The sequence below is a fragment of the Comamonas sp. Z1 genome (genome assembly GCF_008121555.1).
Classification (GTDB): domain Bacteria; phylum Pseudomonadota; class Gammaproteobacteria; order Burkholderiales; family Burkholderiaceae_C; genus Comamonas; species Comamonas thiooxydans.
Genome location: NZ_VOQT01000003.1, coordinates 391,330 through 449,000, shown reverse-complemented (window position 1 = coordinate 449,000; position 57,671 = coordinate 391,330). Strand labels below are relative to the sequence as shown.

The following is a 57,671-nucleotide window of genomic DNA, read 5'->3' as shown; positions in this document are numbered from 1 at the left end:
CTTGGCAACTTCACGCTGCCCATTGCCACCATGGCGCGCGAGGTACTGGGCATTGAAGGCTCGGAAACACTCGTCAAGCGTTCGCACGAGAACTATGCGGCCAACAACGCCACCCGCAGCGAAGACGACAAGCTGGCTTCCACCAGCTTTGTGGCGCGCAATCTGTTCGAGATGACACCCGCCATGCTGATTGCCGACGGCAATTCCGACAAGTGGCTGGTCGATCCTCCGCGTGAAGGTGCGTTTGCCCTGTCCAAGGCACTTGCCGATATTCACCAGATCCGCATCGGCGCCAAGCAGACCGGCGTTGCCAGCGAAGAACAGCCCGATTTGCTGCCTCCGCTGCCCGAGGGTCAGGAAAGCTGGCAGTTCCCCAAGCGCATTGTCTATGTGAGCTGCAACCCGGCCACGCTGGCGCGTGATGCAGGCTTGCTGGTGCACCAGGCCGGCTATCGCTGTGTGGCGGCGGGTGTGGTGAACATGTTCCCGCATACGGCGCATGTGGAGTCTATGGCCGTTTTCGAGCGGGCATAAGAGAGCAAGCCCTGAACTGCGCTTGCACGGCGCAGTTCAGCCGCCAAGGGACGTATCCAGAATCATCATCAGCACAAAGCCCAGCATGAGTCCCGTGGTGGCCCAGGCTTCATGGCCCTTGCGGTGGGATTCGGGAATGATTTCGTGGCTGATGACAAATAGCATCGCCCCGGCTGCAAAGCCCAGGCCCCAGGGCAGCAGCATGGTGGAGCTGCTGACCACGATGGCGCCGATCACGGCGCCCAGAGGCTCGACCAGCCCTGTCAGTGCACCCAGCACTACCGCAAAGCCTCGGGTATAGCCGGCAGCCAGCAAAGAGGCTGCGACCACGAAACCTTCGGGTACATCCTGTATGGCAATGCCCAGCGTGAGCGAGCTTGCGCGCAGCCCCTCGTTGGCTGCATAGCCCACGCCGATGGCCAGACCTTCGGGCAGGTTGTGAAGGGTGATGGCAATCACAAACAGCCAGGTGCGTCGCAGCTGGCGGGCATGGCTGCCTTCGCGGCCTTTGATGAAGTGCTCGTGCGGCAGCAGGCGGTCCATGGCCAGCAGAGCGGCACCGCCGAGCAAAATGGCGACGCCGATCATGGCGCCGCCCAGCCATTCGCTGCTCCCGCTCGGGGTGGCGGCCCTGGCGGCTTCCAGTCCGGGCAGAATCAATGAAAAGGCGCAAGCGGCCAGCATCACTCCTGCGCCAAAGCCAAATAGAGTGTCCTGCGTGCGCTCGGATGGATGTTGGGTCAGCAGCACAGGAAGAGCGCCCAGCGCCGTTGCCAGCGCCGCCACGCTGCCGCCCAGCAGAGCATTCAGTGCTGCGGGATTGCTCTGCAGCTGTTTCCAGAGCATGGATGCCAGCACCAGAGCGCCGGCCACAGAGATCAGCAGCCCGAGTCTGGTCCTGAGCGGCAGAGGGGTATGGCTGGAAGAGGCGGTCTGCAGTCCGTCCGGGCCCATGGTTCAGCTCCTGACAGCCTGGGTGGCGGTAGCGAAGCGGCGCGCCACTTCGTTCCAGTCCACCACGTTGTAGAAAGCGGCGATGTATTCGGGACGGCGGTTCTGGTATTTCAGGTAATAGGCGTGTTCCCAGACATCCAGGGTCAGGATTGGTGTGTTGCCGCTGCCAATGCCAGGCATCAGAGGGCTGTCCTGATTGGCGCTGCTCTCCACATGCAGCTTGCCGCTGTAGTCCACGCTGAGCCAGGCCCAGCCGCTGCCGAAGCGACTGATGGCGGCCTTGGTGAACTCGGTCTTGAAGTTCTCGAAGCTGCCCAGGTCCCTGTCAATGACTGCCGCAAGAGCGCCCTGCGGCAGGCCGCCCCCTTTGGGAGACATGACTTGCCAGAACAAGCTGTGATTGGCATGGCCGCCGCCATTGTTGCGCACGGCCTGGCGCAGCGGCTGAGGCAGCGATTCGATCCTGACGAGCAGATCGTTCAGCGGCCATTGCGCGTACTCGCTGCCTTCGAGTGCCGCGTTGAGGTTGTTGATGTAGGTCTGGTGGTGCCTGGAGTAGTGAATCTCCATGGTTTGCGCATCGATATGCGGCTCCAGCGCTGCGTAGTCGTAGGCCAGTGGGGGCAGGGTGTAGCTCATGAGTAAAAGCCTTGGCAGTGAGAGAAGGGAGTCAGTGCATTGATGAATGCGCGGACTCGAAGCTGGCAAGGCGAGAGTGCCTGTTGCTGGCGAGGTGGACGGGTGCTGGGGCGCAGATGCCGCAGGCGCTATGGGGCCGTGCTGCCGCGTGCTCAGCCTGCGCGGCCAGGAGCTGCGGCAGATGACGGTATATCGCCAGACTCAGGGACTGGCTGGTGGAGTCCTGCTGCAGCAATGGCATCAGGGCTTGTTGCGCCTCATGCAGGCATTCAAATGCAGCGCCCGCCCGGTCCGCTCCGACGAGAGCATCTGCCAGATTCAGGTGGGCAACGACATAAGCGGCGATACGGTCATCGTCGGCAATATCGCCGGACTCCGCGACCAGCAACTGCAAGCCTAGCTGTTGTGCATGTCTATAGTGTTCAAGTGCTGAGAGATGGCGATGCTCCAGCGTTGCAGTCAGTGCTGTGCGGGTTTGCTGCTTCCAGGCAGACAGCAAATCTGCAGCCCAGGTTTTTCCTGTGCCGTGGCTCATGGAGCACCCTCAATGCAGGCTTGGGCAGCAACGACCTTTCCGTTCTCTCCCGATGGGTGAATGCGAACCACCCGCAAGGCGGTCGGCTGATCCACCAGCAGGCAGGTCTTGCCGGTGCGCTTGCAGTGATCCTTCACGCGCCAGTAGGCTCCATCGCTGATGCAACCTGTCTGGCAAATCACCAGGTCGGCGGCGTGCAGACTGTCTTCCAGTAGCTGCTGCTCGGACAAGGCCTGGGTGTCGGCATCCTCAACCAAAGGCCAGTCGATGCCGGACACTGTCTGTTCAGCTGTGGGTTGAGGTGTTTCCCGCAGCAGATCCAGTGCCATCGCCTGGGCCAGGGCGTGGCGCTGCTCACGCTCCCAGGCAAGAGCGCTGTCGCGGACAATGACCTTGGCCCTGAGCTGTACGAGCTGCTGCCGGAGTGCTTCGACTTCCCGTGCCAGCGACTGCATCTGTGCCGTGCAGCGGGTCTGCACTTCCGTATAGGTCAGCATGAGGGCCTCATGCTCAAGGCGTATTTGGTTGAAGTCATCATCTGGCACGGCAGTCTTGTCCCCATGGTTGAGAGCACAACAGAACTTGTCGCTGGGATGCGCGTATGTGCGGCTAAGAATGGAATCAATAGTCAATGAATATAAATGAGAATTGTTTGTATTCAAAGTCCATAAAGGAAATATGACATCAGAGGTGCTTGCCGTGAGAGATGTCGAACATGAAAAAAGCCGTAGCAGTGTTGCTACGGCCTGTGGGGGCGTTGGCTGGCACTGGCCCGGAACTCATGATCCGGGCCTGGCACAAGCGATTTCAGCTGCGGTTGCGACTGGCGCTGTTTTCGGGCTCCGCAGTGCTGCGTTTTTCGGCTGCGCTCTGACCCAGTACGGAAGGTACGCCTTCGATCTTGTTGGAGCGCATGTATTCATCCATGTCCTTCCAGCCCGCAAACACAAGCGCCTTGGGCGCCTTGGGGTTGAGGACGTAGCAATCCTCCAGCCCGCGCATGGCATGCCGGCAGGCACCACCAATGGCCTTGGCTTCGGACTCGCGCGCCACGGTGCGTGGGTCTGGACCCAGGCCCGGAATGTCTTCAATCTTGCAGCCTGCCAGTACCAGAGGCAGCAGGGCAATGGCAAGTGCGCGGGGAAGGTGGTTTGGCTTCATCTTGTCTGCTTATCGGCAGCGGCAGTCGGAAATTTAGGCCATGACTGAAATATCCATCAATGCGATGACCGCGCTTGACGTCAAGGTTACCGGAAACAAAAAGGAGTGCGCAAGGCACTCCTTTCTGCTTGGGTGGTGGCGAGGTTTAGTCGCGGTCGCCGCCCATGATACCCAGCAGGGCCAGCAGGCTCTGGAACACGTTGAACAGGTCCAGATACAGGGCCAGGGTGGCACTGATGTAGTTGGTTTCGCCGCCGTCGAGGATCTGCTTGAGGTCATACAGCATGTAGGCGGAGAAGATACCGATGGCCAGCATGGAGATGGCCATCATGCCTGCCGTGGAACCCACGAAGACATTGATGATGGCGCCTACCATCAGCACCAGAGCACCCACGAACAGGAACTTGCCCATGCCCGACAGGTCGCGCTTGATCACGGTGGCCAGCATGGCCATCACGAAGAACACACCAGCGGTGCCGGCAAAGGCGGTCATGATCAGCTGGGTGCCGTTGGAGAAGCCCAGAATCATGCCGATCAGGCGCGATAGCATCAGGCCCATGAAGAAGGTGAAGGCCAGCAGCACGGGCACGCCAGCGGCGCTGTGCTTGGTCTTTTCGATCGCGAACATGAAGCCGAAGGCGCCGACCATGAACACGATCAGGCCCACGCCGCCCGTCAGCGCGCGAGTCATGCCAGTGGCTACGCCCAGCCAAGCGCCCAGCACGGTGGGGATCAGGCTGAGTGCCAGCAGCCAGTAGGTATTGCGCAAGACACGGTTGCGCTCTTGCTGCGAGACACCGTAGCCCGCAGAGCCCAGTGTGGTGACTTGTTCGTTCATGTAGCCATTCCTCCTTCAGGAATTGTGTGTTGAAACATTGTCATTCTAGGTGGGGGTCTTGAGAAGCCTTTGCAATACCCCGTTGCAATGCGGCAGTTTTAGGATGGAATGTTTTTCACATCGCATCTACTTTTGCCTGCAAAGTACAGAATATGCTTGCTGCATTGACAATCCAACGGAGCTTTTTATCTTATGAAGACCAAGCACGAACTCGAACTGGCCGATGTGAAAGCCATCGCTGCGGCTGCCGAAGCTGAAGCACTGAAGAACAACTGGCCCGTGACGATCTCCATCGTGGACGACGGCGGCCATCTGCTGCTGTTGCAGCGTATGGATGGTGCTGCTCCCATCTCTTCGCATATCGCCCCCGCCAAGGCACGCTCTGCAGCCGTGGGCCGCAAGGACACCAAGGCTTTTGAAGACATGATCAACAATGGCCGTACCGCTTTCCTGAGCGCTCCGTTTGTGGACGGTCTGCTCGAAGGTGGCGTGGCCATCGTCAAGGACGGTCAGGTGCTGGGCGCTGTGGGTGTCTCGGGTGTGAAGGCCAACGAAGACGCACAGGTTGCCAAGGCCGGCATCGCAGCCCTGGGCCTGTAATGGCTTGATTTCTGCCGCTGCAGCGGCAGAGTCCAAAACAAAACCCCTGCCGCTTGATGCGCGCAGGGGTTTTGTTTTGGCGGGTTGCGAATGAGGAAAAAACGCGTGGCTATGTGAAGCGTAAGCACAAGAGAGGGCAGGTGCTCTACAACGACTATGGCTGGCGAATCGACACTTGCAGTGTCGCCCCACGATGAAACGGTTTATTTGGTCAGAATGAGCTTGCCCAGCTTGGTGGCCTGCAGGCGATAAGGAGTGCCGTTGTGCAGGATGGTGACTGCCTTCTGGCCGTTGAGCAGCAGGGCGCTGTCCAGGCCCAGGCTGGAGCCGGAAGCGGCTGAGGGGGTTGCAGCAGCCATGGAGGGGGTGCTACGGTTGTTGGGCTGTGAGGTCGCAACAAGCGGTGCAGACATGCCGTGATTCCTTAAGATCAAAAACTGGTGTAATGATAACAATTCTCAATTGAAAAGCAAGTGATACTTAATCTCATTCGCAAAAAACTGCCATTTATTTTTCATGTGGAATCTGTCCCGCCGCATCTGAGGACTTGTGCCTGCGGTCCATCAGCAGTTTGTGACTGTGCCGGGCGGCTTGAGTGCTGTTTTGATGCAGGTTCCACAATAAAAAAACGGCCCTTGAGGGCCGTTTTTTGCAAGCATGGGCTTATTTGGATGGGTCGGTCACAAAGCCTATTTTCTTGACGCCAGCGCGCTGGGCGGCGGCCATGGCCTGGGCCACGCGCTCGTAGCGCACTTCCTTGTCGCCGCGGATATGCAGGTCGGGCTGCGGCTCCTTGGCGGCCTCGGTCTGAAGATTGGTCTCCAGTTGCTCGTCACCGATTTCCTGGCCGTTCCAGGAATATTTACCGTCGGCCGTGATGCCCAGCTGCACGGTGGCAGGCTTGGTGTCCTCGGGCTGGTTGGTGGCGCGGGGCAGGTCCACGTTGACCGAGTGTTTCATCACGGGCACGGTGATGATGAAGATGATGAGCAGAACCAGCATGACGTCCACCAGAGGCGTCATATTGATCTCGTTCATCACATCATCGCTGTCCCCATCGTCCATGGTTCCGAATGACATGGCTTAGGCGCCTTTCTTCAGGGGCAGCACATTGCCAGAGACCTGGCCGTCCACGGAAACGCGGGCACCGGTCACGAAGTAGGCGTGCACGTCGTGGGCGAAGCTGTTGAGGGCGTTCAAAATGCCCTTGTTGCCACGTACCAGAGCGTTATAGCCCAGCACGGCGGGGATGGCGACGGCCAGGCCCAGAGCGGTCATGATCAGCGCTTCGCCGATGGGGCCGGCCACCTTATCGATGGATGACTGGCCGGACATGCCGATGGCCACCAGAGCGTGGTAGATGCCCCAGACGGTGCCGAACAGGCCGATGAAGGGGGCGGTCGAGCCCACGGAGGCCAGAATGGCCAGGCCGGATTGCAGGCGGGCCGTGAATTCGTTGATGCCGTTGCGCAGGCAGCGGGTCACCCAGTCGCTGATGTCCAGCGTGTCATGCAGATGGACGCTGGTCTTGCGGTGGTGGGCGGAGGCTTCACGGCCTTCGAGCACCATGAAGCGGAAGGGGTTCTGCTTGTCGTCACCCAACTTTTCCAGGCCGGTGGCCAGATCGGGGCTGTGCCAGAAGTCCTGCGCCTGGGTGGCGAACTTCTTGAATTTCACAATATCCAGCGCCTTGAGGATGATGACCAGCCAAGAGGCCACCGACATGACCAGCAAGATGATGGCCACGCCTTTGGTCACGAAGTCGCCCTGTGTCCAGACGTGGGCAATGCCGAATTGGGATTCCATGGGTACTCCTGAGAACTGCAGATTTATTTGAGAACAAAGTTGATGGGCACGATGTGCCACATGGGTTCGGCCACGCCGTTGCGCTTGCCGGGGACAAACTTCCACTGGCGCACGGTGTTGACGGCGGCGTCATCCAGGCGGTCAAAGCCGCTGGACTGCTTGATTTCGATTTTCTCGGGCTGGCCCTGCTCGTTGATATAGACGCGCAGCAGCACCTTGCCTTGTTCCCCCATGCGCTTGCTGACCGAAGGATAAGCGGGAGCGGGGTTGTTCAGATAGGCAGCATTGCTCGATGGCTGCTCGATCTTGGGCGGAGCCGGTGGTGCGGGAGGCGCAGGCGGAGCCGGAGGTGCCGGGGGCGCGGGTGGCGCCGGCGGTGTCTTGTCCGGTTTGCTGTCGCTGTCCTCCAATGCCCCCTGAGGTGCAGCCGGCGCCGGTGTGGGGTCCTTGATGGCCTTGGGCAGCGGAGCCTTCTTGACCTCGGGCTTAGGCTGCGGTTTGGTCTCGGGCTTGGGGGCTGGCGCCGGAGGCTTGGGTGGAGGGGGAGGGGCCGGCGGGGCAGGTTCGGCAGCCGGCGGTGCCACAAACTGGGCAATCACGCTGGCGGGAATCACTATCTCTGGCGGCTTTTGCTGTGCCAGGCCATGCTGCATGGCCCACAGGGCGGCAGCGTGTACGACAACCACAGCACCAGCAACTGCCATATTGCGGCTCGGGCCGCTGGCAGGTGCAAATCGATCAGACTGGGACATAAGAACGAGAAGAGCAACCAGCGCAGGCTGGGATCAGAAAGGAAAAGCGCTGGTCAACCGGCAATAGCAGGCACAGGAAGCAGGGCACGCAGACAGGATCGCATCATTCACGCAGGATCCACCAGGTGCATACCATCACGAGAATCAGACTGCCAAAGACGGCTGAGAGGACGGAGAGGTGGGCCATGCTTTGCTTTCCAGAATGTTGGTGGCAAGCTGAACCGTCTGCACCGACGCGCAGGATTGCGCTTCGTTGTGGATGGCCGCGATCGGATGGCTTGCACTGCACTGGGCGACGACATCGCGTGCGCAGCCTTCGCAGCGCCCGCATTGTGTGGCAACACCCAATTCAAACTGGATTTCGTCAAAGCTCATCCCCGCATGCGCGTGGCGTGCTATTTCTCGGTCAGAAACCCGGCGGCATACACAGACGATCATGGCTACAGGCAGTTGTTGCTGGCTATTGATGTAATAGGTGGAGTATAAATGAGAATCCATCGCATTTGCAATGCATGCCGCCAAATTACGCACAATCAGCAAGTGGTTAAAAGCCGGGGGGCGATCTGATCGAGGCTGGCGCAACCGGTCTGGGCCATGGCCAGCTCCAGCTCGGCGCGCAATAGATACAGCATATGTGCTACCCCCAGCATGCCGGCCGCCGCCAGGGCATGCATTTGCGGCCGGCCCAGCAGCACGGCGCTGGCACCCAGGGCGATGGCCTTGAGCACATCGGTGCCCTGGCGCACGCCGCCGTCCATCAGCAGCGGAATATGGGCAGGCGTGGCCGCGCGAATGGCAGGCAGCACTTCGAGGGGGGAGACGGCGGTGTCCAGCACTCGCCCGCCATGGTTGGATACCACGATGGCATCGGCCCCCAGCTCCACGGCTTGCGCGGCGGCGCGGGCCGAGAGCAGGCCTTTGACGATCAGCGGCAACCGGGTTTGCTGACGCAGCCAGACCAGGTCGTCCCAGGTGGGCGCGCCTCGGGCCAGCTCGCTGCCGAACAGAATGTGCTCGCTCATCAGATCGCCGGTCTGCCGTTGCTGGGGAATGCCACGCAGATTGACGGCCTCCACGCCTGGCGGCAGCGGGTAGCTGGAGCGCTTGATATGGGCGTCCACCGTCCAGACCAGGGCCTGATAACCGACATCTTCGGCGCGGCGAATCAGCTGCAGCGTGTGCTCGCGCGTTGGCTGCTGGTAGAGCTGGAACCACAGCGGGCCGCTGCGCTCCAGCTCTTGCGCTGCAGCTTGCGCGGCCTGGGCGATTTCCTCCAGCGTGCAACTGGATAGAGTGCTGACCACCATGCCAGTGCGCATGGCCATGGCCGCGCGCACCGTGGCGAGCTCGCCTTCGGGATGCGCCAGCTGTTGATAGGCAACTGGTGCCAGCAACAACGGCCAGTCCAGACTCTGACCCAGCAGGCTTTGCCGCGTATGCGCGGCGGACAGATCGGCGAGCGGCTCAGGACAGAGACGGATACGGTCGAAGGCCTGGCGGTTGTGGGCCAGAGTCAGACCCTGGTCCGCACCGCTTTCCAGGTGGGCCCAGGCCTGAGCCTCCATATGCTCGCGGGCCAGCCGGGCGTAGTCCGCCAGGGAGCCTATCTGCGCGGAAATCTGCGTCAGTGGCGGTTTGACGGGCTGGCCTGCGGCATTCAAAGGTTCAACAGTCATAAATCAAGCCGGTTGGATTGGGATGAGGCAGCAAGGCAGGCATGGCTCAGTGGGGAGGGGCAGCCAGCAAAGGCAGCCCCAGCAAAGGCTGCCGTCCTCCTTGGGGGGCGGCAAAGCCGCTCAGGAAGCTAGCTTTCGGACCACATGCGCAAGAGATTGTGATAGGTGCCTGAGAGGGCGGCGATGCGCGGATGCTCGGGCTGCTCCTGGGTGAGTTGCTGAATGCTCTGGTCCAGATCAAACAGCAGACGGCGCTGCTCTGCCGACTTGACCAGACTGTGCGTCCAGAAGAACGAGGCATAGCGTGTGCCGTGCGTCACGGGGTTGACTCGGTGCAAGCTGGTGCCGGGGTAGATGATGGCATCGCCGGCCGCGAGCTTCACGCTTTGCTGGCCGAAAGTGTCTTCCACCATCAGCTCGCCGCCTTCGTATTCGTCGGGGTCGCTGAAGAACACCGTGGTGGAGACATCGGTTCTGACCTTGATGGCCGTGCCCGGAATGGTGAAGAAGGCGTTGTCGATATGGTTGCCATAAGTGCCTCCACCCTCATAGCGATTGAAGCGCGGCGGCAGGACCTTGAGCGGCAGGGCTGCCGACATGAACAGCGGGTTGCGGCCCAGCCGGTCCAGGATCAGATCGCCTATCTGCTGGCCGGTCTTGCTGTCCAGCGGCAGTTGCAGATTGCTCTTGACCTGAGCGGCCACGTGGCCGGCCGTGGTCTTTCCGTCCTGCCAGCTGGCGGCTTCCAGCGCCTGACGGCAGTAGCGTACTTCATCGGGAGTGAGCAGGCAGGGGATGCGTAGCAACATGGCAGGAGTGAGGCGATATCTATCTGTTGATGATCCGGGTTACATCATTAACCATAGCGGATAGCGCTTGATGCCTATAGATTTCAATGACTTATTGGCTTGAAAACATTTGTGGACAGGCGCTATAAGCTATGGTTTTGATGGCGAAGATCAGGCTTTGCGAGTGAGCGGCAATGCGCTTGACCCGCCAAGTGTGCATGTAAAAAGCCCCGCTGGCATCAGAGGCCTGCGGGGCTTTGGGGCATGGTTTGCAGCCAGGCTGCGCCAGATCAAGCGCAGGCAGGACTGCCATTGCTCCTGTCAGTACATGAATTAGTACGTGAACTTAAGCGAGGCCACAGCCGAGCGGCCAGCGCCCATATTGGCGTAATGAGGCGAGCGCACGCCGGTGTAGTACACCTTGTTGCCCAGGTTGTAGACGTTCAGCTGGAAGCTCAGGTTCTTGTCGATCTGGTAGGCCATCATCGCGTCGTAACGGGCATAGCCGGAAGCGCCCTTGGTCACGATGCCCCCCTTGCCTTGAATGTAGCTGGCAGCAACGTCGCTCTGAGCATAGATACCCAGGCCCAAGGTCAGCTTGGCCATGGGCTTGTAGCTGGTCCAGAGGCTGAAGCTGTGCTTGGGCGTGTTGTAGAAGGGCAGGCCATTGCGAACATCGTCCTTGCCCATGTTCTTGAATTCGCTATCCATAAAGGTATAGCCGCCGAATACGCTCAGATTGGACAGGATCTGGCCGGTAAAGCCCAGTTCGATGCCATTGACTTCCTTGTTGCCGCCCATGTACGTGCCGGTTGCATCGCTGATGCGCACATTGGTCACTTCATTGCGGAAGACTGCGGCAGTCAGGTTCAGCTTTTTGTCCAGCAGGTCCCACTTGGTGCCCAGCTCTATGGACTTGGTCTTTTCCGGCTTCAGGCTGATCAGCGCATCGGTGGTCGTGGTCAGGTCCTCGCTGCCGTTGCCCAGAGTCGAGCCACCGGGGCGCGAAGAGGTGCCGATGTTGGCGTAGATGCTGCCATTGGATGCGGGCTTGTAGACCACACCCAGCTGGTAGTTGAACATCGTATCGCTGCGGCTCAGGTCATACGCCGGGTAGGCGCTGGCGCCACGGCCGCCGGCGGGGCCGGAAGCGTTGAGCTTGTAGTGGTCCACGCGCAGACCTGCATTCACCAGCCATTGCTCGTTGAGCTTCAGAGTATCAAAGCCGTAAACAGCAATGGTGTCGATTTTGTTGACGGTGGATTGCGCTGGGAGAGTCAAGGGGACATTCCAGGCTGCATTGGCGCCGCTGGGGTTGCTCAAGGTGGTGCACCAGGGGTCGGACACCGAGGTGCACACGCCGGTGCCGCTCTGGATGGCGCCCGAACTGCCGTCAGCCTTTTCCTTGGACAGTTCCAGACCGAAGGCATAGCTGTGGCCGATGGAGCCGGTCTGCTCCTTGCCGGTAAATTCGGTGACGTTCTGCAGCGTGGTGGTGTCATAGACACGGTAGTTGCCACGGCGCCAGACATAGCCATTGAGGGCATTGCCCTTGGAGTCGTCGGGCTGGGTCCAGATATAGTCCTGCTTGGTCTTGCTATAGCGCAGGCTGTTGCGGATCTTGTTGGTGTCGGTGAACTTGTGGGTGACCGAAGCGGTGAACAGATCGCTCTTTTCCTTCTCGTAGTCACGGTTGTTCAGGCCGTACCAGTTGTCGCGGCTGTTGCCGTAAGTGGGGCGAATCTTGGAGCCGCCGGGCAGTTGCGTTGCGTTGGTTGAACCGGCTGCGTTGACACCATTGCTATACAGATAAGGCACGCCGCCGTCGGGGGTGTTGTCGGTCTGCAGATGCTGCCAGGACAGCGTCACTTCGGTGGCTGTGCCCATGCCGAAGGTCACGGTGGGGGCAATGCCCCAGCGCTTGTTGTCAGGACCGTTGCGGCCGGGAACGTCGGCACTGTGGCCCATGGCGTTCAGGCGAATGCCGGTGGTCTCGTTGATCTTGCGGTTGATGTCCAGCGTGCCGCGCAGGTATTTGTCGGTACCCAGGCCCACGTCGCCAGAGATGAAATTCTCGTTCTTGGCCTTCTTGGTGGTGATGTTGATGGAGCCACCTGCGCCACCGCGACCGGCGTAGGCCGAGTCCGCGCCCTTGATGACTTCCACGGATTCGACGTTGAACACTTCGCGGGTGCCGGCGGCGATGTCACGCATGCCGTCCACAAAGGTGCTGGACTGGGCGTCCATGCCGCGGATGAAGGGTTGGTCGCCGCTGGGGTTGCCGCCTTCACCGTTGCCGAAGGTGATACCGGGGGTGGAGCGCAGAGCGTCTTGCAGGCTGGTGGCGCCGGTCTGCTTGATGATCTCTTCATTGATGACCTGAACGGTCTTGGGCGTGTCCAGCAGGGGCGCTGTGAACTTGCCTTGAGGGCTTGCTTCGGTTTTGAAGCTGGCGTCGGCAGAGGCTTCCACATTCACGGTGGACAAGGTGGTTTCCTGCTGAGCCATCGCGCTGGCGCCAATCAGGCACAGGCCTGCGGCAATCACGATTTGCTTGAGCTCGCAGCGCAAGCCGTTGGAGTCGGTCGGGGTCAAATGGTTGTTGGACATGCTTTTGATGAAGAGTCGATTTTTTGAAAAAGCGTGCGGATTCTAGGTGATATTGATAATAATTCTCGATACCATTCAACAATGGAGCCCGATAATCTACGTTTTGTTGCAGTACGGCAACAGGCAGGCTGTCTGAATAGGCGGTGCGGGTTCTGCCGGTCTATGCAGCCACGAGTTTTCGGGGTGGCGTAAACGCCCTGGCCTTGGGGGCGCTTTGTTTACGTCAAGTAAAGTAAATAAAAGTGAGATGCATTTAGAATTTGCACAACTAGAATGCCGCCTTGCTGCGCAAGCAAGGCTTGGCCTTGTGGCGCTATGTCCCAAAGGTCGGCTCGGCCCGGCCCGGCGGCAACGCAATCCCAGAAAGTTCTGAATGACCGCGGCTTCCTCCAACGCCCCGCAGCGGGCGTACTGGCTCAAAAAATTACATGAGTGGCACTGGATCAGCTCCGCCATCTGCCTGATCGGCATGCTGCTGTTTGCCGTGACGGGATTCACCTTGAATCACGCCGGGCAGATCGAGTCCAAGCCCAAGGTCGAATCGCGTGATGCGCAACTGCCTCGGGATTTGCTCGAAAAACTGCAACAAGCCCAGAAGCATGGCGTGGAAGCAGCGGGCAAGAATGCCGTGGGCTTGCCTGCCGAGGTGGATGGCTGGCTGGCTCAGCAGATCAAGGTCAGTGCCAAGGGGTTTGCCGTGGAGTGGAGCGAAGACGAGGCCTATGTGCCCATGCCGCGCCCGGGCGGCGATGCCTGGCTGCGTGTGGACCTGAAGGAGGGCTCGGTGGAGTACGAGAAAACCGACCGGGGCTGGATCTCCTACCTCAACGACTTGCACAAGGGGCGCAATACGGGCGGAGCCTGGAGCCTGTTCATAGACGTCTTTGCGATTGGCTGCCTGGTGTTCTGCATCACGGGTCTGCTGATCCTGAAGATGCATGCGCAGCGCCGCCCCATGACCTGGCCCATGGTGGGCCTGGGTCTGGTGTTGCCCGCCTTGCTGGTGCTGCTGCTCGTGCATTGAGCCCAAGAATTTTGTGAAGGAAGAAAAATGGCGAAGCGGATTTTCAAGACCACGGTGGCGCTGAGCGCCGTGGTGGGCCTGCCGGCAATCGCGGGCGGGATGAATGTGGCGGTGACCGTGCCCCAGTTGCAGGTGGCCGAATACCACAAGCCCTATGTCGCCGTGTGGCTGGAAAAGGCCGACGGCGGTGTGGCTGCCAATCTGTCCGTCTGGTATGACGTGAAGATGAAGAATGCCGAGGGTACCAAGTGGCTCAAGGACATGCGCCAGTGGTGGCGTCGTACCGGCCGCGAGCTGAGCTTTCCCATCGATGGTGTGACCCAGCCGACCAAGCCCGTGGGCACCCATGCGCTGTCTTTTGCCGAAGGCAAGAACCCGCTGCCTCAGCTGGCTCCCGGCCAGTACAAGCTGATGGTGGAAGCTGCGCGTGAAGTCGGTGGCCGCGAACTGGTGTCCATTCCCTTCGAGTGGCCCGTCAAGCAGGCCACCAGCCTGAGCGCCAATGGCAGCACCGAGCTGGGCGCGATCAAGCTGGAATTGAAGCCTTGATCTTGATTCTCACCCCCTGAGCGGCCTCGCCGCTTCCCCCTCTCTCGCTTCGCGGGAGGGGGACGACACCCTCGGTGCGGGGCGGCCCTTCCTTGGTGTCTCTTGTCTGCGTAGCGCCAGTTTTAGGGTGTTGCTTAGCCGGCACACCTCTCTCTTTTGATTTGTCACCCTTTCTGTTTTCAAGGACCTGATATGAAGTTCCAAACTCGTGCCATCGTCGCTGCAACTCTGGCTCTGGCTGCCCTGGGCGCCCAGGCGCATGATCTGTGGTTCAAGCCTTCCAGCACCGTGCTGTCCAAGTCCGACTGGGTGACGGTGGATGCGGCCGTGTCCAACGATGTGTTCTTCTTCAACCACCGTCCGCTGGGTCTGGAAGCCGTCAAGGTGACCGCACCCGATGGTGCAGCCGTGGAAATGAAGAATGTCGCCAAGGGCGAGTTGCGCAGCATGTTCGACTTCAAGCCAGAAAAGACCGGTACCTACCGCGTCACCATGCTGATGACCGGCGTGATGGGTGGCTACAAGGATGCCAACGGCCAGCCCAAGCGCCTGCGCGGTTCGGTGGAAGAAGTGCTCAAGCAGATTCCTGCCGATGCCAAGGAAGTGCGCGTGACCGAGAATCTGCGCCGCATGGAAACCTTTGTGTCTCTGGGCAAGCCCTCGGCGCTGGCGCTGACCGGCAAGGGTCTGGAACTCAAGCCCGTGACTCACCCCAATGACCTGGTGGCCAGCGAAGAGGCGACTTTCGAATTCCATCTTGACGGCAAGCCCGCTGCGGATCTGGAGCTGGAGCTGGTGGCCGACGGTATTCGCTATCGCGACGGTGTGGACGCCATGAAGCTCAAGACCGATGCCAAGGGTCAGGTCAAGATCAAGTTCCCCCGTGCAGGTCTGTTCTGGCTGAATGCCGATGCCACGGACAAGAAGACCAGCATTGCCAAGGCAACGGAGCGCCGCCTGGGCTATATCGCGACTCTGGAAGTCCTGCCTTAAGCGTTGGCGCTTGATGGATTGAATACGCGCCCGCTCCGGGCGCGTCGTTGTTTTCGCTGCTGTTTTCGTCATTGTCTGGATGCCCATGCCCACCCCCCCCCGCGTACGCTTTGACGCCAGTCTCTGGCAACTGCCCTCGTCGGCGGCACAGAGTCAGGCTCGCCCCCGGACGCCGGCGCTTGACTTTGGCGTGCAGCGCTGGAGACCTGCAAGCCTGCAACACCAGCAGGACGGGCGTATTCATCGTCTGTCCGGCCAGACCATGGGCACGCACTGGTCGCTGCGCCTGCTCAATTCCGATTACCTGCCCATGGAGCCGGTGCAGGCCCTGCTGGAGCAGGTTTTTGAGGATGTCATTGCCCAGATGAGCAACTGGGAGGCGGATTCGCTGATCACCCGGTTCAATCGTTCAAGACCCGGTGAAATGCATGTAGTTCCGGCGGAGTTTGCTCAGGTTCTGGAAGCGGCCTTGCATTGGGCAAGGCTTTCAGGCGCGGCGATGGACCCCGGCATGGGAGCGCTGGTTTCGCTATGGGGGTTCGGGCCGCGCCAGAACCCGCTGCAGCCGCATTCAGGGCAGACACCGGCCGGCAAGGAGATTGAGCGCTTGCTGAAGACCAGCGGCCATGGCCATCTGCGCTGGAATGCACAGACCCGGCAGTTGCAGCAGAGCGGTGGTCTGGAGCTGGATTTTTGCGGCATTGCCAAGGGCTTTGCCGTGGATTGGGCGGTGCAAAAGCTGCAGGCGGCTGGCTGGGCTGCGGGCATGTTCGAAATCGGCGGTGAGCTGCGCAGCTGGGGGGAGCGCCCTGATGGGCGGCCCTGGCAGGTGCAACTGGGCACGGGAGGTTCTGTCGAGGCCGAGTCGCTGGTCGTGGCCTGCAGGGAGGGTGCATTTGCCACCTCGGGCGATTTCTGGCATCAGTTCACGCAGGCTGGCAGGCGCTATTCGCACACGCTGGATCCGCGCACGGGCTGGCCGGTGACGCATGATCTGGCCAGCGTGACCGTGTTCCATGAGGAATGCATGCACGCCGATGCGCTGGCCACCGTGCTCACGGTGCTGGGTCCGCAGCAAGGCATGGACTTTGCCCGCCAACATGAGATTGCGGCTGTGCTCACATCGCATCTCGCCTCCGGTGGCAATGAGGCCTGCAGACAGGTGCTCAAGACACCGGCCTGGATCAACCAATTTGAGGCATGACAGTGGAATGGATTTTGACGCCCGAGCGCATCTATGGGGCTATGGGTTTGGTCGCGGCCTATGCAGGCATGTGCTGGGGTATTGGCACCAAGGTACGAAAGCAGCGACTGGCCGATGAGGCCGAGAGCAATGTCTCGCAGGGCGATGCTGCTGCGCCTGCCGTCCTGGTCGCCTATGCCAGCCAGACGGGGCAGGCCGAAGCTCTGGCCCGTGCCACGGTAAAGATGCTGGTCGACGGCGGTCTGCAGGTGCGCCTGCTGCCTGTCGAGAAGCTGACGAGCGAGCTGCTGCAGCAATATGAACACAGCCTGTGGCTGCTGTCCACCACGGGCGAGGGCGATGCACCCGACCATGCGCTGGGCTTTGTGCAGCAGCTCATGGCCACTCAGCCTGCGCTGACCCAGCACCAAAGCCTGGTGCTGGCGCTGGGTGATCGTGAATACCAGGAGTTCTGTGCGTTTGGTGTGGAGGTGCACGAATGGTTGCAGACCAGCGGCGCGCGCAGCGATCTGGTCTGCGTGGACAATATGGATGCCTCGAGCTTGCAGAGCTGGCAGACTCAGGTCGCTCAGATGCGACAGGACTTGCTGGGCGAGTCTGCGCCCGCCCAGGAACCGGATTCGGACTGGTTGCAGGCGCCGGTCAGCATACCCTTTGTGCTTGGTCGGCGGCGTTTGCTCAATCCCGGCAGCCAGGGCGGGGCGCTATACCTGCTGGAGTGGACGCCGCAGTCCGGCGAGCTGCCGCACTGGGAGTCGGGCGATCTGGTGTCTCTGTGCGTGCCCGCCGACCCTGAGCGCGCGCGCGACTATTCGATCGCCTCGATCACGGCCGACGGCAGCCTGCAACTGCTGGTGCGCGAGAGCACGCGCGCCGATGGTTCGCCGGGCCTTGCGTCGAACTGGTTGTGCTGCGGCATGGCCGAGGGAGATGTGCTGCCGCTGACCTTGCGCGAGCACCGCGGCTTCAGACTCGGTGACAACGCCGGGCGACCGCTGATTCTGATCGGCAATGGCTCGGGCCTGGCGGGCCTTCTCAGCCATATCAAGGCCCGTGTGCAGCAGGAGCTAGGTGATCAATGGCTGTTGTTCGGAGAGCGCAGTCCACAGCATGACGCGCTATTTGCCGATCAATTGGGCGCATGGTTCAGGCAGGGCCGACTGGCACGGCTGGATCATGCCTGGTCGCGCAACGGCAAGGATTCGCGCTATGTGCAGGATTTGCTGCGCAGCCATGCAGAGGAAGTCCGGCAATGGGTGGAGCGTGGTGCGGCCATCTATGTTTGCGGCAGCCTGAACGGCATGGGCCAAGGCGTGCATCTGACGCTGCAGGCCATTCTGGGCGAGGCCAAGGTGGCCGAGCTGTTGGGCTCGGGTCGCTACCGGCGCGATGTGTATTGAGCACGTCCAGGCGGGGGATGGCAGCAGGCCCTGTCACCGTCTTGGAGCAGGACTGCACCGCATCCTATAGGTACCGCACCGCTCGGACATCGGGCAGGATGGATCAGAGGGCGTCTTCACCCGATCGATATGGCCGATCCTGGAGGGCCTGCTTGCGGTCTTCGGCGGACATGGCATGTGCCGCAGACAGCAGTTCTGCGGATCGTATGAGGTGCTGCCTTCCATCCGCATTGCAGCTGCGATACCCGTGAAGGAGGCGGAGTTCATCGTCTGACAGAGCCTCTGCAGGGTGAACTGCCGGTGTGCGGTGTCCTGCCAGCACATACAACAGGTCCACTCCGTGTGCGCTCAGCGCGGTCATCTGAAAGCCATCCGGCGCTGTCTTGCCGGATTCCCAGGAAAAAAGAGTTTGCTTCGTAGTGCCAGCAAGTGCAGCGAAGGCCGGCTGGCTCATGCCCAGCCGGTTTCTTTCTTCGCGCAGCCGTTCCCCTAGGGTCATAAAAACTTGTCCAAGGTGTATTGCATGGGAAAGAAATCTTTCCCATAATTCGCCAAAAGCACGACGACGTGCTTCAACCTAAATAATTAGGCGAAAGGCTACCAGATGCATCCCGAGCAAATCAAAGCGGCGCTGCGCATGAAAGGCATTTCCCCCACGGCATTGGCGTCCGAAATGTGCGTGGCCAACAGCAGCGTGTCGCAAGTCATCAGCGGTCGTGCGGTATCGGCCCGCATTCGACAGCGCATTGCAGAAATCACAGGCATGCCCGTCGACATGCTCTGGCCGCCTGTCAACGAGCGCCATGCACTGCACAGCACACGCCCAGAAGGAGCGGACGCGCGTATCGCAAGGGGGGCGTCATGAGTCGCACGGCGTGCCGCAATCACACGGCCCTGCGCGGCAGGAGAGGCGTTTAATGAGCTTTGGAATTGCAGCACTGATTTTCTTGGCCGGTCTCCTCTGCGGATGTCTCATGGGCATTGCCGGCGTCGTGACGGCTTTGGACGGTTACTGAGGGACAGCGCTCAAGCTTGTGGACCTCCCATGGCCGGGGCTGCCGGGGAGGCGTTCGCCGCACCGAGACCCGAACGTGCGCACGCGTCTCCATGCCTGTGGAGCCCATGTCCTGGCTGCCCGGCAGCTGCAGTCTTGCAGGAATGTGCGGTTCAGGGGGCAAGCATGGCGGGGCACGATGGCGGAGATAGCCCGGGGTCAGCTTCGTGAGGGCCGCGCCAATCGGAGGGCCGCGCGGTTGTCGGAAAGACCTGCCGGCCGGTTCCGTCCTGACCAGCGTTCGCGGCCGTGATTCCGTCGGCGTCGAGACCGAGGCATGCACACATGCATTGCTGCGGTAAAGCCGTCCCAGTCGCGTCGGCCTGTACGCGACACTTGCCTCAGAAATACAAAAAGCTGGCTCGGGCCAGCTTTTTTGTGGTCAGCGCAAGCGCAGTGCTTACTTGACGTGCTTGCCGATCAGACCGGCCATCTCGAACATGGAGACTTGGGGCTTGCCGAAGACTTCCTTGAGCTTGGCGTCGGCGTTGATCATGCGCTTGTTGGCAGCGTCTTGCAGGTTGTTGGCCTTGATGTAGACCCACAGCTTGCTGATGATTTCAGTACGGGGCAGGGGATCCTTGCCAACCACGGCAGCCAGAGCGGCGCTGGGGGTCAGAGGTTTCATGAAGGCAGCGTTGGGAGTGCGCTTCTTAGCGGCGGGAGCTGCTGCCGGTGCTGCAGCGGGTGCCTTCTTTGCAGTTGCCATATTGCTTATTCCTAATTGGGTAGTGGACTTATCACCAGCGAAATACAGCTGCAATCCACTGGCTGAGTCTGATGCTAATGGCAAAAAATCGCTCTTCCAAGCTAGTGGGCTGTTTTTTTGCCTCGATTTGTTGCTCTCAGGCCCTTTAGTGTCCGTTTTCACGGGTTTTTCCTCGAGAGTGTTGTGAAAAAGTTGCTCTCTGTGTGTGTCCGCTGGTGCTTGTGCTATGTCAGGTGCTCAGGGCAAGATGCGGGAGACTTGGTTCTGTGGAGATTTTCATGAGCGATTCCTCGGCTTCTCTTGGCTTCAGCACCTGCGATTTGTGCGATGCGCATATCAGCGATGACAGCAGCGACTTTCGTGTGCTGCCGCCCGTGTTCCACAGCTATGGCGGGAATGTCGGCTTTATGGGGGAGGTCAGCACCGTGCAGTGTCTGGACGACAACAGCCTGGTGCGAGCGGCGCTGGCCGAGCCGGGAGGTGGTCGTGTGCTGGTGGTCGATGGCGGCGGTTCGCTGCGCCGCGCTCTGGTGGGGGGGAATGTGGCGACATCGGCGGCCCAGAACGGCTGGGCCGGGGTGCTTGTCTATGGCTGCGTGCGCGACGTGGGCGAGCTGAAATCCACGCCCGTGGGTCTGTATGCGCTGGCGCTCAACCCCATGCCTACCGTCAAGCAAGGTCAGGGACTGCGCGATGTCTATGTGCAGATCGCCGGCCTGTGGATTCGCCCGGGCGACTGGCTGTATGCCGACGCCGACGGCATTGTGCTGAGCCGCCGCAATCTGCTTTCTTGATTGAAATCGACGGCGCCTAGCGCCTGATCTGAAATGAACCGGGCCAGGTTGCAATCACCACGCTGGTCAGTGCTATGCCGAAGGCCAGCAATTGCATGCTGCCGATGCGCTCGCCCAGGGCCAGCATGCCCACCACAGCGGCGCTGATGGGTAGCAGCACGGTAAAAATGCCGGCCCGTGATGCGGGCACGGCGCGCAATCCCGTCATCCACAGCCACACCGTCCAGACGCAGGCGGCCAGAGCGTAAAACAGCAACAGACCCCACGCTGGCACCGAAACCCGGGAAAAATCAAACTGCCAGGCCAGATAGAGCCCGGCGGGTGTGGAAAGCACAAACCCCCAGAGATTGATCAGCGCCGTAATGCGTTTGGGGCTTACGCTGGCGGTGAGCTTTTTGCCGATCACGGCATATGCGGCCTCGCACAGCACGGCGGCAATCAGCAGCAACTGGCCCAGGCCTTGCTGGGGATGTGCGGCAAGGCTGCTGCTTTCGGTTTTGCTCAAGGCATTCAGCCCTATGCCGGCCACTGCGAAAGCAATGGCTGTCCATGTACGTGCGCCAACGGCTTCGCGCAGAAAAAGCCAGCTCATGATGGCGACTGCGGCAGGAATTGCGGCCATGGTCACGCCCGCCGTGACCGCGCTGGTCAAGGCCACGCCGCTGATCATGCAGAGCGTGAAAAGGAAATTGCCGAAGAAGGACTCAAAAAACAGCAGCCACTTGGTCTGTCTGGTCAGAGTTGTCTCGTGCGCCGGTGGCCTGAGCCAGCCCAGCATGGCCACGGCACCGATGCCAAAGCGCAGCCAAGCCAGCAGCATGACCGGAAAGATGGCAGCCAGAGGCTTGGACAAGGCCACATAGCTTCCTACCAAAGACATGCTGAGCGCCAGGCAGAGATAGGCGATGGGGCGGCTGGGCGTGTGCATGGCGAAATGAATTTCAATGACAAGAGAAGGTGATGCAAAGCAGTGTGGCAGGGCTGTTGCATGCATTTGACCCAGGGGAGGGAACTGTTGTTTTTTGGTTCTCGCCGCCTTGGGTGCCATGTCTTTGTCGTGTCACCTGTTTTTGTTCAAGTGGCTTGGCCTGTCTTCGTGCTGGGTAAATGAGCAGATCAAGACAGGCACCGGGACTTTTTTCGTACTGCGTTTAAAGGATGCCGACTCCGAAGGCCATGCTTCCGCAAATTTTTCATGAAGCAAGAATTCAATTTCTTATTATGAAAAATTGAAATGTTGCGCTGCCGCAAAATTTCTCAATACGAGAAATGCGTTTTCTTATTGTGAAAAATAAAAATAAGCCATTGATTTTATTGAATATAAATTTCAGTCTTTTATAAGACATAAGACTCTGCGGAAGAACGTTGCAGACATAAAGTAGATCCCAAGGACGAACACCAATTCATCTTGTTTTAACCGCTAAGGAGTGCACCATGCCCCAATCCCTGACTCAGCAACTGAGCCGTGAACAGCAAATCGCAGCCCTCGAAAAAGACTGGGCACAGAACCCACGCTGGAAGAGCGTCAAGCGCGGTTACAGCGCTGCCGATGTGGTGCGTCTGCGTGGCAGCCTGCAGCCAGAGTACACCCTGGCCCAGCGCGGTGCTGAAGTGCTGTGGGACAAGATCAACGGCAGCTCGAAGAAGGGCTATGTGAACGCCTTCGGTGCCATCTCTGCAGGCCAGGCCATGCAGCAGGCCAAGGCCGGTCTGGAAGCCGTGTACCTGTCGGGCTGGCAAGTAGCTGCCGACGGCAATACCTCCGAGACCATGTACCCCGACCAGTCGCTGTACGCCTATGACTCCGTGCCCACCATGGTGCGCCGCATCAACAACACCTTCAAGCGCGCCGATGAAATCCAATGGGGCAAGGGCATCAACCCCGGCGACAAGGAGTTCATCGACTACTTCCTGCCCATCGTGGCTGATGCGGAAGCCGGCTTTGGCGGCGTGCTCAACGCGTTCGAGCTGATGAAGAACATGATTCAGGCAGGTGCTGCCGGAGTGCACTTCGAAGACCAGCTGGCTGCGGTCAAGAAGTGCGGTCACATGGGCGGCAAGGTGCTGGTGCCCACCCGCGAAGCGGTCGAAAAGCTGATTGCCGCCCGTTTTGCAGCCGATGTGATGGGCGTGCCCACCATTGTGCTGGCCCGTACCGATGCCGAGGCGGCCAACCTGATCACCAGCAACCATGACGAGAACGACATCCCGTTCCTGACTGGCGAGCGTACGCAAGAAGGCTTCTACCGTGTCAAGAACGGTCTGGAGCAATCCATCAGCCGCGGCGTGGCCTACGCTCCCTATGCGGATCTGGTGTGGTGCGAAACCGGTGTGCCCGATATCGGCTTTGCCCGCGAATTCGCTCAGGCCGTGCACGCAGCCTGCCCAGGCAAGCTGCTGAGCTACAACTGCTCGCCTTCGTTCAACTGGAAGAAGAACCTCAACGACAGCCAGATCGCTTCCTTCCAGGAAGATCTGTCCGCACTGGGCTACAAGTTCCAGTTCATCACGCTGGCCGGCATCCACAGCAACTGGTACAACACCTTCAAGTTCGCCCACGAGTACGCTCGCGGCGAGGGCATGAAGCACTACGTGGAAATGATCCAGGAGCCCGAATTCGCGGCACGTGACAAGGGCTACACCTTTGTCTCGCACCAGCAGGAAGTGGGCGCAGGCTACTTCGACGATGTGACCACCGTGATCCAGGGCGGCTCTTCCAGCGTCAAGGCGCTGACCGGTTCCACCGAGGAAGAGCAGTTCCATTGAGTCGCGCTGAATCGTGATTCTGTCTAGGTAGAAAAAGTGGGGTTATGCGCCCGGGGCGAAAGTCTCGGGCGCTTTTTTGTTTGCCGGGTTAAAATGGCGCGACTTCAATTCACAAGGGCGAGAAAGGCATCAACGGTTATGACACCGCGAACTACATCGGAGATGTACTTCAGCTGCTGATGGCAGCTGGCGGTTCGCGCCTGCCCGAGATTTCTCGACACCCTCATCAAAGCGCGGACTGGTTCCGCGCTTTTTGCTTTCAGGCAACTCCAAAGCTCTGGCGCTGGCTTTCCCCCACACAAATTTGGTTTGACAAGGAATTTCATGATCAACATCACGCTCCCCGATGGCTCCAAGCGCGAATATCCGGGCCCGGTTTCGGTCGCTGAAGTCGCTGCTTCGATCGGCTCCGGCCTGGCCAAGGCGGCACTTGCCGGCAAGATCAACGGCAAGGTCGTGGACACCAGCTTTGTGATCGAGCAGGATTCGCCGCTGTCCATCATCACCGCCAAGGATGCCGACGGTCTGGAGGTGATCCGCCACTCCACCGCTCACTTGCTGGCCTATGCCGTCAAGGAGCTGTTTCCCGATGCGCAGGTCACCATCGGCCCTGTGATCGAAAACGGTTTCTACTACGACTTCTCGTACAAGCGTCCCTTCACTCCTGAAGATCTGGCTGCCATCGAAAAGAAGATGACCGAGCTGGCGAACAAGGACGAGCAGGTGGTGCGCCGCGTGCTGCCGCGCGACGAGGCCGTGCAGTACTTCAAGGGCATCGGCGAAGCCTACAAGGCAGAGATCATTGCCTCCATCCCCAGCAACGAGGATGTGAGCCTGTATCGCGAAGGCGCCTTCGAAGATCTGTGCCGTGGCCCCCACGTGCCCAGCACCGGCAAGCTCAAGCACTTCAAGCTGATGAAAGTGGCCGGTGCCTACTGGCGTGGCGACCATCGCAACGAGATGCTGCAGCGCATCTACGGTACCGCTTGGGCAACCAAGGACGAGCTCAAGGACTATCTGTTCAGGTTGGAAGAAGCCGAAAAGCGCGACCATCGCAAGCTTGGGCGCGAACTCGATCTGTTCCACATCGACGAACACTCGCCCGGCACCGTGTTCTGGCACCCCAAGGGCTGGGCGGTCTGGCAGCAGGTCGAGCAGTACATGCGCCGCGTCTATCAGGACAACGGCTACCAGGAAGTCAAGGCTCCGCAGATTCTGGACAAGGGCCTGTGGGAGAAGACCGGCCACTGGGACAAGTACCGCGAAAACATGTTCACCACCGATTCGGAAAAGCGTGAATATGCCTTGAAGCCCATGAACTGCCCGGGCCACATCATCATCTTCAAGCAAGGCATCAAGAGCTATCGCGATCTGCCGCTGCGCTTTGGCGAGTTCGGCAACTGCCATCGCAACGAGCCCACCGGTTCGCTGCACGGCATCATGCGCGTGCGTGCCTTCACACAGGACGATGGTCACATCTTCTGTACCGAAGACCAGATCCAGGCCGAGGTGACGGCTTTCACCTCGCTGCTGCAGAAGGTGTATGCCGACTTCGGCTTCACCAACATCCTGTATCGCCTGTCGACCCGTCCCGAAAAGCGCATCGGCACCGATGAAGCCTGGGACAAGGCCGAGAACGCGCTGGCCGAAGGTCTGCGTGCATCGGGTTGCGAGTTCGAGTATCTGCCGGGCGAGGGCGCGTTCTACGGCCCGAAGATCGAGTACACCCTGAAGGATGCGCTGGGCCGTGAATGGCAGTGCGGCACCATCCAGGTGGACCCGAACATGCCCGAGCGTCTTGATGCGGAATTCGTGGGCGAGGATGGCGAGCGCCATCGCCCCATCATGCTGCACCGCGCGATTCTGGGTTCGCTCGAGCGTTTCATCGGCATTTTGGTCGAGCATCACTCCGGCGCGCTGCCTGCCTGGCTGGCTCCCGTGCAGGCTGCTGTGCTCAATATCACGGACGCTCAGGCCGACTATGCGCAGGAGGTTGCGCAGAAGCTGCAAAAAGCATTGCCGAATCAAAGCCTTAGGGTAGTGACAGATCTGCGCAATGAAAAGATTACGTATAAAATACGCGAGCATTCCATGCAGAAGCTGCCCTACATCCTCGTCGCAGGCGACAAGGAGAAGGCTGCTGGTGCGGTTGCAGTGCGCGCCCGGGGTAACAAAGACCTCGGTGTGATGTCGGTTGATGCATTCATTGAATTGCTCGCCAAGGACATCACGGCCAAGGCCTGAAGCAGATTAATTTTTGTGGCGGGCCGGTCAGCGTGCAAGGCACGCTAGCCGGCTACGCTGTTGTAGCCATTTCAATCCAAGGGTGAAAACCATAGCTACTGAATTTCGCGATCGGCGCCACCGTGAAGAGCGCAAGCATCGACTGAACCGAGAAATCATGGCGCCTGAAGTGCGTCTGTCTGGTCCCGACAACGAGCCTCTGGGCATCGTGCCGCTGCAAGAAGCGCTGCGCATGGCCGGCGAGCTGGATGTCGACTTGGTGGAAATTGCGGCCAACGCATCTCCTCCGGTCTGCCGTCTGATGGATTACGGCAAGTTCAAGTACCAGGAACAGAAGAAGGCTGCTGAAGCCAAGGCCAAGCAGACCGTCATCGAAATCAAGGAAGTGAAGTTCCGCCCTGGTACGGATGATGGTGACTACAACATCAAGCTGCGCAATATCCGCCGTTTTCTGGCGGATGGCGACAAGTGCAAGATCACGCTGCGTTTCCGCGGTCGTGAAATCACGCACCAGCAGCTGGGTCTGAATCTGCTCAACCGTCTGCGTGACGATCTGGCTGATTCCATCCAGGTGGAGCAGTTCCCCAAGCTGGAAGGCCGTCAGATGATCATGATGGTGGCACCGGCTCGTGCAGGCGGCAAGAAGCCCGCCGGTGGTGCAAAACCACAGGCTGATGGCGCCGCAGCTGCACCTGAGGCTGCAGATAAGGCATAATTGCGGTTTTGCCTTATCGGCAAAAGTGGGCTTGGCCCACTTTTGTTTTATGCGGCAGACAAAGAATTTGCAGGCTTGCCTGCAAGACGTCAGCCCGGCCTGGCCGGACTGACAAACAAGTGCCTCGGAGGCCAGCGAAGTGTGTGCGGGTTGCACACCGCCTTGCGAGCACAAATTCAATAGGAGCATTCACATGCCCAAAATGAAGACCAAGAGCAGCGCGAAGAAGCGTTTTCGCGTTCGTCCCGGTGGTACCGTCAAGCGCGGTCAAGCCTTCAAGCGTCACATCTTGACCAAGAAGACCACGAAGAACAAGCGTCACCTGCGTGGCATTGTCAACGTGCATTCCGGCGATATGGGCTCCATCGCAAAGATGTTGCCTTCCGCAGGCCTGTAATTCACTGACGAACTAGGAGAAAACACATGCCTCGCGTCAAACGTGGTGTAACGGCTCGCGCCCGTCACAAAAAAGTTCTGAATCTGGCCAAGGGTTTCCGCGGTCGCCGTGGTAACGTCTTCCGCGTTGCCAAGCAAGCGGTCATGAAGGCTGGTCAATATGCCTACCGTGACCGTCGTACCAAGAAGCGCGTGTTCCGTCAGCTGTGGATCGCTCGTATCAACGCTGCTGCACGTGAACTGGGTCTGACTTACAGCCAATTCGCCAACGGCCTGAAGAAGGCTGCCATCGAAATCGACCGCAAGATGCTGGCCGATATCGCCGTGCACGACAAGGCTGCTTTTGCAGCTATCGTCGACCAAGTCAAGGCCAAGCTGGCTGCCTGAGGTCACGATCGGTAGTTACTCTTGTAGGTCTTTTGCAGACAAGAATCCCCAAAGGCATTTGCCGATGGGCGAGCATCTTGCTTGAACTTGATTGCAGAAGTCGTGTCTTGTTCAGTAGCTGCTGATGCACAAACAGCAAGGGCTAGGGCTTGAAAAGGCACTAGCCCTTGTTTATTTTTACAAGTCGATAAAGAGTCGATATGAACGAGTTGGATTCTCTGGTCGAAAGCGCACAGCAACTGTTTGCGCAAGCCCACACCCCCGCTGATCTGGAAAATGCCAAGGCGCAGTTTCTGGGCAAGTCGGGCAAGATGACCGAGCTCATGAAGGGCATGGCGCAGCTTTCCGTCGAAGAGAAAAAGTCGCGCGGCGCCGCCATCAACGTGGCCAAGCAGGCGATCGAAGCGGCCTTGACCGCCCGTCGCAAGGCTTTGGCAGACGCCGAGCTGCAGGCCCATCTGAAGGCCGAGGTGCTAGATGTGACTCTGCCCGGTCGCCGTCGTGGCGCGGGAGGGTTGCACCCTGTCTCCATCACCATGGAGCGTATCGAGGGCATCTTCGGCTCCATGGGCTTTGATGTGGCCCAGGGCCCCGAGATCGAATCCGACTGGTTCAACTTCACAGCGCTGAACACGCCCGAAGACCATCCCGCGCGCTCCATGCACGACACCTTCTATGTCGAAGGCGGCACCCAGCACGCGCCCAATCTGCTGCGCACGCACACCAGCCCCATGCAGGTGCGCCATGCCGTGCAGCATGTGAAGAATTACCGCAACGCGCTCGATGCCGGTCAGACCATGCCCGAGATCCGCGTGATTGCTCCCGGCCGCACCTACCGTGTGGACTCGGATGCCACCCACTCGCCCATGTTCCACCAGTGCGAAGGCCTGTGGATCGGCGAGAACGTGAGCTTCAAGGACCTGAAGGTCGTGTTCACCGACTTCTGCAAGACCTTTTTCGAGCAGGATGATCTGGTGCTGCGCTTTCGCCCCAGCTTCTTCCCGTTCACCGAGCCTTCGGCCGAAATCGACATCCAGTTCCAGAGCGGCCCGCTGGCCGGCAAGTGGCTGGAAGTGGCGGGCTCCGGCCAGGTGCACCCCAATGTGGTGCGCAACATGGGGCTGGATCCCGAAAAATACATCGGCTTTGCCTTTGGCATGGGCCCCGACCGCCTGACCATGCTGCGTTATGGCGTGAACGACCTGCGCCTGTTCTTCGACGGCGACATCCGTTTTCTGTCGCAGTTTCAGTAATAAAAAAGTGAGCTGCTAGCGCATACTATGAAATGATTTCAGATAGTTTTGATGCTGAAATCCATATGTACCAAGCGCTGATAGCTCATCTTTTTGAGATACGCATGCCCAGCCAGTGGCAGACCGCTTGCGGTGCGACTGGCATGAACGCCAAAGAGTCTGACTATGCAATTTCCTGAATCCTGGTTGCGCGAATACTGCAACCCCAACCTGACCACCCAGCAGCTGGCCGATACCCTGACCATGGCCGGTCTGGAAGTGGAAGAGCTGGATCCTGTGGCGCCTCCCTTCACCGGCATCGTGGTCGGTGAAATCAAGGAAGCCGTGCAGCACCCCGACGCCGATCGCCTGCGCGTATGTAAGGTGGATATCGGCCAGCCCGAGCTGCTGGACATTGTCTGCGGCGCGCCCAATGCGCGTGTGGGCATCCGCATTCCCTGCGCCACCGTGGGCGCCGAGCTGCCTCCCGGTGCCGATGGCAAGCCCTTCAAGATCAAGATCGGCAAGCTGCGCGGCGTGCAGAGCTTTGGCATGCTGTGCTCGGCCAAGGAGCTGGGCATCGACGAAGACGCCAGCGGCCTGCTGGAGTTTCCCGCCGATGCGCCGCTGGGTCAGAACGTGCGCGAGTACCTGAACCTGGACGACACGCTGTTCACGCTGAAGTTGACGCCCAATCTGGCGCACTGCCTGAGCGTCTACGGTGTGGCGCGCGAGCTGTCGGCGCTGACCGGCACGCCTCTGAAAGCCCTGTCCTTCCCCGCTGCTGCTGTGGCCTTGCAGGACAAGCTGCCGGTCAAGATTGACGCCACCGATCTGTGCGGCCGTTTCTCGGGCCGTATCGTGCGCAATGTCAACACGCAAGTGAAGACGCCTCAGTGGATGGTGGACCGTCTGGCACGCTGCGGCCAGCGCTCGGTCAGCCCCCTGGTCGACATCTCCAACTATGTGATGTTCGAGCTGGGCCGTCCCAGCCATATCTTCGATCTGGACAAGATCAGCGGCGGACTGAATGTGCGCTGGGGCAAGGAGGGCGAAACGCTCAAGCTGCTCAACGGCAACACCATCAAGATCGACGATTTCCTCAAAGTCGGCGTGATTGCCGATGACAAGCAGGTTGAATCGCTGGCCGGCATCATGGGCGGCGACGCCACGGCCGTGTCCGACGACACCAGGAACATCTACATCGAAGCCGCGTTCTGGTTCCCCAAGGCCGTGGCCGGCCGTTCGCGCCACTTCAACTTCTCGACCGATGCCGGTCACCGTTTCGAGCGCGGCGTGGACCCCGAGTTCACCACCGAGCACATCGAGCGCATCACCGCGCTGGTGCTGGAAATCTGCGGCACGCCCGAGACGCAAGTCGGCGCCATGGACGACCAGAAGCCCAATATGCCCGCCTCCAAGGCTGTGCAACTGCGCGTGGCGCGTGCGGCCAAGGTCATCGGCATGGCCGTGACGCAGCAGCAATGCCTGGATGCCCTGAACGGCCTGGGTCTGCCTGCCACCGTGGCTTCGGAGGGCGTGATTTCGGTGACTGCTCCTACGTTCCGCTTCGACATCAATCTGGAAGAGGATCTGATCGAAGAAGTGGCCCGCATGATCGGCTACGAAAACCTGCCGACCACCAAGCCGCTGGCCCCGATCTCGCCCAAGCTGCGCGCCGAGAACGAGCGCAGCCCCTATGCCGTGCGCCACGAACTGGCGGGCCTGGGCTACCAGGAAACCATCAACTTCAGCTTTGTCGAAGAAAAGTGGGAGCAGGAGCTGGCTGGCAACAGCAGCGCCATCAAGCTGCTCAACCCCATTGCCAGCCATCTGAGCGTGATGCGCTCGTCCCTGCTGGGTTCGCTGCTGCAAGTTTTGAAGTTCAACGTGGACCGCAAGGCTCAGCGCGTGCGCGTGTTCGAGCTGGGCCGTGTGTTCTTCAAGGACGAGTCCGTGGTCGACTCCGACACCACGGTCAAGGGCTTTTATCAGCCCATGCGCGTGGCGGGTCTCGCTTACGGCGCTGCCGACCAGTTGCAGTGGGGCAGGGCAGAAGTCAAGGTCGACTTCTACGATGTCAAGGGCGATTTGGAAGCACTGCTGGCCCCGGCCAAGCCCGTGTTCGAGCCTGCCGAGCACCCCGCCATGCACCCCGGCCGCTGCGCGCGCGTGCTGCTGGACGGCAAGGCCATCGGCTTTGTCGGCGAGCTGCATCCCCAATGGCGCCAGGAATGGGATCTGGCCCAGGCTCCCGTGATGTTCGAGCTGGAGCTCGATGCCGTGCTGGCCCGCCAGGTTCCCGTGTTCAAGCCCGTGGCCAAGCACCAGGCCGTGGAGCGCGACATTGCCGTAGTCGTCAAGGAGGCCGTGACCCACGCCCAGGTGATGGAAGCCGTGCAGCAAGGTGTGCAGGGCGGCATTCTGCGCTCGGCCGCGCTGTTCGATGTATTCCGTCCCAAGAAGCTCAAGGCTGGCGAGGAAGCGGCGCCGGGCAGCCTGGCTCAGGACGAGAAGAGCCTGGCCGTGCGTCTGACGCTGGGCAGCGACACTGCGTCGCTGACCGATGCGGAAATCGATGCCGCCATGCAGGGCACAATTGCGGCTCTGGTTGAACGCGTTGCGGCTCGCCTGCGTTGATATGTTCAATCCACAAGGAGATCGACCCATGGAGCTTGCCGTAGAGAGCATCGACAGCCCCGCGTTGACCAAGGCGCAGCTGGCCGATCTGCTGTTTGACGAAATCGGTTTGAACAAGCGCGAAGCCAAGGACATGGTGGATGCGTTTTTCGATCTGATCTCGCAAAAGCTGGTGGAGGGCGAAGATGTCAAGCTTTCGGGCTTTGGCAACTTCCAGATCCGCACCAAGGCGCCACGGCCCGGTCGCAACCCGCGCACCGGTGAGCTGATTCCCATCGCTGCGCGCCGCGTGGTGACCTTCCATGCCAGCAGCAAGCTCAAGGAGCTGATTCAGGGCGAAGGCTCGGGGTCATAAGCGATTGGTAAATCCACTGATGCGCGGACAGGCTAAGCATCGGTGACTGAGGAGCTGACAGTTTTGCGTCGCGAGTGGTGCAAGGTCCTGTCAGCTCTTCGCGCTATATTGCTAGGACTTGCGCAAACAGGAATGCATGGTGGGCATTTCTAATGACAAAACACCGTGCCTGATCCGGATTTGTGCAAGTCGTGATTGCATATCTTTCACCCATCCCTTCACTGACCGCTTGCAACCAGCCATGGCTTCTTCTTTGCCAGCAATTCCCGCCAAGCGCTATTTCACCATCGGTGAGGTCGCGGATCTTTGCGACGTCAAGCCTCATGTGCTGCGTTACTGGGAGCAGGAGTTTGTGCAGCTCAAGCCCATGAAGCGTCGTGGCAACCGCCGCTACTACCAGCATCATGAGGTGTTGATGGTGCGTCGCATTCGCGAGCTGCTTTACGAGCAGGGCTTCACCATCAGCGGTGCACGAAATCGTCTGCGCGAACTGGTGACGGGTCACGGCAAAGCAGTCGAGCAGCAGCCGGTGCTTGTGCATCCGGCCCAGCCCCTGCAGGGACAAGAGCTGGCGCAAAGCCATCTGCTGGCTGCAATGCTGGAGCAGGGCCGTTCGGAGCCTGCCGGTACAATGGGCATTGAAGAGGTCAAAGAGGAGCTTTTGCAGATCAGGGCGCTGCTTTCTCTTTGATGTCGAATTTCTGTGTATAATTCAAGTCTTCGGAATGTAGCGCAGCCTGGTAGCGCACTTGCATGGGGTGCAAGGGGTCGCGAGTTCGAATCCCGCCATTCCGACCAATTAGACAAGGGCTTCTGACTATTCAGTCAGGAGCCCTTTTTCTATTTCAGATCAATTCATTGTCAATTGTTCGATTACGACTTTGACTTTGGATGTAGGCTGATTTCACTTTGTAACGCGTGCACCGCTATGATGGTTGCGGTGCTGGAAGCGGTATTGATTCTTAATTTCTTTGATATAAAGAAGGAATGAAAAGAATTGCCAATTCCCGGCAAAAAATTCGGAGTTCGGCTGGTTGAGTGGTTTTTTGAAACAAATCCTTGCATGCCTTGTGCTAGATTTGCAACTGAATCCATTTGTTTGATGGTGTTGCCAGGAGATCTGCCATCAACGCACGGCTTCGCATGCAGGGTTATGCGTCAAGAACACCGGCCGGAAACCGGAGGCTCCGCCTTGCTATCGTGGAAAGGAAAATCTCCAAATGCGCTGTGTCTAGCCGATAGACGCTCCACAGCCTGTCCGCGCGATTTGTTTGGTCAAGGGATTGGCGATGTCATCCTTTCACCACTGCTAAGTGGTGGGTCGTCAAGCAAAAATAGTGAGTTTTGTCGATCAGGCAACAAGCTTGACCTGACCGTCAGTCTCCTGTGCGGTGTTGGCATGACGCCAAAGGCTGTGAGCACGAGAGTTACAGAATTCCATTTTGCGAGTTCTGAGGCCGTATGCAATGCCTTTTCGGGCAGCAGCGAGCCGATCCGCATTAACAACCAGCTTCCGCGGGAACGATTTGCAGAAGTCGCACCGATTGCTCTCGCCAATTTGTTGGCGGGCTAGGCATCGCATTGCCCGGTCGGAGTCAAACAAGAGGGATAACAATGACAATGAAATTCAGTCAGATTGCACAAGTGGTAGCCACTCTGGGTGTGGCCTCGTGGGCCATGGGGGGTATGGCTCAGACGACCATGAATGCGCAACAAGCCAACGAGCAGGGTGTTGCACTGCAAAAGGTTGTCGAGCAGGCACTGATGACTCATCCCGAAGTGCAGGCGCGCTTTCAGGATTTCAGTTCGTCCGCTGAGGGTCAGAACGTGGCTCGGGGAGGTTGGCGTCCGCAAGTCACCGCGCAAGGTTGGGTCGGTCGCGAGTGGCGCAGCCATATTCAGGATGCTCCATCGCAGAACTGGAACCGTCCGGGCTGGAACCTGCAACTGCGTCAGCTGATCTTTGATGGCTTCACCACTAGCAGCAATATCCGTCAGTTGGGCTTTGAGAAGCTGGCCAAGTTCTACGATCTGCGCGCCACCACTGAAAATTTGGCCAATGATGTTGTCGCCGCCTATCTGGATGTGCAGCGTTATCGCGAAATGGAGAAGCTGGCCCGTGAAAATTTCGGCACCCACCAGGTGACGCTGGGGCAGTTGCGTGAGCGCCAGCAGTCCGGCGTGGGCCGCGGTGTTGACCTGGAGCAGGCAAGTGGTCGTCTGTCGCTGGCGCAGACCAATCTGATGACCGAGAGTAACAATCTCAACGATGTGCTGCAGCGCTACCGCCGCGTGGTGGGTGAGTATCCTGCGGCCACGCTGGACCCGGTGCCCGATGTGAGTGCCAAGCTGCCTGCTTCCGGGGCGGCCAAGGATTTCGGCGCGTCGCTGCGCGCGAGTCCGCTGCTATTGTCGAAGCAGGCTCTGGTGCAAGCGGCAGAGGCCGGTCAGAAGGCTGCCAAGGGGGCGCATATGCCCAAGCTCGAGCTGCTGGCATCCACGGGGCGTGATCGTGATCAGAACTCGCCGGCCTACTGGGATGTGCAGAGTTCGCGAGTGCAGCTGATGCTGACTTACAACCTGTATCGCGGTGGTGCGGACGAGGCACGCCTGCGTCAGACGATTGCCCAGGGCTATGCCGCACAGGATGTGCGCGATTACACCTGCCGCAACCTCCAGCAGGAGCTGTCGATTACCTGGAACAACATGGCCCGCCTGCGTCAGCAAACGCCGTTCCTGCGTGAGCATGTTCTCTCTACGGCCAAGGTCCGCGTGGCGTATCAGCAGCAATTCAAGATCGGTCAGCGTTCGCTGCTGGATCTGCTCAATACGGAAAACGAGTTGTTCGATGCCCAGCGTGCCCTGGTCAACGCTCAATATGACCTCAAGAAGGCCGAGTACCAGTGGCTGACTTTGTCCAGCCAAATTCTGCCTGTGCTGGGGCTCGCGCAGCCGCATGACGACAGCCGTCCGGATGAGCAGCAGGCACTGAACTTGCCGGATGATCTGCTGCGTAGCTGCAAATCCTCGGTGCCGGACACCAGCAATCTGACGCCTGTGCCTGCCAGCGCAGCGGTTGATCTGGGGGCTCCAGCCCAAGCGCCGGCATCTGGTGCGACGGGCCGCCAGTGATAGCAGGTGGAGTCTGGTGCAGCTTTTAGTGGGAGTTGATGAACAAGATGGATAAAAGCGATTCACCACCGTCGGAGCAGTCCTCCCGGCAGGAGTTGTCGGCACTGGATGCGGATTTCATCCGCGTTCTCGAGGACTTGATTGACGCCTTGCTTGCCAATGGGGCTTTGCGCTTGACGGATCTTCCGCCCCAGGCGCTGGAGAAGCTGAACCAGCGCAAGCAGGCGCGCCAGCGTATGCGTAATTCGCTGGACTTGATTGATGACGACGAAGAGCTTTTATAGGTTGATTGTTGAAGATGACCAGACCAGACTTTGAGCCTTCATTGGCATCGAGCAACGGTACGGATGCGACTCAGAAGGCCGGGCAAGGTTCTTTGCCGGAAGCCGCGGCTGCGGCGGAGCAGGCCGGTCCGGCCTTTCTGGGGGCGCGAAGCTCGGCGCATGCACCGGCCGGGGACTGGCGCATGCCGGCCCATGAGACCCATGCGGATCCCTTGCTGGATTGCCTGGTGCAGCTCACCAACTTGCATGGCAAGCCCTACACCGCGCAGGCACTGAGCAATGGTCTGCCGTTGGTGGATCAGCGCCTGACGCCTTCATTGCTGGCTCGCGCTGCGGCTCGTGCACAGTTCAGCACGCGTATCGTGCAGCGCAGTCTTGACGCCGTTCCTCAGGGCTTGCTGCCGGCAATTTTGATTCTCCATGGGGACCGTGCCTGTCTGTTGCTCAGAGCGCTGGAGAGCGGTCGCTTCCTGTTGCAGTATCCGGAGTCGGAGAGTCCGGTCGAGGTAGAGGCCCAGGCTTTGCTGCAGGACTACGCGGGGCTGATGTGCTTTGTGCGTCCGCAGTTCCGCTTCGAGCCGCGCTCCGTGCAGCAAGGCATGGAGCCCCGCAGCAGTCACTGGTTCTGGGCGGTGATCCTGGAGAATCGGCGCCTGTACCGCGATGCCTTGCTGGCAGCCGTACTCATCAACGTCTTCGCGCTGGCAATGCCTTTGTTCAGCATGAACGTGTATGACCGGGTGGTGCCCAACAACGCGGTGGAAACATTGTGGGTGTTGGCTATCGGCATTTCTTTGGTGCTGATCTTCAACTTTGTGCTGACGACGACGCGTGCCTATGTTGTGGATGCCGCGAGCAAGCGTGTGGATGTGCAGTTGTCCGCGCAGATCATGGAGCGCGTTCTGGACTTGCGCATGGAGAGCCGACCCGCATCCGTCGGTTCGTTTGCGGCCAATCTGCGCTCGTTTGAGTCGGTCCGTGATTTCATTGCGTCTGCAAGTCTCACGACCTTGGTGGATCTGCCTTTTGTGCTTCTGTTTCTGGTGGCGATTGCATGGGTTTCGCCCTGGATGCTGATTCCGCCTGTGGTGGCGATTGCCGCGATCTTGCTGGTTTCCTTCTGGGCCCAGGCACGCATGGAGAGTCTGACGCTCAAGACCTTTCAGGCTTCGTCTCAGCGCAACGCGCTGCTCGTGGAGTCGCTGACCAATCTGGAGGCGGTCAAGACGCTCAATGCCCAAAGCGGAGTGCAGCGTCTGTGGGAGAGCTCCACTCAGTACATTGCCTACATGGGGGGCAAGATCAAGTTCATCTCGTCCGGTACGGTGAACTTCGTTCAGACCTTGCAGCAACTGGTCACCATAGCCGTGGTCGTCATCGGCGTGTATCAGGTGCAGGATGCGTCGCTTTCCATGGGCGGCATCATTGCAGCCTCCATGATTGCAGGGCGTTGTCTGGCACCCTTTGGTCAGGTGGCGGGGCTGATGATGCAGTTTCACAATGCGCGCACCTCGCTCAATTCCATTGACAATTATATGAAGATGCCGGTCGAGCACGAAGCTGAGCGCGAATTCGTCTCACGTCCGGATCTGCGTGGCGCCATCGAGTTTCGCAATGTCAGCTTCAGCTATCCGGGAAGCGAGCAGGCCAGTCTTTCGGGAGTGAGCTTTTCGCTCCGACCTGGCGAACGGGTTGGCATCATTGGGCGTATCGGCTCGGGCAAGACCACGCTTGAAAAGCTGGTCCTGGGGCTGTATCAGCCCAGTGAAGGCTCGGTTCTGATCGATGGTATGGATGCCCGCCAGATAGATCCGGTGGATCTGCGTCGGGCCATCGGGCATGTGCCGCAGGACCCGATGCTGTTCTATGGCAGCTTGAAGCACAACTTGCTGGTGGGTGCGCCATTCGCGGATGAGACAGACATGCTGCATGCGGCACGCATCGCGGGTGTGGATGATTTCGCGGCGCGCAATCCCAAGGGCTATGACATGTTGGTTGGCGAGCGGGGCGAGTCACTTTCTGGCGGCCAGCGCCAATCCATTGCCGTCGCTCGTGCCCTGATCAACGACCCGGCCATATTGTTGCTGGATGAGCCCAGCAGCAATCTGGACAACCAGAGCGAGGCACAGCTCAAACGTCGTCTGGAAGAAGCCTCCCAGGGCAAGACCATTTTGCTGGTCACTCATCGCACGGCCTTGTTGACTTTGGTTGACCGGCTGATCGTGATTGACGGCGGCAGAATTGTTGCCGATGGAGCCAAGGATCAGGTGATCGAAGCCCTGAAGCAAGGGCGGATTGGTGGAGTAGGAGGGCGAGCATGAGCGAGTCCAAACCCCAGAAAAAGCCGTCGCGCTTCAAGGATGCGCTCAAGGCGCGCTGGACGCGACTGGAGCGATGGTTGCTTGACGGCAGCGAGGTTGTCGGAACGCATCAGCCGGATGACCTCAAGGCCGATGCGCAGTGGGCTGCAGGGCAGCAGCAGGCGCGTGGTTCGCGTCTGTTGATATGGGTATCTCTGGTCACCGTGGTGGTTCTGCTGCTATGGGCTTGCCTGGGTCGCATTGATGAAGTGGTGCGAGGCCAGGGTAAGGTGGTTCCTTCGCGTCAGGTTCAGGTGGTGCAGAGCCTGGATGGCGGTATCGTCAAGGAAATTCTGGTGCACCCCGGCGAGCATGTGGAGCAGGGGCAGGTCATCTTGCGCATCGATCCAACGCGCTACAGTTCGTCCCTGGGCGAGAACAAGGCCGAACTTCTGGCATTGAAGGCCAAGGCCGCGCGTCTTCAGGCCCTGGCATCGGGCGAGCCTTTCAAGGCTCCGGAAGATGTGCAGGCTCTGGCGCCTCAGTTGGTGGAGATGGAGCGGCGCATGTGGGAGAGTCGCTCCCAGGAGCTCAACACCAACGTAAATATTGCGCGTGACCAGTTGCGCCAACGTCAGCAGGAGCTGCGCGAAACCCAGGCCAACCGTGACCAGGCCTCCTCCAGTTGCAGCTTGACGTCCGAAGAGCTTTCGGTGACTCGCCCCTTGCTCAAGAGTGGAGCTGTGTCCGAAGTGGATTTGCTGCGCCTGCAACGCGATGTGGCTCGCTTCTGTGGTGAGGCCAAGGCGGCCGGTGCGCAGATCGGGCGCATTCAGGCTGCGATTCAGGAAGCGGAGCGCAAGATTCAGGAGTCGGAGCTGAATATGCGCAATCAGTCTCGCTCCGAGCTCTCGGAAACCCAGGCCAAACTGGGCACCCTGGAGCAAGGCAAGGTGGCGCTGGAGGATCGCGTCAAGCTGGCCGAAGTGCGCTCGCCCGTGCGCGGCACGGTCAACACCTTGATGGCGAATACTGTCGGCGGTGTTGTGCAGCCGGGCAAGGACATCCTGGACATCGTGCCGCTGGATGACACCTTGTTGATGGAAGTGCAGATCAATCCGCGCGATATCGGCTTCCTGCATTTTGGTCAGCAGGCTGAAGTGAAGTTCACTGCCTATGACTTTGCCATCTATGGAGGTCTGCAGGGGAAACTGGAGCAGATCGGTGCCAACACCGTTACCGACGAAAAGGGGAACTCCTTTTATGTCGTGAAGGTGCGCACGGAGAAGGCTCACGTGGGCGATGACTCGCGCCCCATCATTCCTGGTATGCAGGCCGAGGTGCATATCCTCACGGGCAAGCGCACCTTGATGCAGTATCTGCTCAAGCCGATTCTGCGTGCCAAGTCCAATGCATTGATCGAACGTTAGTTCATGGATCGCCAACAATTACAAAGGAACTCTATGAATGCCTTGCCTGTATTGATGCTGACTCAGGATGCCACGCTGTGGCAGGAATGGCAGCAGATCGCAGGCCCTCAGTGGATGCCTGCGCGCGGCCAGAGCCTGGCCGATTTGCAACGTTGGAAGCAGCAAGGTCGTACCGTGGTAGTGCTGGATGCAGCCCTGCCATCCTTGCCCGAGTCGACTGCGGCCCGCTGGATTGAGCTGCTGAAGGATCTTCAGGTTCTGGTTCTCAGCAACCGTCCTAGCGATGAGGAGGGCCGAAACTTGCTATCCCGCGGAGCATGTGGCTATGCCCATGCGCAATCGAGCCCGGAGGTGCTGTCGCGGATGCTGCAAAGCATGGCTGGCGGCAACATCTGGCTTGGACGTTCTCTGTTGCAGCGCTTGTTGCGCGATGTGGACGCCCGTCTGCCTGAGCATGAGTCGGACTGGGCCGAACCATTGTCTGCACGCGAGCAGGAGGTTGCCCGCTATGCATCGTTGGGTGACAGCAATGCGGAAATTGCCGAACGTATGTCCATCAGCGAGCGTACCGTGCGCGCCCATCTGTCTGCTGTTTTTGAGAAGCTGCAGGTACAGGATCGATTGATGCTGACATTGAAGGTTCACGGTATCGGGCGCAAGCAGCTGGCTTGAGCCTGATTTTTAAACTACTGATGAATACATAGTCACCTCCGGTGTTTGTCCCTGGAGTGTCTGTTGCTGAAAAGCCTGAAGCCTGCATATTGCAGGCTTCAGGCTTTTTTTGATCTACAGCAGCAGAGATCGAATAAAACAGATCCCGATTGGCTTTGGCGCCAATAGTGCAGTGGGGCCTTGGGTCCTACCATGTCAGCTGAAATATTGGAGAGGTGCCTTTGTGCACCTTCACTTTTTAATCTGACTGGATAGGCAGACCCTCATGGCAGCTCAAACCGTTCTCGTTACCAAACTCACTGGCCAGGCTTGGATGCGTGGTTCTGATGGCAATCTGACGGTGCTCCGTGAAGGCATGCGCATCCCCGCTGACGCCGAGATAGTGACGGCTTCGGGTAGCACCGTGCAGTTGCAGGCGGACGGTCAGCCACCGCTGATGGTGGGCGAGAACCAGGATGTGCATCTCACTGCAGACCTGATTCAGCCGCCTACAGTGGAAGAGGCTGCTGTAGCGAGTCCCGCGAGTGCAGAGATTGACCAGATCATTGCGGCCATCAACGCCGGTCAGGATCCGTTCGATGAGCTGGATCCCACGGCGGCCACATTGTCGGGTGGCAGCGAGGGTGGCAGCACTTTTGTGCGCCTTTCCAGCATCATTGAGGCAGTGTCGCCGCTGGCGCTGGAGTACGGACGTTCTGTACCAGCGACTACCGTCCTTCCACTTTTTAGTGGGGTGAGTGCTTTGGCGGACAGCACGGATCAAGTTACGCCGATCCAGCCTGCCACAAGCATTCCTCAGGCCAGTGCTGATTCGGGTGCGATCTTCGAAGATGCCGTATCTGCCTTGCAAGGCAATGTGCTCGCCAACGACAGGTTGGGTGAGGGGACTCTGACAGAGCATCGAGTTGTTCTGGTCGGCGCAGATCAAGGGCTGTACGGCAAGATTACCCTCAATTCCGATGGCAGCTATAGCTATCAGCTTGATAGCAGCTTGAATGTTGTGCAGGCATTGGGTGTGGGTGAGACCCTGGTCGAAACTTTTACGTATACCCTGGTCGATAAAGACGGCGCCAGTTCTTCCTCGACATTGACTGTCACCATCGTTGGCACCAACGACGATCCAGTCCTCACCGGCAAGGCCGATGGGGCTTTGGCCGAAGACGGCGTGTCGGTGGTCACCGGCAAGCTCGACGTGGCCGATGTCGACATCACCGATACCCACAGCTGGAGCGTCAGCAACGAAGGTAAGGGCCAGTACGGCAGCTTCTCGGTTGACCAGAACGGCGAGTGGACCTATGTGCTGAACAACGACGATCCCAAGGTCCAGGCCCTGGCTGAAGGTCAGAAGGTCACCGATACCATCACCGTGACCGTCGACGACGGTCACGGCGGCACAGCGACTCAGGTCATCACCGTCACCATCACCGGCACCAACGATCTGCCCGTGGCGCCCAACTATCAGCACACCACGCCGGAAGACCAGCCCGTCAGCGGCAAGGTCACCGGCACCGATCCCGATGGCGACACGCTGACCTACACGGTCGACAAGCAGCCCGAGCATGGCAAGCTGGAATTCAATCAGACCACCGGCGAGTACACCTACACGCCGAACGAAAACTATAACGGCCCCGATCAGTTCACGGTCATCGTCGATGACGGCCACGGCGGCAAGACCACTTCCGTCATCGAGATCGGCGTCACCCCGGTCAATGACGCACCGCTGGTTCCCAATTATGAGCATACGACGCCCGAGGAACAGCCCGTTAGCGGCAAGGTCGTCGGCACCGACGTCGATGGCGACAACCTGACCTACACGGTCGACAAGCAGCCGGAGAATGGCACGCTGGTGTTCAACCCGACCACGGGTGAATATACCTACACGCCGAACGAGAATTACAACGGTCCTGACCAGTTCACGGTCATCGTCGACGACGGCAATGGCGGCAAAGCCACTTCGATCATCAATATCGGTGTCACGCCGGTCCTCGACGTACCCACGATTACCGTCTCCGACGCCGGTGACGTGAACGAAGGTTCCTCGGCCACGTTCAACATCAGCCTGCAAAACACGGTCGACCTTGACAAGGACACCACGGTCACGCTCAAGCTGGACGGCCAGATCGAAACGGCCGATCACGGAGCGCCGACGGTCACCATCGGGGGCCAGACCGTCCAGGTCACAGCGAATGCCGACGGCACCTACAGCTTCACGCTTCCCGCTGGCACCACGGGAGGCATCGTGGTCACGGTTCCGACCCACGACGACGCAGTCTTTGAAGGCCGTGAGCAGATGACGCTCACGGCTACCTTGACCGGGGAAACGTCCAGTGGCACGCTGCCGTCCGGCATCTCCGACTCGGGTAATGCCGTAATCGTCGACACCGAAAGCACGGATCCGGGCAACCCCAATCCGGGCGCTGACGTCCCGACCCTGGACGTCTCCGATCCAGGTACTGTCCACGAAGGCTCCGACGCCACGTTCAACATCACGCTGGGCAAGGCCGTCGACGCCGCCACCACCATCACCTTCAAGCTGGGTGGTGACATCGAATCCGACGACATCGGCACGCCCGTGGTCACCATCGGTGGCACCACGGTCACCCTGGTGAACAACGGCGACGGCACCTACAGCTTCCAGGTCCCGGCCGGCACCACCGGCGGCATCGTGGTCACCGTTCCGACCACCGACGACGCCGTCTTCGAAGGCAGCGAGAAGCTGACCCTCGAAGCCACGCTGAGCGGCAAGACCGCCAGCGGCGTGGATCTGCCCGCCGGCATCACCGACACCGGCAACGCCGCCATCGTCGACAGCCAAGGTCCGGGCGCTGACGTCCCGACCCTGGACGTCTCCGATCCAGGTACTGTCCACGAAGGCTCCGACGCCACGTTCAACATCACGCTGGGCAAGGCCGTCGACGCCGCCACCACCATCACCTTCAAGCTGGGTGGTGACATCGAATCCGACGACATCGGCACGCCCGTGGTCACCATCGGTGGCACCACGGTCACCCTGGTGAACAACGGCGACGGCACCTACAGCTTCCAGGTCCCGGCCGGCACCACCGGCGGCATCGTGGTCACCGTTCCGACCACCGACGACGCCGTCTTCGAAGGCAGCGAGAAGCTGACCCTCGAAGCCACGCTGAGCGGCAAGACCGCCAGCGGCGTGGATCTGCCCGCCGGCATCACCGACACCGGCAACGCCGCCATCGTCGACAGCCAAGGTCCGGGCGCTGACGTGCCCAAGCTGGATGTAAAGGATGCGGGCGATGTCATCGAAGGCAACGCAGCGAACTTCAACGTCAGCCTGGACAAGGCAGTTGATGCCGAAACCACGCTGACCTTCAAGCTCGGCGGCGAGATCACCGCGGCTGACCATGGTGTTCCCACTGTCAGCATCGGCGGCCAGTCCGTCACCGTCACTGCCAACGCCGACGGCACCTACAGCTTCCAGGTCCCGGCCGGCACCACCGGCGGCATCGTGGTCACGGTTCCGACCACGCCCGACGGCATTTACGAAGGCCGTGAGAGCATGACCTTGACGGCGACGCTGACCGGTGCCACCGTCAGCGGCACCGCGCTGCCCTCGGGCATCACCGATAGCGGCAACGCCGCAATCGTCGACATCAACAAGCCGCCTGTCGTTGGAGATGGAAACACGGCCGTCTCCGAAGAAGGCCTGGCTGGTGGCATCAAAGACAGCAACGGTACATCGGATACGACCGATTCGCCCCAGGCGAACGGCCAACTGTCGATCACCGACGACAACAACGCCACCTACAGCATTACGCTGGTTGCGCCCGCCAATGGCGCCCTGACGTCCCACGGCACGCCCATAGTCTGGACGCTGTCCGACAATGGACACACGCTGACGGGCCGCGCGGGCGGCACGGACGCCATCGTCATCAAGATCGACGATAACGGCGCCTACAACGTGAAGCTGCTGGCTCCGGTCGACCACCCCGACACCTCGCGTGAAGACACGCTGGGCCTGTCGGTCGGCGTCAAGGTGTCGGATGGCGTCAATCCGGCGGTGTCCACCAACATCAACATCACGATCGAGGACGACTCGCCGGTGGTGCAACCGAACGACCCCGTCTCGGTGCAGACCACCAACATCCCTGATGTCTACACGGGCAAGGTGAGCTTCGCTGGTTCCCAGACCAGCACCAACCAGATGAAGATGACCTTCGGCAATGGCGCGATTGAAGTCACGGCCAAGGGCTTCACGTCCAAGTCTGACTTGACGCTGATCGACGCCAATGTCAACCAAAGCAAGACCGGTCTGGGTGTCGCAAGCAAGGATGCGCCGTATCACAACATCGCCAACGAAATCGACTACCGCGTTGGACCGGATGGCAAGGGCGCGTCCGAAGAACTGACCATACGCCTGACCGGTGGCAAGGTTGCCTATGGCGCCACTATCGATTTCGGCGCCATGTACGGCGGCGAGGTGGAAAGCGGCGTCGCGAAGTTCTACCGCAATGGCGTGTTGATCGCCGAACGCACCTTCACCTCCGACCAGAACGGCGGCGACTATGCGGCCAACTTCCGCGTCGAAGAAGGCGGTTTCGACACGATCGTGATTTCGGCTACGGACAACCACAAGAGCTCGTCCAGCGACAACAGCGACTTCACCGTCACCGGCATCACCTTCCTGGGTAGCAATACCGTCCAGGCCATCGCCTACGGCGAAGGCACGCTGAATTACGGCTACGGCGCCGACGGCGCAGGTCGTCTGGAACTGACGGGTGCGGAAGGCGGCCTGAAGACGCGCGACGGCGCGAACATTACGACGACGCTGAGCAACGGCAATCTGATCGAAGGCCGCGACCCGTCGGGCAATCTCATCTTCGAGATGCGCTTGACGCCGGCCACCGGCAAGTGGGAGTTCTATCAATACCAGCCGATGCAAGGCACCGCGGACGGCAAGCTCGATTTCACCTACAAGGTGACGGATGCCGACGGTGACTCCACTGCTGGCCACTTCGAAGTGGCGGGTGTGGAACCTCCTGCTCCCAGCGTCAACATCGAGGACTACAACCTCGCTGCGCCGGGCGCCATCAGCGTGTCGGAAGCCCTGGCCTCCGGTAGCGGCACGTTCACGATCACCGCGAGCGCAGGCCTGAAGTCGCTGACGCTCGACGGCCCGGGCAACGCCGACGCGTCCCTGACGCTGGACCGTCTGGCCGACCTGGTGAACAATCCGGTCACGCTGACGACCAGCAAAGGCACGCTGACGCTGACCGGATACGACGCCACGACCGGCAAGGTCAGCTACACCTACCAGACCAGCGGCCAGCAGGCGCACACCGGTGACGACACCAACGTGCAGGACCACTTCCAGATTACGGTGGAAGACAAGTTCGGCGGCAAGGCAACGGGCGACCTGGGCGTGCTGATCACCGACACGGCCCCCAGCCTCAAACCGATCGCGGAAAGCTCGGCGCTGTCTTCGCACGGCACCAACATCATGCTGACGCTGGATACGTCCGGCAGCATGAATTACGCCAGCGGCGTGTACAACGGTTCGACACAATTGTCCCGCCTGGCCGTGCTGAAGTCCTCGGTCAACAGCCTGCTCGACAAGTACGGAGAGGCCGGCGACGTGCGCGTTCTGGTTCTGGAATTCAACAGCAGTGCCACGCAAAAGGGCAGCGGCTGGATGTCCCTGGCAGAAGCCAAGGTGTTTGTGAATGCCCTAGGTTATGGCGGCAGCACCAATTATCAGGATGCGCTGAACAAGGCAATGGCCGCCTGGAACAGCTCTGCCACGGGCAAGCTTGAAGGAAACAACGTCCAGAACATCTCCTACTTCTTTACCGACGGGGAACCAGACAGCAATCGCTCGGTTGGTTCGACCCAGCAGGCGGCCTGGGAGACGTTCCTCACCGACAACCATATCAATTCCTATGGCATCGGCTTGGGCACTGGTGCGACTGGCGGCTACATTGATCCGGTCTCCTACAATCCCGACCGTCCCGGCGACAGCAACACCATCCTGGTGACGAACCTGAACGGTCTGGACGCTGCGATCGACGGCACCATCGCACCACCCATCAACGGCGACATCGCCGCGGGCGGCACGTTGGGCGCCGACCTGAGCGGCGCGCGCATCACGCAGCTGGTCATCGAAGGCAAGACCTACAACTACGATGCCGCAACCAACAAGGTGACCGCCACCTCGGGCGCCACGTATAGCTTCGACGCAGCCACGTCCGAACTGACCGTGACCACCGCGCATGGCAAGTTCACGCTGGACCTGGCCGGCGACAATCTGGGCAACTACTGCTACGTGCCGAAGACGGCCGGCACCGACATCATCCAGTTCACGGTGCAGGACGGCGACGGCGACACGGCAAGCTCCAGCATCACGGTCAACGTGACCCCGCCGGTGTACCAGACCCCGGATGCGGTGAATGACAAGATCATTACCAACATCTTGGGCACGCAGCTCACGGTTCAGTCCGGCGCACTGCTGGCCAACGACGTGCGCGGTACGGGTGCGCTGACTATGGGCCCGCTGACAGTGAATACGGGCTGGGATCAAGGCAAGGACTTCACGCGCAGCACGTTGAGGACCTATGACATCTCCAACAACAAGAACACTAAGGAACTGACGATCGCGCGCGGCGAGTTCACGAAAACTGGCGCAGGCGAGAACAAGGCACAACTGGCGGTCAAGGGCTATCTGGACAAGGTCGGCGCCAGTAACGGCAACGATCAGGATACGCTGCTGGTTCCGCTGGTTGCGGGTGAGGTGTTGACGCTGAGCCACAACCTGAACGGCGGTTGGATCAGGGTGGAGTACCGCCTAGCCGGCTCGGGCGATCAATATACCGTCGTCCCGAGTGGCGGCAAGATCCCGGTGACGGAGTCGGGCGACTATGAGATCCACGTCGTTAACGTTCTCGACAACGGAAATGGCTCCAACGCCGCGGAGACCTACACGCTGACGATGAACGTCGACTACAGCAACGTCAACCTGGACGGCGCTACCGCCAACAGCTCGTACACCATACAGACGGCCGACGGTCACAGCGACAGCGCTAATGTCTCAGTAAGCTACCAGTCGGGTGACCACCTGGTGGGCACCAACGATAGCGAAATCCTGATGGCTGGCTCCGGCAATGACACGCTGAGTGGCGGCAAGGGCAATGACGTGCTGGTCGGTGGCAAGGGCGATGACACATTGATTGGCGGCGAAGGAGATGATGTTTTCCTGTGGTTCAAGGGCGATCAGGGAACCACTGCGGCTCCTGCCAAGGATGTGATCAACGATTTCGGTAAAGGCGGCTCCGACACCAACGGCAATGATGTGCTGGACCTGCATGATCTGCTGCAAGGGGAGGAGGGCAGCAAGGATCTGTCCAAGTTCCTGAATTTCTCCAAGAGTGGTGCAGATACCGTACTCAAGGTCTCTACCGATGGAAATTTGGGTGCTGCAGGCTCCAACTACGATCAACTGATCACATTCAAGGGAGTGGATCTCACCGCTGGGCACTCGTTGACCAGCACGGCGGATCAGAACGCCTTGATCAAGGAGCTGATCGATCAAGGCAAGCTCAAGATCGACCACAGCTGATAAGCAGCCCCCGGCGAGGTCAGGTAGAAGTCTTGAAATATCAAGTCTTCTGCCTTTTCGCTCAGCTGTGATCGGCAGCTTGTTTCAAGAGCTTGCTTGATTGGTTACATTTGTGAGCATTGAATCCTGACTGCGTTCTCATCGACCTTTCAAGATTCATAGCGGTCATCACAATATTTACAGGCGTCTCAAGCAATTTATGTCTTGCGCGCCTGCTCTTTTTGCAACTCGCTTGAGTACTTTGCCTAGCCTCCTGTTTCCACAGCCCGTGGAAAAAATGCAGCGCCTGTCGCGCAGAGGCATGCTTTTGTATGGCTCGGCGCTTGTCGGGGGCTGGGCGCTGCAGCGCGGGTTTGACGCCGCAGCGCTGGATTTCGACGGCGAGCGGCTGCAGAGCAGCATGCAGTCTCGTTATGGCGCCGCAGGTGTCCAGAGGCTGGGTCAGTGGCTGACGATGCTGCAAGCCCAGAAAGACAGGTCGCTGCAGCAGCAACTGCCGGCCGTCAACACGTTCTGGAATCGCGCAGTGCTGCAGTCGGAGGACAGCGTCCTCTGGTCCCAGTCGGACTATTGGGCAACGCCTCTTGAAACCCTGGGCAGGGGGGCTGGAGACTGCGAGGATTACGTGATTGGCAAGTATTTTTCGCTGCTGCGCCTAGGCGTGGCGGTAGAGAAACTGCGCCTGATCTATGTGCGTGCCCGCCTGGGGGGCGTGGGTAGTACGCAGAGCATTGCGCATATGGTGCTGGGCTATTACGAGACACCTGCAGCCGAGCCGCTGGTGCTGGACAGTCTGCTGGACAACATCATGCCGGCAAGCCAGCGCAAGGACTTGACTCCTGTATTCAGCTTCAATGCACAGGGTGTATATGTCGCGGGCGCACAGCCTGCTTCGGTGGACAGGATTACGCGCTGGCGCGATCTGCTGGCGCGCATGAAGCAGGAAGGTTTTTTGCCATGAATGTCATGTTTGACGGTGCGGGCAGCGGAGCCATGTTGAATGGTCCACAAAGATAAGGCAGCAAGATGTCGTTGTTAAAACAACTTTTGATCAGCGTGACGGTGGCCATCGTGGCCATCCTGATCGGCACCCTGGCTTTCAGCATTGGTGCTGCGCGTCAGTATCTGGATGGGCAGTTGCAGTCCGAGAGTGAGAACGCCGCATCTTCGCTGGCCTTGTCGCTGTCGCAGCCGGCCAACCAGGATCCGGTCACGCAGGAGCTGCTGATGATGGCCTTGTTCGATGGCGGGCAGTTCAAGCTGATCCGCCTGGCGTCCCCGCAGGGCGAGACCTTGTTCGAGCGCAGACGCGACAACGGCATTACCGATAGTTCTGCCTCTGCTGCCAAGCTCAAGGACGGTGCTGCTCCGCCGTGGTTTGTGGAGGTGCTGCCGCTGCGTTCGCCAAAGGCAGAGCGTGTGATCAGCGATGGCTGGAAGCAGGTTGGGCAATTGACGCTGGTTGTGGACGACAGCTATGCGAGCCAGGCACTGTGGGGCAGCAGCGTGCGCTTGACGGGTGTGGTGGTGCTGGCCGGGCTGGCCTGGGCTTTCTTTGTAGTCTTGCTGTTCAGATGGTTTCGCAAGGTCTTGCAGCAGGAAATCTCGGCGCAGGTTCAGGCGATTGGACGTCAGGCAGGAAGTGAGGCACCGGCGAAGCCCGTCAAGGCCGTGGTTGCCGAGCTGGTGCCCGTACTCAGCGCCATTGCAGACACCCGAGAGCGGGTGCAGGCTACGGCGCAGGAGCAAATGGAGCGTATCGAATCACTGGAGCTGGAGGTCAATCTTGATCCAGTTACTCAGCTGCCGAATCGCAAGTACTTTGTCAATGAGTTGCGTCGCGCGCTCAGCGAAACTGATGGCGGTGCGGCACATGGCCATGTGATGCTGTTCAGGCAGCGTGATCTGCTGGCTCTGAATGCGCAGATGTCCCGGGCCAGTGCCGATGCATGGTTGGCTGCGATGGGTGAACAGGTCAATCAGGTGTTGAAGAGTCATGCCGAGTGCAAGGCCCAACTGGCGCGCCTCAATGGCTCGGACTTTGTGGTTCTCATGCCGGCCCTGGCCGGGCCCCAGGCCATGTCGTTGGTGCAGCAGATCCGACAGGTGCTGCTGTCCATGCGTGTGACCTTGAGCAGCGGCCAATGGTGCCGCTGGAGCTTTGCCCTGACCGATTACTCGGCATCGAGTTCGGTAACAGGTGTGCTTGCGCGGCTGGACTACGGTCTGATGCGAGCCGAGAGTTCGGGCCAGGCCGAGGTGGAATATGTAGCCTACGGCGATGATGAGGTGGTTTCCGATCTGGCCGGAGAAACCTTGTGGCGTCAGATGCTGATTGCCGCCCTGGAGGCACAGGATGCGCTTTCCCTGTCCGTTCAACTACTGCAATTCAAGGGCCGAAACGGGATGCAGGAGCGCGGCGAAGCGTCGCTCTCGCTGCGCACTGCTTCCGGCGAGACCTTGATGGGGTCGCTGTTCTTGCCGGTCGCCGTGCGCCTGGGCTTGTCGGCAGAATTCGATTTGCGAGCGGTGGCCCTCGGGGCTGCATGGCTTGAGCAGAACGATTGCGAGCTGGTCATTCGAATCTCCTTGCCCTCGCTGGCCCAGCCCGACTTCCTGGGCCGGCTGCGTGAAGAGCTGAGTGCACAGAAGTGGGAGCATCGCCTGTCCCTGCTCTGTCTGGAGCTGGATGCGCATGGACTGACGGCTTATCCCGAGGAAGTGGCCGAGTTCTGTCGGGCCATGGCATTGGCCGGTGTCGGCGTGGGACTGCGCCGTCTGGATCAGCAGCCCATGGGCCTGACCAAGCTCCACACCTTGCCGCTGCGCTATGTGAAACTGGGTGGTGAATTCTCGGAGCAGGCTGCGCAAAGCCCTGGTGCCTTGCATCTGCTGCAGGCCATCGTCGAGACTGCGACTGGGCTTGGAATTCAAGTGGTGGTGACCGATGTCGTCAATACGGAGGCTGCGAAGCTGCTGCGTCAGCAAAACGCGCTGACGCTGCTTACTTGAAATGATGGATCTTCCGTGAAAAGAACAAGGGGCGCATGAAGCGCCCCTTTTTATGGGTCTTGTGCTCTTAATGAGCTTCGCTCTGATCGGCGATCTGCACACGCTTGGCATAGCGCTGCGCCAGTACGGCGCAGACCATGAGCTGGATCTGATGGAACAGCATCAGCGGCAGCACGATTGCACCCACGGAGGCGGCGGGAAAGAGCACATTGGCCATGGGAATACCACTGACCATGCTTTTCTTGGAGCCGCAGAACACGAGAGTGATCTCGTCCTCCTTGCTGAAGCCCAGGCGGCGTGCACCCCAGGTGGTGATGAGGAGTACGACGGCCAGCAAAATGCAGCACAACACGATCAAGCCCAGCAGCGAGGGCAGGGGTGTCTGCTTCCACAGGCCGCTGATGACGGCCGCGCTGAAGGCGGCATAGACCACAAACAGGATGGAGCCCTGGTCCACCAGCTTGATGATGGAGGCACGACGCTGCAAAAAGCCGCCGATCACAGGACGCATCAGATGACCGATGACAAAGGGCAGCAGCAGCGTCATGGCAATCTTGCCAATGGCATGCACTGCATCGCCACCCTCTGCATTTTTGTGCAGTATCAGGCTCACCAGAATCGGCGTGACCAGAATGCCCAGCAGGGTAGAGGCGGACGCGCTGCACACGGCGGCCGGTACATTGCCGCGCGCCATGGAGGTGAAGGCAATCGCCGATTGCACCGTGGCGGGCAGGGTGCAGAGAAACAGCACGCCGATATACATCTCGGTGGTGACCAGGGGCGAAAGCACCGGGCGCAGCGCCAGCCCCAGCACGGGGAACAGCACAAAGGTGGCGATGAAGATCCAGATATGCAGGCGCCAGTGACCTATGCCCGCCAGGATGGCCTGGCGCGAGAGCTTGGCGCCGTGCAGAAAGAACAGCAGGCTGACGATGCCGGTGGTGGTCAGCTCCACATATTTGGCGACCTGGCCCGAGGCGGGCAGAAAGCTGGCGAAGATGACGGTGGCAATCAGTGCCAGTGTGAAGTTATCGGGGACAAAGCGGGGGCGAGACATATTCTTGAACTGAAGCCATCGATGCAAAGCACCGGACCGGTGCGCGATGGCTGCGTATTGGACACGCAATCCATTTAAAAGAGAAATGGATTTATTCGATAGACCTATAATTTTTTGATATGAATATTAGTCTGCGTCAACTGCGTGCCTTTGTGGCAGTGGCCCAAAGCAGCAGTTTCAGTCGTGCTGCCGATGCCCTGGCATTGACCCAGCCTGCTGTCAGCCGCAATGTGACGGATCTGGAGCAGGCCTTGGGCTTGCTGCTGCTGCATCGCACCACGCGTGAGGTGGAGCTGACCGAGGCAGGCCGTCTGCTGCTGGGCAATCTCTCGCGCGTGCTTGAGGATCTCGATGCCTGCCTGCTCGAAGTGCAAGGCCTGGCGACTCAGCGCAAGGGCCGCGTGAAGGTGGCCAGCAGTCCCACGCTTTCCGCCAACCTGCTGCCGCAATGCATTGCGCGTGGCAGACAACAGTCACCGGGCGTCAATATCCAGCTGCTCGATCGTATTCAAAGCGATGTGCTGCTCAGCGTGCGCAGCGGGGAGGTGGATTTTGGGGTGGTGATCGACCCATCCGAGAAACAGGACCTGCATGCACAGACCATCCTGACCGAGCCTTTTTGTCTGGTCTGCCTTTCCTCGCATAGCCTGGCGCGCAAGAAAGAGGTGCACTGGGAACAGCTGGCTGGTGAATCGTTGGTGCTGCTCGATCATGCGTCGGGCAGCCGACGCCTGATCGATGCCGCACTGCAGGCGCATGGCGCGGCTGCATCGGTGGTGCAGGAGGTGGGACATACGGCCACCATCTACAGCATGGTGCAGCAAGGTCTGGGTTTGAGCGTGGTGCCGCGTCTCGCCATTCCCTCGGCCTGGGCAGCTCAGACTGCTACGACTGCGGCAGCTGGCAGTGCCGCTTTGGTCAGCCGTCCCCTGGTGCCCCGGGTGCAGCGCAGCATCATGCTGGTCAAGCGGCAGCAGCGTGAGCTATCGCCCGTCGCGCACTTGGTCTGGGATCTGATTGCAGCGGAGGCTGTCGGCCTTCTGGGCGAATAGCGGCTCAGGGCCTGAGCACGATGCGTGAATCAATCACCAGCCCTTGCGGCTGCGGCGCGACATATACCGGCTGGGGCGGGGCTACATAAACAGGTTGTGGCGCATAGTAGGCATCTGGACGATCTCTGCACTTGCGCTTTTCCTTGTACTCGCCATTGCTCTTCCACTTGCGCTCCACTTTGCAGTGGCCGTCCCAGTACTCTTCCTTGTGCTCGCGCTTGTGGTGATGACGATCATGTGCCTGGCTGCTCAGTGGCGTGGCAATCAGCACCACAGGCAGGCAGATGGAAACAAGAGCAAGGATTTTCTTCATTGTGGGTGGGGCAGTCCATGGCCCAAGCCATGGCCGCATCGGTTTCAGAACGCTGCGAGCATAAGCGCAATGCACCGAAGAGACTGTATCAATTCATGAGCGAGATTTGTGCTGTGGCTGTGCGCTGGACGTGCGTGAGGTGCTGGTACTTATGCAAAAGAGAGCGGCTTGTGCTTGAAATACATTAGCTTTGACATGATTTCTATCTGAAATCAAGTAAATTGAAATGGAACAAGCTATTCAAAAGATAGCTTTTCAATGGATAACTGCTTTGATCTGGACCGTGGTAGTAGACACAGCTACTCGAATGTCATGGCTTCAGGAGACGGATATTGATTTCGCAAACCGGAGCCGGGATTGGCTGAGCCTCGCAAGACCGCTTTGGGCTGGGCCGGCTCGCTGGTTTCCTATCGAGGCATGTCTGCGCCCGAAGAGGCTTCGATTGCTGGATTGCATGTCTGGACCATGGCCGCTGCTTTCCGGGCAGACCTTTTCTGATGGTGTTGCCTTGGTCGCTCGGCTGGCGCGTGCGGTCAAGAGATGGCTCGGCTCTGGCGCTGTCTATCGCCGGATCGATGGCGCCACAGAGGGGTGATCCCATGTCCTGCTCACTGGATGGATCACCCGTCTGCCAGCTGTTCCCATCGGCAAGCCGGGCAGGCGAACCAGAATGTCCTATGTCGATGGGCACCAGGCACAGTCTGCCAACTGCTGCCGCAGCCCTAGCAGCCCTAGCAGCCCTGGGAGCTGTGCCGCATTGTTTCCTTGAGCAGGAATGATCGCTGCGGCCCCGTTGGCAGTGATTGAACCGTAGCTTCAGGTCCGGCCTCGTCTGCTGCTCTGCCCCGTGTCGTTTCACGAGATGGTGGAAAATCCGTCCGACCCTGTCCAATCTAAGCAGGGAAACTACAGGCAATGCAAAAGTGCCGCTCTTGCCAGGTTGACGATGAGAGGAGTGTCGAGGTGTGGTGTCGAAAAAAGAAGAGGGAGGCCAGCGTCACCAGTCGTGGTGGCGGGTGCAAAGTTCTGGCTGCCAAGCGCGATGCACAGCTGGCGACCAGTCTGCTGTTGGTAATCTGGGTCTCTGTACTGGTAGCCACCAGCTGGCAAATCTGGTCGGCGCATCAACGCACTCTGAGCGAGATTGATACCAACAATCGCAATCTTGCACAGACGCTGAACACCTATGCCGAGGGGGTCTTCACCCAGAGCTCCATGCTGCTGCTCGGCATGCTTGAGCGCCTGGAGGTGGAGGGCACCACGCCTGAGCATCTTGCGCGCATGCAGCAACTGGTCGGTCGCCAGGAACATCTGCTTTCCCAGCTCAATGAATTGCTTGTCATCGATGCGAGCGGTCAATGGCTCATGTCATCGAGAGGGGGATTTCTCGAGGGAAGCAACAGTGCTGACCGTCGCTTTTTTTCATACCACCGCGATAACCCGTCGCACGAAATCTTCATCGGTGCGCCCATACGTAGCCGCTCTACAGGGGAATGGGTGCTTACCATCAGCCGGCGATTTGAGAACCAAGAGGGGGACTTTGCCGGGGTCATCGTTGTCGTGCTGGGGATAGAGAACTTTCTGCACTTGTTCGGCAAGATCGATGTCGGCGAGCAAGGGTCTATCGGATTCGCAACGACCAGCGGACAGTTGTTGGTGCGTTATCCATTTCGTGAACAGGATCTGGGGCGTGACTTCTCTCGCTCCCCTAACTTTCTGCGCTATTACTCAAACCTGAAATCCGGCACGGCGTCCTTTGAGTCCGGCATAGATGGAACGGAAAGGCTATATGCCTTCAGGAGCAATGATCGTTATCCCGTTTTCACGGTGGTGGCCCGGGGGCGGTATGAGGCACTGCAAGCCTGGCGAAGCCAGGCGCTGCTGACGGCTGGTGTGGTGCTAGGCCTGCTGGCAGTTGTCACACTGATAGGCTGGCGTCTGATCCTGCTCATCCGACAGCGTGCGCAGGCAGAGACATCCTTGATGGCAGTGCGTGAGAAGTTGCTGGATGCCAACCTCGAACTGGAGCGGTTGGCCACCCAGGATTCTTTGACAGGGCTGGCGAACCGGCGACGCTTCGACGAGGTACTGCAACTGGAGGTCCGGCGTGCCGCGCGTGACGGGACGGTGCTCTCGCTTTTGCTCATCGATCTGGACCATTTCAAGGGGTTCAATGACCGCTATGGTCATGTCGCCGGCGACGAATGCCTGAAAGCGGTGTCGTGGCAGCTGGAGCTGTCGGCCAAGCGCTCAGGGGATCTGGCAGCACGTTACGGCGGAGAGGAACTTGCCATCATTCTTCCCAATACCGCGCTGGAGGGGGCCATGCGCGTTGCCGAGGAGTTGCTGAAGTGCATACGAGGACTCGACATTGCCCATGAGTCCAGCCAATTCGGCCATGTCACTGTGAGCATAGGAGCGGCATGCATGCAGGGCAGGCATGGACTGGCGAGTCCGCTGGATCTGGTTGAAGCGGCCGATCAAGCCCTGTATCGGGCCAAGGCGGCTGGGCGCAATCGTGCCGAGTGCTGAACTGTCGGAGCTGATCTCTCGGATCCTTGGACGACATTCAAGCAATCTGAGGGCGCGAGCCATCATTTCAAATCCGTAGTCTTGCCAAAGGGGAACGCTGCCTGGAGGTATTTGTCGATCCATGGCCAAGAGGTCGGCGCAGGACGCAGCAAAAGCACCGAAGTCGGTTGGCGTATTCCTGCGAATATCTGGCCTGAACACTGGTGCCCGCGAACGCAGGCAGGTTGGCCTATCGCATGATTTACGACAGGGCATCATGTTGATGCTGGCTCTGATAGTTATGACCTGCATCGAGGCCAGCGCTACGTGCAGGAAGGTCGCAGATCTACAAGGAAATTCAACACTTGCAGCGAGGGGCAGGAGCTGGGATGAGGCCGGCGATAGCAACGCCACCGATGACTGGTGGCGGACTTTGTGCATGCCTGATTCCCGGCTGGTCAGGCTGGATGTGCAGGCGGTGGGAATCTCAAACAAATGGCGTGAGAGTGCCTCAGCGATCCATATCGATACGCGCTGAAGGCAGTGCGAGCATCGAAGAGCCAGAGCTGACCTCTGCGATCTGCATCTGGAGCAGGCAGAGCTTGCAATTGAGCTGCAGGCCGGGTGCTTGCGCGGCCCCGTGATCCTGCAGCTGACACAAGCATGTCGAACTGGTCGCCGTAGCGCACCAGATCAACCGCCGAGGCTTAGTGGCGGCGCTGCTGCGGCGCAGGGTTGCTGTTGTTGGAACGCTCGATATGACGGAAGGTCAGGCGACCCTTGTTCAGATCATAGGGAGACATCTCCAGCGTTACTTTGTCGCCTGCCAGCACGCGAATACGGTGCTTGCGCATCTTGCCGCCGGAATAGGCAATCAGCTGGTGGCCGTTGTCCAGCGTCACACGAAAGCGGGCGTCCGGCAAAACCTCGTCCACTCTGCCTTGCATTTCAATCAATTCTTCTTTGGCCAAAATATTTCCTTTCTACAAAGAGGTCAGTTCAACTGGTTGTCCAGCACCATGCTGCGCCCCTCGGCGAGGGCATATTTGCTGGCCATATCCGGGGTGTCGAACTGGCGGATAAACCTGAAAATCCGGTCATAGGTTCCGCGTCGGATGGAAACCGCTGCAGCAACCTTGCCGGAGTGAGTCATTTGGGTGAGGGCAGTCACAATGTAGTTGCCGACACGCTCTGTGATTTGTTCTGTATGCATATCGAGTCAACGGGCGGCACAAACCCAGGGCAGGGCATGCCGACCAATGAAAAATGAAGGAGTCCAGCTCTGATGAGCCGGGATCAAATAAGCCAGCCGCTTGCGGGTGGCTTAAGCTTCTTGCCATGGAGTGCTATGACTGTATGGAGTCAAGCGTGGGCAACGTGAGAACTGCCTGAGAGATACTGCGCAGGGCAAGTGCCACGCAGCAATCCGCAGATTATAAAGCATTGTTCTTTTATGCGCAAATCGTGATGAAACCGAGGAGCCGCAAAAGAAAAAGCCCCAGGCTCTTGTGAACCTGGGGCTTTTATTCTGGTGCCGGAGAGATGAATCGAACACCCGACCTTCTCATTACGAATGAGCTGCTCTACCGACTGAGCTACACCGGCGATAAGCTATAGATTATAGCGCTTTTTCATCGGCTTCGAGGTGGTAGCTGGTCACGCGTTCCACTTCGTTCTTGGAGCCGAGGACGACGCTCACTCGCTCGTGCAACTGCGTTGGCTGGATGTCCAAGATGCGCTGGCGGCCGTTGGTGGCCATGCCACCGGCCTGCTCGACAAGCCAGCTCATGGGATTGGCTTCGTACATCAGGCGCAGCTTGCCGGCCTTTTGCGGCTCGCGCTTGTCCCAGGGGTACATGAAGATGCCGCCGCGGCAGAGAATGCGGTGGACGTCGGCCACCATGGCAGCAACCCAGCGCATGTTGAAGTTCTTGCCGCGCGGGCCGTCTGCACCTGCCAGGCATTCGTCCACGTAGCGCTTCACCGGGGCGTCCCAGTGGCGCATATTGGACATGTTGATGGCGAATTCCTTGGTGTCTTCGGGGATCTTGACGTTTTCCTCGATGAGTACGAACGAACCTTGCTCGCGGTCCAGCGTGAACATGGAGACACCGTCGCCCACGGTCAGCACCAGGGTGGTCTGGGGACCGTAGATGCAGTAGCCGGCAGCCACCTGTTGGGTGCCGGGCTGCATGAAGTCGCTGTCGTGCACGCCAGGGTGGCCTTCAGGCTTCTTGAGCACGCTGAAGATGGTGCCGATGGACATGTTGATGTCGATATTGGACGAACCGTCCAGGGGGTCGAACATCAGCAGGTATTCGCCCTGAGGGTAGCGGTTGGGCACCACATAGATGCCTTCCATTTCCTCCGATGCCATCGCGGCCAGGTGGCCGCCCCATTCATTGGCTTCAATCAGGGTCTCGTTGGCGATGATGTCCAGCTTTTTCTGCACTTCGCCCTGCACGTTTTCGCTGCCGGCCGTACCCATGACGTCGCCGAGCTCACCTTTGTTCACGGCAAAGCTGATGCGCTTGCAGGCGCGGGCCACCACTTCCAGCAGCAGGCGCAACTGGCCGGGGATGAGCCCGTCAACACGTTGTTGCTCGACCAGATAGCGGGTCAGGCTGATGTTTTTCTTCATGCTTCAACTCCTTGATATTCGATGCAAATCTGAAATGGACTGAGGGCAGGGGGCCCGATCACTTGCCTGGACGCCCTGCATTGCGCTGCTCCAGTTCTGCCAGCAGCTCCTTGACGCGGGTTTGCTGCTTGCTGTCTTTCTGGTTCAGCGCGTATTGTTCATAGCGGGCCAGCCATTGGCGGGCCTGCGGTTCTTGCTTTTGCTCATGGGCAAGGACCATGAGCTGGAAATAGCTGTCGTAGACGGTGGCATGGTCTTGCGCCGCCTGCGCAATCTGCAGACGCTCCTGAAGATAGATGGCAGCTTGATTCAGATCGCCCAGCTCAT

General features: G+C 59.6%; 52 protein-coding genes and 2 tRNA genes (2 of these 54 only partly in view). 31 read left to right on the top strand and 23 right to left on the bottom strand.

Annotation, left to right across the window (positions count from 1 at the left end; all coding sequences use genetic code 11):
- Positions 1-534, top strand: partial view of a 23S rRNA (uracil(1939)-C(5))-methyltransferase RlmD gene (rlmD, locus tag FSY45_RS08790; protein ID WP_046462783.1) — the 3' end only. 966 nt of this gene lie to the left of the window's left edge; only the last 534 of its 1,500 coding nucleotides appear in the window; the start codon falls outside the window, past its left edge; it ends in the stop codon at positions 532-534.
- Between the two features lie 36 nt (positions 535-570).
- Here rlmD and FSY45_RS08785 read toward each other — a convergent pair whose 3' ends face one another.
- Positions 571-1,488, bottom strand: coding sequence for a ZIP family metal transporter (locus tag FSY45_RS08785; RefSeq protein WP_046462778.1), 918 nt, complete (start codon positions 1,486-1,488; stop codon positions 571-573).
- Between the two features lie 3 nt (positions 1,489-1,491).
- Positions 1,492-2,127, bottom strand: coding sequence for a superoxide dismutase (locus FSY45_RS08780; RefSeq protein WP_046462779.1), 636 nt, complete (start codon positions 2,125-2,127; stop codon positions 1,492-1,494).
- 46 nt (positions 2,128-2,173) lie between these two features.
- Between FSY45_RS08780 and FSY45_RS08775 the strand changes: the two genes are divergently transcribed.
- The gene (locus FSY45_RS08775) at positions 2,174-2,527 is read left to right on the top strand and encodes a hypothetical protein (protein ID WP_255443266.1); all 354 of its coding nucleotides are present in this window, start codon (positions 2,174-2,176) and stop codon (positions 2,525-2,527) included.
- 131 nt (positions 2,528-2,658) lie between these two features.
- Here FSY45_RS08775 and FSY45_RS08770 read toward each other — a convergent pair whose 3' ends face one another.
- The 3 genes from FSY45_RS08770 to FSY45_RS08760 form a co-directional block, all read right to left on the bottom strand.
- Entirely contained in the window at positions 2,659-3,159 is a 501-nt protein-coding gene (locus FSY45_RS08770) for a DUF2325 domain-containing protein (RefSeq protein ID WP_003064122.1), read from the bottom strand.
- Positions 3,160-3,469: 310 nt separating this feature from the next.
- Positions 3,470-3,823, bottom strand: coding sequence for a hypothetical protein (locus FSY45_RS08765; protein WP_003064119.1), 354 nt, complete (start codon positions 3,821-3,823; stop codon positions 3,470-3,472).
- 145 nt (positions 3,824-3,968) lie between these two features.
- The gene (locus tag FSY45_RS08760; RefSeq protein ID WP_046462780.1) at positions 3,969-4,661 is read right to left on the bottom strand and encodes a Bax inhibitor-1/YccA family protein; all 693 of its coding nucleotides are present in this window, start codon (positions 4,659-4,661) and stop codon (positions 3,969-3,971) included.
- 192 nt (positions 4,662-4,853) lie between these two features.
- Between FSY45_RS08760 and FSY45_RS08755 the strand changes: the two genes are divergently transcribed.
- Positions 4,854-5,261, top strand: a complete 408-nt coding sequence (locus FSY45_RS08755) for a heme-binding protein (protein ID WP_003053536.1) — start codon at positions 4,854-4,856, stop codon at positions 5,259-5,261.
- A 203-nt stretch (positions 5,262-5,464) separates the two neighbouring features.
- On the opposite strand, the gene hemP is transcribed toward FSY45_RS08755, so the two are convergent.
- From hemP to FSY45_RS08715, 8 genes are all read right to left on the bottom strand, one after another.
- Positions 5,465-5,674: a hemin uptake protein HemP gene (gene hemP, locus FSY45_RS08750; protein ID WP_003069932.1), complete on the bottom strand. Its 210-nt coding sequence runs from the start codon at positions 5,672-5,674 to the stop codon at positions 5,465-5,467.
- A 250-nt stretch (positions 5,675-5,924) separates the two neighbouring features.
- A complete protein-coding gene (locus FSY45_RS08745) occupies positions 5,925-6,341 on the bottom strand; it encodes a biopolymer transporter ExbD (RefSeq protein WP_039051230.1) in 417 nt (138 codons plus the stop codon).
- 3 nt (positions 6,342-6,344) lie between these two features.
- Positions 6,345-7,067 carry a MotA/TolQ/ExbB proton channel family protein gene (locus FSY45_RS08740; RefSeq protein WP_003069935.1) on the bottom strand — a complete coding sequence of 241 codons (723 nt, stop codon included), beginning with the start codon at positions 7,065-7,067 and terminating at the stop codon, positions 6,345-6,347.
- 23 nt (positions 7,068-7,090) lie between these two features.
- A complete protein-coding gene (locus tag FSY45_RS08735; protein ID WP_034379817.1) occupies positions 7,091-7,819 on the bottom strand; it encodes an energy transducer TonB in 729 nt (242 codons plus the stop codon).
- A 144-nt stretch (positions 7,820-7,963) separates the two neighbouring features.
- Positions 7,964-8,257: a bacterioferritin-associated ferredoxin gene (locus tag FSY45_RS08730; RefSeq protein WP_034358951.1), complete on the bottom strand. Its 294-nt coding sequence runs from the start codon at positions 8,255-8,257 to the stop codon at positions 7,964-7,966.
- 95 nt (positions 8,258-8,352) lie between these two features.
- Complete coding sequence (locus FSY45_RS08725; RefSeq protein WP_148748044.1) at positions 8,353-9,480, bottom strand: alpha-hydroxy acid oxidase; 1,128 nt, start codon at positions 9,478-9,480, stop codon at positions 8,353-8,355.
- A gap of 143 nt (positions 9,481-9,623) precedes the next feature.
- Entirely contained in the window at positions 9,624-10,304 is a 681-nt protein-coding gene (locus FSY45_RS08720) for a Fe2+-dependent dioxygenase (protein WP_046461472.1), read from the bottom strand.
- Between the two features lie 312 nt (positions 10,305-10,616).
- The gene (locus tag FSY45_RS08715; RefSeq protein WP_046461474.1) at positions 10,617-12,893 is read right to left on the bottom strand and encodes a TonB-dependent siderophore receptor; all 2,277 of its coding nucleotides are present in this window, start codon (positions 12,891-12,893) and stop codon (positions 10,617-10,619) included.
- Between the two features lie 373 nt (positions 12,894-13,266).
- Here FSY45_RS08715 and FSY45_RS08710 point away from each other — a divergent pair, with 373 nt between their 5' ends.
- The 5 genes from FSY45_RS08710 (at position 13,267) to FSY45_RS08690 (ending at position 18,063) form a co-directional block, all read left to right on the top strand.
- Positions 13,267-13,917, top strand: coding sequence for a PepSY-associated TM helix domain-containing protein (locus FSY45_RS08710; RefSeq protein ID WP_046461475.1), 651 nt, complete (start codon positions 13,267-13,269; stop codon positions 13,915-13,917).
- A 27-nt stretch (positions 13,918-13,944) separates the two neighbouring features.
- Positions 13,945-14,466, top strand: coding sequence for a DUF2271 domain-containing protein (locus FSY45_RS08705; RefSeq protein ID WP_012838986.1), 522 nt, complete (start codon positions 13,945-13,947; stop codon positions 14,464-14,466).
- A gap of 192 nt (positions 14,467-14,658) precedes the next feature.
- Positions 14,659-15,459 carry a DUF4198 domain-containing protein gene (locus tag FSY45_RS08700; RefSeq protein WP_003069955.1) on the top strand — a complete coding sequence of 267 codons (801 nt, stop codon included), beginning with the start codon at positions 14,659-14,661 and terminating at the stop codon, positions 15,457-15,459.
- Between the two features lie 85 nt (positions 15,460-15,544).
- Complete coding sequence (locus FSY45_RS08695) at positions 15,545-16,663, top strand: FAD:protein FMN transferase (protein WP_223305670.1); 1,119 nt, start codon at positions 15,545-15,547, stop codon at positions 16,661-16,663.
- Complete coding sequence (locus FSY45_RS08690; protein ID WP_148748026.1) at positions 16,660-18,063, top strand: sulfite reductase subunit alpha; 1,404 nt, start codon at positions 16,660-16,662, stop codon at positions 18,061-18,063. Before FSY45_RS08695 ends, FSY45_RS08690 begins: the two co-directional genes overlap by 4 nt.
- 103 nt (positions 18,064-18,166) lie before the next feature.
- Here the strand turns inward: FSY45_RS08690 and FSY45_RS08685 are convergent, their stop codons facing one another.
- Positions 18,167-18,562, bottom strand: coding sequence for a helix-turn-helix domain-containing protein (locus tag FSY45_RS08685; protein WP_003069961.1), 396 nt, complete (start codon positions 18,560-18,562; stop codon positions 18,167-18,169).
- 105 nt (positions 18,563-18,667) lie between these two features.
- On the opposite strand from FSY45_RS08685, the gene FSY45_RS08680 reads away from it, so the two are divergent.
- A complete protein-coding gene (locus FSY45_RS08680; RefSeq protein WP_046461478.1) occupies positions 18,668-18,928 on the top strand; it encodes a helix-turn-helix domain-containing protein in 261 nt (86 codons plus the stop codon).
- Positions 18,929-19,517: 589 nt separating this feature from the next.
- On the opposite strand, the gene FSY45_RS08675 is transcribed toward FSY45_RS08680, so the two are convergent.
- Complete coding sequence (locus tag FSY45_RS08675; RefSeq protein WP_003053560.1) at positions 19,518-19,826, bottom strand: SWIB/MDM2 domain-containing protein; 309 nt, start codon at positions 19,824-19,826, stop codon at positions 19,518-19,520.
- A gap of 278 nt (positions 19,827-20,104) precedes the next feature.
- Between FSY45_RS08675 and rraA the strand changes: the two genes are divergently transcribed.
- Positions 20,105-20,620: a ribonuclease E activity regulator RraA gene (gene rraA / locus FSY45_RS08670; protein WP_046461479.1), complete on the top strand. Its 516-nt coding sequence runs from the start codon at positions 20,105-20,107 to the stop codon at positions 20,618-20,620.
- A gap of 16 nt (positions 20,621-20,636) precedes the next feature.
- Here rraA and FSY45_RS08665 read toward each other — a convergent pair whose 3' ends face one another.
- Positions 20,637-21,548, bottom strand: coding sequence for a DMT family transporter (locus tag FSY45_RS08665; protein WP_046461480.1), 912 nt, complete (start codon positions 21,546-21,548; stop codon positions 20,637-20,639).
- 506 nt (positions 21,549-22,054) lie between these two features.
- Between FSY45_RS08665 and aceA the strand changes: the two genes are divergently transcribed.
- From aceA to FSY45_RS08570, 19 genes are all read left to right on the top strand, one after another.
- Positions 22,055-23,386, top strand: a complete 1,332-nt coding sequence (aceA, locus tag FSY45_RS08660) for an isocitrate lyase (protein ID WP_003053566.1) — start codon at positions 22,055-22,057, stop codon at positions 23,384-23,386.
- Positions 23,387-23,710: 324 nt separating this feature from the next.
- On the top strand, positions 23,711-25,630 hold the full coding sequence (gene thrS, locus FSY45_RS08655) for a threonine--tRNA ligase (protein ID WP_003075153.1): 1,920 nt from the start codon (positions 23,711-23,713) through the stop codon (positions 25,628-25,630).
- Positions 25,631-25,712: 82 nt separating this feature from the next.
- On the top strand, positions 25,713-26,345 hold the full coding sequence (gene infC, locus FSY45_RS08650) for a translation initiation factor IF-3 (protein WP_012838978.1): 633 nt from the start codon (positions 25,713-25,715) through the stop codon (positions 26,343-26,345).
- A 193-nt stretch (positions 26,346-26,538) separates the two neighbouring features.
- Complete coding sequence (gene rpmI, locus FSY45_RS08645) at positions 26,539-26,742, top strand: 50S ribosomal protein L35 (RefSeq protein ID WP_003053571.1); 204 nt, start codon at positions 26,539-26,541, stop codon at positions 26,740-26,742.
- 26 nt (positions 26,743-26,768) lie between these two features.
- Entirely contained in the window at positions 26,769-27,128 is a 360-nt protein-coding gene (gene rplT / locus FSY45_RS08640) for a 50S ribosomal protein L20 (protein WP_003053572.1), read from the top strand.
- Between the two features lie 200 nt (positions 27,129-27,328).
- A complete protein-coding gene (gene pheS, locus FSY45_RS08635) occupies positions 27,329-28,381 on the top strand; it encodes a phenylalanine--tRNA ligase subunit alpha (protein WP_003069975.1) in 1,053 nt (350 codons plus the stop codon).
- Between the two features lie 165 nt (positions 28,382-28,546).
- Entirely contained in the window at positions 28,547-31,000 is a 2,454-nt protein-coding gene (gene pheT / locus FSY45_RS08630) for a phenylalanine--tRNA ligase subunit beta (protein ID WP_046461481.1), read from the top strand.
- 28 nt (positions 31,001-31,028) lie between these two features.
- Positions 31,029-31,355 carry an integration host factor subunit alpha gene (locus tag FSY45_RS08625; RefSeq protein WP_012838976.1) on the top strand — a complete coding sequence of 109 codons (327 nt, stop codon included), beginning with the start codon at positions 31,029-31,031 and terminating at the stop codon, positions 31,353-31,355.
- A gap of 241 nt (positions 31,356-31,596) precedes the next feature.
- Positions 31,597-32,046 (top strand): MerR family transcriptional regulator, encoded by a 450-nt coding sequence (locus tag FSY45_RS08620; RefSeq protein ID WP_046461482.1) that lies wholly within the window; start codon positions 31,597-31,599, stop codon positions 32,044-32,046.
- A 30-nt stretch (positions 32,047-32,076) separates the two neighbouring features.
- Positions 32,077-32,153: transfer RNA gene (locus FSY45_RS08615), tRNA-Pro, on the top strand.
- Between the two features lie 199 nt (positions 32,154-32,352).
- Positions 32,353-32,928 carry a hypothetical protein gene (locus FSY45_RS08610; RefSeq protein ID WP_131361385.1) on the top strand — a complete coding sequence of 192 codons (576 nt, stop codon included), beginning with the start codon at positions 32,353-32,355 and terminating at the stop codon, positions 32,926-32,928.
- A gap of 47 nt (positions 32,929-32,975) precedes the next feature.
- The gene (locus FSY45_RS08605) at positions 32,976-34,487 is read left to right on the top strand and encodes a TolC family outer membrane protein (protein ID WP_046461483.1); all 1,512 of its coding nucleotides are present in this window, start codon (positions 32,976-32,978) and stop codon (positions 34,485-34,487) included.
- Positions 34,488-34,525: 38 nt separating this feature from the next.
- Positions 34,526-34,771 carry a hypothetical protein gene (locus tag FSY45_RS08600; protein ID WP_003069983.1) on the top strand — a complete coding sequence of 82 codons (246 nt, stop codon included), beginning with the start codon at positions 34,526-34,528 and terminating at the stop codon, positions 34,769-34,771.
- Positions 34,772-34,953: 182 nt separating this feature from the next.
- On the top strand, positions 34,954-37,092 hold the full coding sequence (locus FSY45_RS08595; protein ID WP_046461487.1) for a type I secretion system permease/ATPase: 2,139 nt from the start codon (positions 34,954-34,956) through the stop codon (positions 37,090-37,092).
- Positions 37,089-38,501, top strand: a complete 1,413-nt coding sequence (locus FSY45_RS08590; protein WP_046461484.1) for an HlyD family type I secretion periplasmic adaptor subunit — start codon at positions 37,089-37,091, stop codon at positions 38,499-38,501. The genes FSY45_RS08595 and FSY45_RS08590 overlap by 4 nt, the downstream gene beginning before the upstream one ends.
- A gap of 33 nt (positions 38,502-38,534) precedes the next feature.
- Positions 38,535-39,173 (top strand): response regulator transcription factor, encoded by a 639-nt coding sequence (locus FSY45_RS08585; protein WP_046461485.1) that lies wholly within the window; start codon positions 38,535-38,537, stop codon positions 39,171-39,173.
- Between the two features lie 265 nt (positions 39,174-39,438).
- A complete protein-coding gene (locus tag FSY45_RS08580; protein WP_148748025.1) occupies positions 39,439-46,758 on the top strand; it encodes a retention module-containing protein in 7,320 nt (2,439 codons plus the stop codon).
- Positions 46,759-47,035: 277 nt separating this feature from the next.
- Entirely contained in the window at positions 47,036-47,719 is a 684-nt protein-coding gene (locus FSY45_RS08575) for a transglutaminase-like cysteine peptidase (protein WP_177341103.1), read from the top strand.
- 65 nt (positions 47,720-47,784) lie between these two features.
- Positions 47,785-49,770 (top strand): LapD/MoxY N-terminal periplasmic domain-containing protein, encoded by a 1,986-nt coding sequence (locus tag FSY45_RS08570; protein ID WP_046460798.1) that lies wholly within the window; start codon positions 47,785-47,787, stop codon positions 49,768-49,770.
- A gap of 67 nt (positions 49,771-49,837) precedes the next feature.
- On the opposite strand, the gene FSY45_RS08565 is transcribed toward FSY45_RS08570, so the two are convergent.
- The gene (locus tag FSY45_RS08565; protein WP_046460799.1) at positions 49,838-50,827 is read right to left on the bottom strand and encodes a bile acid:sodium symporter family protein; all 990 of its coding nucleotides are present in this window, start codon (positions 50,825-50,827) and stop codon (positions 49,838-49,840) included.
- 119 nt (positions 50,828-50,946) lie between these two features.
- Between FSY45_RS08565 and FSY45_RS08560 the strand changes: the two genes are divergently transcribed.
- On the top strand, positions 50,947-51,879 hold the full coding sequence (locus FSY45_RS08560) for a LysR family transcriptional regulator (protein WP_046460800.1): 933 nt from the start codon (positions 50,947-50,949) through the stop codon (positions 51,877-51,879).
- Between the two features lie 4 nt (positions 51,880-51,883).
- Here FSY45_RS08560 and FSY45_RS08555 read toward each other — a convergent pair whose 3' ends face one another.
- Positions 51,884-52,192, bottom strand: a complete 309-nt coding sequence (locus FSY45_RS08555) for a hypothetical protein (RefSeq protein WP_046460801.1) — start codon at positions 52,190-52,192, stop codon at positions 51,884-51,886.
- A 963-nt stretch (positions 52,193-53,155) separates the two neighbouring features.
- Between FSY45_RS08555 and FSY45_RS08550 the strand changes: the two genes are divergently transcribed.
- Positions 53,156-54,724, top strand: a complete 1,569-nt coding sequence (locus tag FSY45_RS08550; RefSeq protein ID WP_046460803.1) for a sensor domain-containing diguanylate cyclase — start codon at positions 53,156-53,158, stop codon at positions 54,722-54,724.
- A 686-nt stretch (positions 54,725-55,410) separates the two neighbouring features.
- Here FSY45_RS08550 and infA read toward each other — a convergent pair.
- The 5 genes from infA to FSY45_RS08525 form a co-directional block, all read right to left on the bottom strand.
- Positions 55,411-55,674: a translation initiation factor IF-1 gene (gene infA / locus FSY45_RS08545; protein ID WP_003061434.1), complete on the bottom strand. Its 264-nt coding sequence runs from the start codon at positions 55,672-55,674 to the stop codon at positions 55,411-55,413.
- 23 nt (positions 55,675-55,697) lie between these two features.
- Positions 55,698-55,916 (bottom strand): hypothetical protein, encoded by a 219-nt coding sequence (locus FSY45_RS08540; protein WP_003053604.1) that lies wholly within the window; start codon positions 55,914-55,916, stop codon positions 55,698-55,700.
- Between the two features lie 316 nt (positions 55,917-56,232).
- Positions 56,233-56,308 (bottom strand) — tRNA-Thr (locus FSY45_RS08535).
- 13 nt (positions 56,309-56,321) lie between these two features.
- Entirely contained in the window at positions 56,322-57,344 is a 1,023-nt protein-coding gene (locus FSY45_RS08530) for a class 1 fructose-bisphosphatase (protein WP_003061245.1), read from the bottom strand.
- 58 nt (positions 57,345-57,402) lie between these two features.
- On the bottom strand, positions 57,403-57,671 hold the final stretch of the coding sequence (locus FSY45_RS08525) for a hypothetical protein (protein WP_231879697.1). Its footprint extends 715 nt past the window's final position; 269 of the gene's 984 nt are visible here — the last part of the coding sequence; its start codon lies off the right edge, out of view; its stop codon occupies positions 57,403-57,405.

Coding starts and splice junctions, on each gene's coding strand:
- FSY45_RS08770 (WP_003064122.1), bottom strand. CDS start 3,159: ATGCTGACCTATACGGAAGTGCAGACCCGCTGCACGGCACAGATGCAG.
- FSY45_RS08585 (WP_046461485.1), top strand. CDS start 38,535: ATGAATGCCTTGCCTGTATTGATGCTGACTCAGGATGCCACGCTGTGG.
- FSY45_RS08695 (WP_223305670.1), top strand. CDS start 15,545: ATGCCCACCCCCCCCCGCGTACGCTTTGACGCCAGTCTCTGGCAACTG.
- FSY45_RS08710 (WP_046461475.1), top strand. CDS start 13,267: ATGACCGCGGCTTCCTCCAACGCCCCGCAGCGGGCGTACTGGCTCAAA.
- FSY45_RS08605 (WP_046461483.1), top strand. CDS start 32,976: ATGAAATTCAGTCAGATTGCACAAGTGGTAGCCACTCTGGGTGTGGCC.
- FSY45_RS08735 (WP_034379817.1), bottom strand. CDS start 7,819: ATGTCCCAGTCTGATCGATTTGCACCTGCCAGCGGCCCGAGCCGCAAT.
- FSY45_RS08540 (WP_003053604.1), bottom strand. CDS start 55,916: ATGCATACAGAACAAATCACAGAGCGTGTCGGCAACTACATTGTGACT.
- FSY45_RS08755 (WP_003053536.1), top strand. CDS start 4,854: ATGAAGACCAAGCACGAACTCGAACTGGCCGATGTGAAAGCCATCGCT.
- rpmI (WP_003053571.1), top strand. CDS start 26,539: ATGCCCAAAATGAAGACCAAGAGCAGCGCGAAGAAGCGTTTTCGCGTT.
- FSY45_RS08560 (WP_046460800.1), top strand. CDS start 50,947: ATGAATATTAGTCTGCGTCAACTGCGTGCCTTTGTGGCAGTGGCCCAA.
- FSY45_RS08720 (WP_046461472.1), bottom strand. CDS start 10,304: ATGTTGCTACGCATCCCCTGCCTGCTCACTCCCGATGAAGTACGCTAC.
- FSY45_RS08680 (WP_046461478.1), top strand. CDS start 18,668: ATGCATCCCGAGCAAATCAAAGCGGCGCTGCGCATGAAAGGCATTTCC.
- FSY45_RS08685 (WP_003069961.1), bottom strand. CDS start 18,562: ATGACCCTAGGGGAACGGCTGCGCGAAGAAAGAAACCGGCTGGGCATG.
- FSY45_RS08570 (WP_046460798.1), top strand. CDS start 47,785: ATGTCGTTGTTAAAACAACTTTTGATCAGCGTGACGGTGGCCATCGTG.
- FSY45_RS08580 (WP_148748025.1), top strand. CDS start 39,439: ATGGCAGCTCAAACCGTTCTCGTTACCAAACTCACTGGCCAGGCTTGG.
- rplT (WP_003053572.1), top strand. CDS start 26,769: ATGCCTCGCGTCAAACGTGGTGTAACGGCTCGCGCCCGTCACAAAAAA.
- FSY45_RS08780 (WP_046462779.1), bottom strand. CDS start 2,127: ATGAGCTACACCCTGCCCCCACTGGCCTACGACTACGCAGCGCTGGAG.
- pheS (WP_003069975.1), top strand. CDS start 27,329: ATGAACGAGTTGGATTCTCTGGTCGAAAGCGCACAGCAACTGTTTGCG.
- FSY45_RS08745 (WP_039051230.1), bottom strand. CDS start 6,341: ATGTCATTCGGAACCATGGACGATGGGGACAGCGATGATGTGATGAAC.
- FSY45_RS08555 (WP_046460801.1), bottom strand. CDS start 52,192: ATGAAGAAAATCCTTGCTCTTGTTTCCATCTGCCTGCCTGTGGTGCTG.
- FSY45_RS08565 (WP_046460799.1), bottom strand. CDS start 50,827: ATGTCTCGCCCCCGCTTTGTCCCCGATAACTTCACACTGGCACTGATT.
- FSY45_RS08620 (WP_046461482.1), top strand. CDS start 31,597: ATGGCTTCTTCTTTGCCAGCAATTCCCGCCAAGCGCTATTTCACCATC.
- FSY45_RS08775 (WP_255443266.1), top strand. CDS start 2,174: ATGCGCGGACTCGAAGCTGGCAAGGCGAGAGTGCCTGTTGCTGGCGAG.
- FSY45_RS08675 (WP_003053560.1), bottom strand. CDS start 19,826: ATGGCAACTGCAAAGAAGGCACCCGCTGCAGCACCGGCAGCAGCTCCC.
- FSY45_RS08730 (WP_034358951.1), bottom strand. CDS start 8,257: ATGATCGTCTGTGTATGCCGCCGGGTTTCTGACCGAGAAATAGCACGC.
- FSY45_RS08765 (WP_003064119.1), bottom strand. CDS start 3,823: ATGAAGCCAAACCACCTTCCCCGCGCACTTGCCATTGCCCTGCTGCCT.
- FSY45_RS08590 (WP_046461484.1), top strand. CDS start 37,089: ATGAGCGAGTCCAAACCCCAGAAAAAGCCGTCGCGCTTCAAGGATGCG.
- FSY45_RS08740 (WP_003069935.1), bottom strand. CDS start 7,067: ATGGAATCCCAATTCGGCATTGCCCACGTCTGGACACAGGGCGACTTC.
- hemP (WP_003069932.1), bottom strand. CDS start 5,674: ATGTCTGCACCGCTTGTTGCGACCTCACAGCCCAACAACCGTAGCACC.
- aceA (WP_003053566.1), top strand. CDS start 22,055: ATGCCCCAATCCCTGACTCAGCAACTGAGCCGTGAACAGCAAATCGCA.
- FSY45_RS08625 (WP_012838976.1), top strand. CDS start 31,029: ATGGAGCTTGCCGTAGAGAGCATCGACAGCCCCGCGTTGACCAAGGCG.
- FSY45_RS08715 (WP_046461474.1), bottom strand. CDS start 12,893: ATGTCCAACAACCATTTGACCCCGACCGACTCCAACGGCTTGCGCTGC.
- FSY45_RS08595 (WP_046461487.1), top strand. CDS start 34,954: ATGCCGGCCCATGAGACCCATGCGGATCCCTTGCTGGATTGCCTGGTG.
- FSY45_RS08600 (WP_003069983.1), top strand. CDS start 34,526: ATGAACAAGATGGATAAAAGCGATTCACCACCGTCGGAGCAGTCCTCC.
- FSY45_RS08530 (WP_003061245.1), bottom strand. CDS start 57,344: ATGAAGAAAAACATCAGCCTGACCCGCTATCTGGTCGAGCAACAACGT.
- FSY45_RS08760 (WP_046462780.1), bottom strand. CDS start 4,661: ATGAACGAACAAGTCACCACACTGGGCTCTGCGGGCTACGGTGTCTCG.
- FSY45_RS08690 (WP_148748026.1), top strand. CDS start 16,660: ATGACAGTGGAATGGATTTTGACGCCCGAGCGCATCTATGGGGCTATG.
- thrS (WP_003075153.1), top strand. CDS start 23,711: ATGATCAACATCACGCTCCCCGATGGCTCCAAGCGCGAATATCCGGGC.
- FSY45_RS08575 (WP_177341103.1), top strand. CDS start 47,036: ATGCAGCGCCTGTCGCGCAGAGGCATGCTTTTGTATGGCTCGGCGCTT.
- pheT (WP_046461481.1), top strand. CDS start 28,547: ATGCAATTTCCTGAATCCTGGTTGCGCGAATACTGCAACCCCAACCTG.
- FSY45_RS08785 (WP_046462778.1), bottom strand. CDS start 1,488: ATGGGCCCGGACGGACTGCAGACCGCCTCTTCCAGCCATACCCCTCTG.
- FSY45_RS08705 (WP_012838986.1), top strand. CDS start 13,945: ATGGCGAAGCGGATTTTCAAGACCACGGTGGCGCTGAGCGCCGTGGTG.
- FSY45_RS08700 (WP_003069955.1), top strand. CDS start 14,659: ATGAAGTTCCAAACTCGTGCCATCGTCGCTGCAACTCTGGCTCTGGCT.
- FSY45_RS08665 (WP_046461480.1), bottom strand. CDS start 21,548: ATGCACACGCCCAGCCGCCCCATCGCCTATCTCTGCCTGGCGCTCAGC.
- rraA (WP_046461479.1), top strand. CDS start 20,105: ATGAGCGATTCCTCGGCTTCTCTTGGCTTCAGCACCTGCGATTTGTGC.